Origin of the sequence: Anaerosacchariphilus polymeriproducens (assembly GCF_003363435.1) — a bacterium.
Classification (GTDB): Bacteria; Bacillota; Clostridia; order Lachnospirales; family Lachnospiraceae; genus Anaerosacchariphilus; species Anaerosacchariphilus polymeriproducens.
Genome location: NZ_QRCT01000002.1, coordinates 1 through 57,671, shown reverse-complemented (window position 1 = coordinate 57,671; position 57,671 = coordinate 1). Strand labels below are relative to the sequence as shown.

Genomic DNA, 57,671 nt, shown 5'->3' with positions numbered 1-57,671 from the left:
GTGATAATATCAAAGAATATTTATACAAAACTGTTTCAGAAGGAACAGGAAAAACAGCAAAAGTGAATGGATATTCGATGGGAGGAAAAACAGGTACAGCAGAAAAATACCCACGTGGAAAGGGTAATTATCTTGTTTCTTTTATTGGTTGTGTTCCGGCCTTAAATCCAGAACTAGTAATCTATGCAATTATTGATGAACCGAATGTAGAAGTGCAGTCACAAAGTACTTATGCACAACAGTTAGTCAAAGATATTCTTACCGAAGTCCTTCCTTATATGAATATATATCCGGATGAAGAATTGGAAGAATCGCAGGAAACGGTTAAAGAAGATATACCACAAGAATCTTTTGAATCACCGGAGAGTACTCCTTTAGAGGATCCTCAAGCAGAAGAGTTGGCAACACAAGAGGCAAATGCCGGTGAAAATGTACCTCGTTAAATAATACATAACCTTATAGAAGTTATAATAAACTATAGTAATTGCTTTTATGAGGTTTTGCTGCATGGAAAAGAATAAAACATTTAATAGAAAAAAAATACTGATCTTTTTTACTTGTATGGCCGTATTTATGATGGTGTTGACTGGAAGACTAGTTTATCTAATGATTTTCTGTTCTGAATACTATGGACAAAAGGCAGAAGATCTTCATGAAAGGGAGCGCAGTATAAAGGCAGAGCGTGGGAAAATCATTGATGCAGCCGGAAAAATTCTAGCGGATAATCGAGCTGTTTGTACGATTTCAGTGATTCATAGTCAGATTAAAGAACCTGAAAAAATAATAAAAGTACTATCAAAAGAGTTAGGTCTGACAGAAAACGAAGTTAGAAAACGAGTAGAAAAGGTGAGCTCTATTGAAAAGGTAAAGTCTAATGTAGATAAAGAAATTGGAGATACCATTCGTAATTATGGTTTGGCTGGAGTTAAAATTGATGAAGATTACAAACGATACTATCCATTTGATTCATTAGCTTCCAAGGTATTAGGTTTTACCGGAGGAGATAACCAAGGAATTATTGGTCTGGAGGTTATCTATGAAAAATATTTAAAAGGAATTGATGGAAAAATTTTGACTCTGACAGATGCAAGAGGGGTAGAGATTGAAGATGCAGGTGAGAGGAGACAAGAACCGATTACAGGGAATGATCTTCATGTCAGTTTAGATAGTAATATTCAAGAGTATGTACAACAGGCAGCATTGAGAGCATTGCAGACAAAAAGTGCAAATAGTGTAAGTATTATTGTTATGAACCCTCAAAATGGTGAAATATACAGTATGGTAAATGTACCGGAGTTTAATCTTAATGATCCATTTACATTAAATATAGAAGTTCCGGATAATTTAACACAAAAACAATTGCAGGATCTAAGAAATCAAATGTGGAGAAATCAATGTATTAATGATACTTATGAACCGGGTTCTACATTTAAAATCATAACATCAGCAGCAGGTCTGGAAGAAAAGGTCGTAAAATTAGATGATACTTTTAATTGCCCGGGATATAAAATTGTGGAAGACAGGAAAATCCGCTGTCATAAAGTCACAGGTCATGGTCCGGAAACATTTGTAGAAGGAATTATGAATTCCTGTAATCCTGTTTTTATTGAAGTAGGATTAAGATTAGGAGTCGATAATTTTTATAAGTATTTTAAGCAGTTTGGACTATTAGGAAAAACAAATATTGACTTGCCTGGAGAAGCGAATACCATTATGCATAATAAGAAAAATGTCGGTATAGTAGAATTAGCAACGATATCCTTTGGACAGTCATTTCAAATCACACCGATTCAGTTAGCAACTACTGCAAGCTCATTAATAAATGGTGGCAATAGGATAACCCCTCATTTTGGAGTGAATGTTACAGGAAAAAATAAAGAACTAGTTAAGAAATTTTCATATGATGTTACTGAAAATATTGTTTCCGATGAAACATCAGAAACCCTTCGTTTTTTATTAGAAAAAGTAGTTTCAAAAGGAACCGGTAAAAATGCGTTTATTGAAGGATATGAAATTGGTGGAAAGACTGCAACTTCACAAACACTTCCGAGGAGTGCCAAAAAATATATTTCATCTTTTATAGGATTTGCGCCTGCGGATCATCCCCAAGTATTAGCATTAGTAATCATTAATAATCCACAGGGCATTTATTATGGTGGAACTATAGCAGCTCCAGTAGCGAAAGAGATATTTGAAAATATCCTTCCTTATTTAGGGGTTGATAAAAAGTAAAAAAAGAATTATACTAGCTTGATTATGATATTGAATTATCTTTGTAATAACAAAAGAATGAGGTGTAAATATGAATTTTAGAATAGTAATTCCGGTAATTATAGCATTTGTAATAAGTGCTTCATTAGGACCTATTATGATACCGGTATTAAGAAGATTAAAAGTTGGTCAAACGGAAAGAGAAGAATTGAAATCCCATTTAAAAAAAGCGGGCACGCCGACAATGGGCGGAATTATGATTTTAACAAGTATTGTAATTACATCCTTGTTTTATATTAAAGATTATCCAAAGATTATTCCAATTTTGTTTGTTACGATAGGATTTGGAATTATAGGATTTTTAGATGACTATTTGAAAGTTGTATTGAAACGTTCAGATGGACTTTTACCCAGACAGAAAATGGCGTTGCAGATAATAGTGACAGGAATATTTGCTTTTTACCTTATTAACTTTACAGATGTTTCTTTAAAAACATTAGTTCCGTTTACAGGAGGTTTTGATAAGGGTATTTTCTTAGATTGGGGTATTTTTACGATTCCGTTAATGTTCGTTGCGGTAATTGGTACGGTCAATGGTGTTAATTTTACAGATGGACTAGATGGTTTAGCATCTAGTGTTACTGTGTTAGTAGCGACTTTCTTTTCTGTTGTTGCAGTAGGAACGCATAGTGGGATTGAACCGATTACCTGTGCAGTTGTCGGTGGTCTATTAGGTTTTTTACTTTTTAATGTTTATCCTGCTAGTGTATTTATGGGAGATACAGGGTCTCTTGCTTTGGGGGGATTTGTCGTATCTACCGCGTATATGCTGCAAATGCCGTTGTTCATTTTGATTGTAGGCCTTCTATATTTAGTAGAAGTAATATCTGTTATGATTCAAGTCACCTATTTCAAAAAAACAGGCGGTAAAAGATTTTTTAAAATGGCACCGATTCATCATCATTTTGAATTATGCGGCTGGTCTGAAACCAAAGTTGTAGCTGTATTTTCGATTATTACAGCAATGTTATGTTTAGTTGCATTATTAGCAGTATAGGAGGCACAAAATGGATTTATTACAAAAGTGCGTTCTCGTAGTGGGTACGGGAATTAGTGGTATTGGAGCTGTGGAATTATTAGAGACAAAAAATATCAAAACACTTCTTTATGATGGAAATAAAGAAGTAAAAGAAGAATATATAAGAAATAAGTTGCCAAAAGACAGCAAAACTCAAATAATAATTGGAGATATTGAAGAGGAATTGCTAGATCAAATAGATATAGCTGTATTAAGCCCGGGAGTTCCGACAGATTTACCATTTGTAGAAAAAATGAGAAAGAGAAATATTGTTATCTGGGGCGAAATAGAATTGGCATTCTACTTTGAAAAAGGAAGTGTTCTGGCAATTACAGGAACGAATGGAAAAACAACAACAACAGCACTTTTAGGTGAAATTATGAGAAATTATCATAAAAATACTTTTGTAGTTGGTAATATAGGAACACCATATACAAGTACTGTGCTGAATACTAACCAAAATTCTGTTACAGTAGCTGAAGTCAGCAGTTTTCAATTAGAAACGATTGAAAATTTTCATCCGGTAGCTGCGGCAATATTAAATATTACACCAGACCATTTGAACCGGCATCATACGATGGAAAATTATCAGAAAGCCAAAGAAGCTATCGTGAGAAACCAAACGTTTGCAGATACTTGTGTTTTGAACTATGATGATCATTTCACAAGAGAATTTGGAAAAACAATTCAAAGCAAAGTTGTATATTTTAGTCGTTTGGAGAAGCTTCAAGAAGGGATTTATATTGATTCCGGAACAATTGTATTTGCGAATGAGAAAGATTTGACACCAATATGTCGTTTGGATGAATTGCAATTATTAGGTGGACATAATCATGAAAATGTAATGGCAGTCATTGCAATGTCTATTAGCTATGGAGTACCGATACATATTATTCAAGAAACTGTGAAAAGATTTCAGGGTGTAGAACATAGAATTGAGTTTGTAACAGAAAGGAATGGAGTTGCTTATTATAACGATTCCAAAGGAACGAATCCTGATGCTGCGATCAAGGGAATTCAGGCAATGAACAGGCCTACATTTCTTATCGGAGGAGGATATGACAAAGATTCTCAATACGATGAGTGGATTCAGGCTTTTGAAGGGAAAGTAAAATGGCTTGTGCTTTTAGGAGCGACCAGGGAAAAAATCGCAGAAGCGGCCAAAAGACAAGGTTTTACGAACATTATTTTTGCAGAGTGTTTAAAAGAAGCTGTTGAAATATGTGCAAAAAAAGCAGAAAAGGGCGATGCAGTACTATTGTCACCTGCCTGTGCAAGCTGGGGGATGTTTAAAAATTATGAAGAACGGGGAAGAAAGTTTAAAGAGTATGTAAATGAACTTAAGGAGTGAGAGAATGAATCTAAGACCAAGCGGATCTAGTGAAGCGAAACAAAAAAAGTTTTTTGATTATAGTCTTATGTTTATCGTGATTTTTTTAGTGTGCTTTGGTCTGGTTATGTTATATAGTACCAGTTCTTATAGCGGGCAGGTGAAACATGGAGATCCCGCTCATTATTTAAAAAAACAGTTGGCGGCAACAGGTCTTGGAATTGTAGCAATGATAGCAATTTCAAAAATCAATTATCATTTCTGGAAACATTTTGCATTACTGGGTTATATTAGTTCTATTGTTCTATCTACTTTAGTTTTTTTTATTGGAAGAGAAGTCAATGGATCAAAGAGATGGATCTATCTGGGACCAATTTCATTTCAACCATCAGAATTTGCCAAACTAGCAGTTATATTGTTTTTGGCTTATGTGATTAGTAAATCGGCCAAAAGTATGACTAGTATTTCAGGGATGATCAAGGTAATTCTTCTGGCATTGCCGATTGTTGGTCTGGTTGGGAAAAATAACTTAAGTTCTGCTATTATTATTTTGGGAATAGCAGTTGTTTTAATTTTTGTTGCAAGCCCCAAATATAAGCAATTTATAATGATAGCTGGAGTAGGAATTATATTTATAACAATATTTTTAAGTATTGAGAGCTACCGGTTGGAACGACTGAAGGTATGGAGAAATCCTGAAAATTATGAAAAAGGATATCAAACACTTCAAGGTTTATATGCAATTGGCTCAGGAGGGTTGTTTGGAAAAGGCCTGGGTGAGAGTATGCAGAAACTTGGTTTTATTCCGGAAGCACAGAATGATATGATTTTTTCTATAATTTGTGAAGAACTAGGGCTTTTTGGAGCAGTTTGTGTTATAATGCTTTTTTTATTATTAGTATGGAGGTTTATGGTAATCGCAAATAATGCGAAAGACCTTTTTGGAGCTTTATTAGTAGTAGGGGTTATGGCTCATATATCAATTCAGGTAATACTGAATATTTCCGTTGTTACAAATACAATACCTAATACAGGAATAATATTACCATTCATTAGTTATGGAGGTACATCCGTTAGTTTCTTATTAGCAGAGATGGGATTAGCGCTAAGTGTATCCAATGGAATAAGATTCGAATGATAATCAAGCACTCAAAACAGAGTAACTCATATAATAAAATATAAGTGTAATTCCTTGGAGGTCTGTTTTGAATAAAATTGAAATTCTAGGTGGAAAACCTTTACAAGGTGTTGTTACAATTCAGGGATCGAAAAATGCAGTTTTGCCTATTTTGGCGGCATCAGTTTTAAATAAGGGTATTACAGTGTTGCATGGTTGTCCAAAAATATTAGATGTTATTTATATGATTGAAATTTTAAAAGAAATTGGATGTTACATAAAGTGGAACGAAGAATCACTGATGATAGATGCATCAACGATAGTATCAGGGGCGATATCGAAAGAATATGCTCAGAAAATGCGTTCTTCCGTAATTTTGTTTGGAAGCCTTCTGGCTAGAAAAGGAGAAGCGTCTATAGTATATCCCGGAGGTTGTATCATTGGCGGCCGGCCTATAGATCTGCACATAATGGCCTTAAAGAAATTAAATGCAACAATAGAAGAAAAGAATGAAAGAATAATGGGATATACCAAAGAATTAAGAGGAAGTGAAATTTATTTTCCGTTTTCAAGTGTTGGTGCTACGGAAAATGTTTTGTTAGCAGCGGTATTGGCAAATGGTACGACTTATATTCATGCTGCCGCGAAAGAACCGGAAATTCAAATACTCTGTAGTTTTTTAAGAGAGATGGGAGCTGATATATCAGGAGATGGAACAGACTGCATTACTGTCAATGGAGTCAAAGAATTGAAAGATATAGAATATAGGATTCCAAGTGACAGAATAGTTGCCGGTACTTATCTTTTAGCAGCTGTTGCAACAAGAGGAAAAATTTTATTGAAGAAAGCACCAACGGAACATATTAATGAATTTTTAAAAGTAGTAGAGCAGCTTGGGGCAAGAATTTTTTTGTTAGGAGAAGGAGTATGGATAAATGCACAAGAAGCTACTCATTCAATTGAGTATTTAGAAACAAATCCTTATCCGGGATTTCCAACAGATCTGCAGTCACAGATGATGGCAGTTCTGTCAATAGCAGATGGGGAAAGCAGGCTAAAAGAAAATATTTTTGATGGTAGATTTCGATTAGCAGATGAACTAAATAAGATGGGAGCAGATATACGTATTCAAGGTAATGAAGCCGTTATTCATGGGGTTGAAAAACTGAAAGGAGGAAATGTCTGGGCACAAGATCTTCGAGGTGGTGCAGCACTTGCAATAGCAGGGCTTGCAGCAGAGAATAGGACAATAGTCCATGATATTGGACATATTCAGAGAGGATATCTGGATATTTGTAAAGATTTGACGGAATTAGGTGCAGACATTCGATATAGTTAAGGTGATGATATGGCTAAATTAAAAAAGAAAAGAAGAAAACGCAAATTGCTTCGCCATTTCCTAATTATAATAGGAGTAGTGGCAGTCAGTATGCTGATTTTGGTATTTGGATTTCAAGTGAAATCAGTAAAGGTTACTGGGAATGAACAGTATTCAGATCAAGAAATTAGAAATATAGTAATGGCAGATGAAAAGATTGATAATTCTATTTATTTTTACTTGAAAAATAAGTTTGGAAAACAAAAGACGATACCATTTGTTGATACATTAAATGTAACGTTACTGTCCCCTTCGACCATTCAGATCGAGGTATATGAAAAGGGAATCGTTGGTTATTTTAAACACTTAGAAAATTATATGTATTTTGATAAAGATGGAATTGTAGTAGAAAGTTCGAATCAATTAATTGATGGAGTTCCACAAATTAAAGGTCTAAGCTTTAAAGAAGTTGTATTATATGAAAAATTACCGGTTAAGAATGAAGAGATTTTTACTACAATTTTAAATTTAGCACAAGCGATTAATAAATATAATGTACATCCTGATGTAATTAAATTTAATAAAGAACAAGAGGTTATATTACAATTAGGAAAGATAAAAGTTCTACTGGGAAAAGATCAGTTAATGAGGGAAAAAATTCAAAAAATGAGCTCATTAATTCCCAATTTGGAAGGTATGACTGGAACTTTACATTTAGAAAATGTAGCTGAGAATACGAAAGACATTATTTTTGAAAAGAAATAACAGAAAAATCGAAATAAATTTTATTTTTATGTTGATTAATTTTTCAAAAAATTATATTATATAGTATATGATATTTTATTCAAAATTGGAATAATGCGAAAAGAAGGAGGAAGTACCTTGCTTGAAATAAGAACAAATGAAGTTGAATCTAGCGCAAGAATTATTGTAATTGGCGTAGGTGGTGCTGGAAACAACGCTGTAAATAGAATGATAGATGAAAATATTGGTGGAGTAGAGTTCATAGGTATCAATACGGACAAGCAGGCATTAACGTTATGTAAAGCGCCTACTCCCATACAGATAGGAGAAAAATTGACAAAAGGGTTAGGTGCTGGCGCAAAACCTGAAATCGGACAACAAGCCGCAGAAGAAAGTGCTGAGGAATTAGCAGCTGCAGTTCGTGGTGCAGACATGGTTTTTGTTACATGTGGAATGGGCGGTGGAACAGGTACTGGTGCAGCTCCTGTAGTAGCTAAGATTGCGAAAGAGATGGGGATTCTTACCGTTGGTGTTGTGACGAAGCCATTTAAATTTGAGGCTAAGACACGTATGACGAATGCGTTATCCGGAATTGAAAAATTGAAGGAAAATGTAGATACTTTGATTGTTATTCCTAATGATAAACTACTAGAAATTGTAGATCGCAGAACTACAATGCCGGATGCATTAAAGAAAGCAGATGAAGTTTTACAGCAGGCAGTTCAGGGTATTACTGATCTGATTAATTTACCTGCTTTGATTAATTTAGACTTTGCAGATGTACAGACAGTTATGACGAATAAGGGTATTGCTCATATCGGAATTGGACAGGCTAAGGGTGATGACAAAGCGATTGAAGCCGTTAAATTAGCAGTAGCCAGTCCATTATTAGAGACAACCATTAGTGGAGCGTCTCATGTAATTATTAATATTTCGGGTGATATTACACTTATGGATGCGAATGATGCTGCAAGTTATGTTCAGGATCTAGCAGGTAATGATGCGAATATTATTTTTGGTGCTATGTATGATGAGACCAAAACAGATGAGGCAAGTATTACTGTAATTGCGACAGGATTAGAAAATTCCGGTTTAGGACTCCCTACGAGTAAAATCATGCCCAACTATACATATCCAACGAATGTTGCGGCATCAAGTACGAATAGACCCAAAACAGAATATCAATCTCCGATATCTAAACCTCAGTCAACAATTCAACCGACAGTGAATCCATTTAGTGGAATTCAAAAACCAAAAAATCTGGAAAGCAAGGTACCTGAAAAGGATATAAAAATACCAGATTTTTTACAAAGAACACGGAAATAGATTTAAGAAATAATTATGTAACCATTCTGTCACTATGGCAGAGTGGTTTTTTTATTTTATAAAAATAGTGGAAATTCCTGAAATCTTTGTTTTTTTTTAATATTTAGTGAAGAAGGTTGTTGAATAAAGAAGATGAAAATCATGCGTTTACTACATTGATTTGACAAAATAAATAGGAAGAGGCATATATAATTGACCTATGTTCAAGGGAAGACAGGAGGTGGAACGTGTATTATGAGGTATACATAGATGTTATATTTTTCCTTAACTTATTAATGGATTTTATATTATTAATTAGTGTGAAGTTTGCTTTTAATAAAAATACTTCACATCTTAGAATTTTTCTAGGGAGCTTTCTAGGGGCGTTCCTTTACTGTCTACTTATGGTAATACCAATACCATTAGGTTGGATAAAACAAATCATTATGCTGGTTGGAATAAATATAATCATGCTTTTAGTTACCTTTCGAATAAAAAGTTTTAGATTCTTAGCGGAAGCATTTTGCTTAATAGCAATTATAACATTTATGCTTGGTGGAATATTACAATGGGTGTATATGAATATATTGAGAAAAAAATATTTTATAACTGCTGTAGTTTTAAGTTTGATTATTATGGCATTAGAAAAGTTCTTATATACCTATTATAAAAGAAAATGGGAAAAAATATGCCAAGTTACATTATATTTGGGGGAAGAAGAGTGCAAGATTGAAGCACTTATTGATACAGGAAATGGGTTGTATGATCCTTACACAAAACAACCGGTCAGTATTATTGAGTATCAATTCATGCAATCATATATAGAGAAAAATAAAAAGAAAATCCGGTATATACCATTTCACTCTGTAGGAAAAAACAATGGCTTACTGCCAGCAGTTACAGTTACTGGAATTGCAATTAGTCAGAAAAACCATGAGAAACAGGTTGAAAATATAGTAGTGGCTATGGTGAAGGGGTCTCTTGCAGCTCAGAAGAATTATCATATGATATTACATCCGGATTTACTAGAATAAAAGGGAGGTCATTTATGTTTATAAAAATTTCGTTACCAAACCATTTTCAATTTCGTTCCCTGCCATCTTGGCAAAAAATGATTTTTGCAAGGCAAGGAGATATACACTATATTGGAGGAGCGGAAGTATTGCCGCCACCACTGGAAAGTGAAGAAGAAGCTCGTTTGATTCAAGGATTGGATGGGGATCAAAATAATGATTCAAGAGCAATCTTAATAGAGCATAATCTTAGGCTGGTAGTGTATATTGCTAAAAAATTTGATAATACTGGTATTGGAGTAGAAGATCTGATATCAATTGGTACGATCGGTTTAATAAAAGCTATCAATACATTTAACCCTACTAAAAATATTAAATTAGCAACATATGCTTCAAGATGTATTGAGAATGAAATCTTAATGTATTTAAGAAGAAATAGTAAAACTCGTATGGAAGTTTCGATTGATGAACCTCTTAATGTAGATTGGGATGGTAATGAATTATTACTTTCCGATATTCTTGGAACAGAAGAAGATATTATTTATAGGGACATAGAAACAGAGGTAGAAAAAAATTTGTTAAATAAGGCAATTGAAAAATTAACAGAAAGAGAAAAAACAATTGTTCAATTAAGATTTGGTTTAAACACTCCTTATGGAGATGAGATGACACAGAAGGAAGTAGCAGATTTCTTAGGTATCTCTCAATCATACATATCCAGATTAGAGAAAAAGATTATGAAACGATTAAAAAAAGAAATTGTACGATTTCAATAAAAATGGTAAAATCTATATATAACTAGTGCTGTTATGTAATTATCATATAAAATATTTAGGAGGCCTATGAAATGTCTTATTATGAATGGGGGACAGATTACATAGTAGCAAATAAAGCTTTCAAAATGCAAATTGATGAAGAACTGAAGCAACCATCAAAAGTATTTGGAGCAACTTATCAAGATTTAAATAATCCATATTTTATAGAACTAAATCAAGGGATTAAAGATTCATTAGCGAGCAAAGGAGATCAACTTATTGTTCTTGATGGGAGATTGGATATTAAAGAGCAGATAAAAATGATAGAAAGATTAATTGATCATAAAGTAGATGCAATTTTTTTGGCGCCGGTAGATTGGATTGGAATTGAACCGGCATTGGAAAGTGCAAATGCTGCAGGAGTTCCGATATTTAATGTTTCTACCCCTGTTTATAATCAGGATATGGTGGTAAATGTGATCGAATTTGATAATTATGACGCAGGTGTACAGAATGCAACTTATATGATGGAACTATTGGATTCAGCTAAAATTGCAATTATTGAACGTACCGGTGTGAAAGCTTCAGATGATAGAGTTAAGGGTTTTCTTGATACGATTGCAGGAGAAGATGCGATTCCTGTCATGGAAAAAATACTTAAAGAACATCCGGAAATTAATGTAGTTTATGCAGTAGATGACCCAACTGCGATAGGTGCAATCGATGCACTAGAATCAGCTGGAAAAATAGATGAGGTGTCAGTATTTAGTATTGATGGTTCTCCTACGGCAAAGCGATTAGTGAAACAGGGTAAAATGGCTGCGACAGCAGGAGCAGCACCATATACGTTAGGTCAAGTAGCTGTACAGGAAGCTTATAAATATTTTGATGGAAGACCTATAGAAAAAATTATTTTATTACCTGTGAAACTGATTACAAAAGAGAATGTTGATGATTATGGAATAACAGATTGGCAAGTTTTTGATTTATAGTTAGTATACAAAATAACGAATAGAAAGCGGGGATGAAATGCAACTAACATTTCTAGGAGCAGCTCATGAAGTAACTGGGAGTTGTCATTATCTTACTGTTAACGGAAAACATATACTGATTGATTGTGGATTGGAACAAGGACCAGATCTTTATGAAAATCAAGAGGTTCCCGTAAATGCAGCTCAGATTGATTACGTATTGTTAACACATGCTCATATCGATCATACCGGACTTATTCCATTGTTGTATAGAAACGGTTTTAGAGGTAGTGTATATGCAACCGAAGCAACAGCGGATTTATGTAATATTATGTTACGTGATAGTGCCCATATTCAAATGTTCGAGGCAGAATGGCGTAATCGTAAGGCGAAACGCTCGGGCGGTCAGGAAGTGGTACCTCTTTATGATATGGATGATGCCATAGGTGTAATTGAACTAATAGTCCCCTGTTCTTATGATAAAAAGATTGAATTATGTCAAGGCGTTGATATAAGATTTACCGATGTGGGACATTTGCTTGGATCATCCAGCATAGAAATATGGATGAATGAAGAAGATATAGAAAAGAAAATTGTATTTTCTGGAGATATTGGGAATAAAAATCAACCTTTAATTCGAGATCCCCAATATATTGCATCAGCGGATTATGTAGTAATGGAATCGACATATGGAGACCGTTATCATGAAGAAATGCCGGATTTTGTCGGAAAATTAAGTAAAATCATTCAACAGACGTTTGATAATGGTGGAAATCTGGTTATACCATCTTTTGCTGTTGGAAGAACCCAGGAATTGTTATATTTTATTAGAAAAATAAAAGAAGACAACCTAATTCCATCTTATCCTAATTTTGATGTGTATGTAGATAGTCCGTTGGCAATTGAGGCAACAAATGTTTTTATAGAAAATGAGGATTGTTGTTTTGATGAGGAAGCAATGAGTTTGGTGAAGAAAGGGATTAATCCTATTGGTTTTCCAGGATTAAAAACATCTGTTACAAGCCAGGAATCGAAGGCTATAAATTCTGACAAAAATCCAAAAATAATAATTGCAGCATCAGGGATGTGCGAAGCAGGACGTATTCGACATCATTTAAAGCATAATTTGTGGCGTCCTGAAAGTACTATTTTGTTTGTTGGATATCAAGCAATTGGTACGTTAGGTCGTAGTATTTTAGAAGGGACCAAAACAGTCAAGCTGTTTGGTGAAATAATTGATGTTAAAGCCAGAATAGAAAAATTAGAAGGTATCAGTGGTCATGCAGATAAAAAAGGCTTGTTACAATGGCTGCAAGCAATTGAAAATAAACCCAAAAGAGTATTTGTTGTACATGGTGAAGAGACAGTATGTGAACAATTTACTGAAACTTTGAACAAAGAGCTTCAGTATACGGCAGTTGCCCCTTATACCGGAGAAGTTTATGATTTAAAAACAAATACGTGTATTGTAGAAGGAAATAAGGAACGGAAACAGATTAAAAAAGCAAATGTAAGAAGGGCTTCTGAAGTATTTGCAAGATTAGTAGCGGCAGGACAAAGGCTAACAACAGTAATTCAGCATAACGAAGGAGGTGCAAATAAAGATTTAGCCAAATTTGCAGATCAAATTCATTCCTTATGTGATAAATGGGATAGATAAAAAAAATGAATAAAATCCATGCTTTTCGAGCATTATTATTAGGGAAGAGATAACCAAAATAGTGATGACGCGGAGGCATGGATTATGGCATTGTATAAGGTTGAAATATGCGGAGTCAATACTTCAAAATTACCCGTTTTGAAGGAGGCTCAAAAACAAGAATTATTTCAAAGAATTTCTGCTGGAGATGAAAGTGCTAGAGAAGAGTATATCAAGGGTAATTTGCGTTTAGTTTTAAGTGTAATCAAGCGATTCTCAAATAGCAATGAAAATGTAGATGATTTATTTCAAATTGGTTGTATAGGACTGATTAAAGCGATTGATAATTTTGATTCAAGTCTGCAAGTGAAATTTTCTACTTATGCAGTACCAATGATTGTTGGTGAAATACGCAGATATCTCAGAGATAATGGGAATGGAATTCGCGTAAGCCGCTCTCTTAGAGATATAGCTTATAAAGCCATTTATGCAAAAGAAAACTTAACGAAAAAAAATTCAAAAGAACCAACCATGAGTGAGATTGCCAGTGAAGTTGGAATCAGTAAAGAGGAGATTGCTTTTGCCCTTGATGCCATTCAAAGTCCGGTCAGCCTTCATGAACCTGTTTACTCAGAAGGCGGCGATACACTTTATGTTATGGATCAAATCAGTGATAAAAAAAATAAAGAAGAAAATTGGGTAGAGGAAATCTCATTAAGTGAAGCAATGAGGAAATTAAGCGAACGAGAAAATTATATTATTAAACTTCGATTTTTTGAAGGGAAAACACAGATGGAAGTGGCAGAAGAAATTGGCATTTCACAGGCACAAGTCAGTCGTTTAGAAAAAAATGCCCTAAATAGTATGAAGAAGGCATTAACAATTTAACACCTGGTAAGATAAAGGGACTGTTTAGCAGTTCCTTTTATTTAGATGTTCTTAAATTCATTTTTTATTCTATAATAATAATAGATTATTATTCTTAAGGAGTTCTTATGAACAGCATAGTTATAGGGATATCTGGATTTATGACAGCTTTTACCGGGTGTTTTGTTGGTATGATTTTTTCGATTTTAATGAAAGATAGGGGAAGAAGATTTAAAGGAAGTTTTCTAGGATTACTTGGTGGCTTTACACTGGGGATTGTTTGTTTTGATTTGCTTCCGGAAGCATTTGAAGCTTCAAGTTTATTCATAGCGGTTGTGGGTTTGGGGATTGGACTTATCTTAGCAGTCATCCTAGACGGGAGATTAGAGTATGAAGATAAATTGGGTACCACTGCGTTCTTTAAAGCAGCAATTTTTATGGCAATAGGAATTGGAATACATAATTTTCCAAGTGGAGTGGCTTTAGGTTCTTTGTTTACTATTTCAATTATGAAAGGATTTCGGCTGGTAATTGCTTTAATCTTACATGGGATTCCGGAAGGACTTACATTAGGTATTTTTTTTAGAGAATGTAAGGCAAGTAAATATAAATTATTATTCATAGCATTTATTACTTCATTACCAATGGGTGTGGGAGCTTTTCTTGGAGGTTTCTTAAAGTCACCATGGGCGACAAGCTTCAGTCTTGCTTTTGCAGGCGCATTAATTCTCTATATAACATTACGAGAAACCCTTCCGGCTGCCAGTGATACTTGGAAGGGCAGGACAACTACAATAGGTAATGTTTTAGGACTTATAGCTGGAATGCTGATGGTTTCTTTTTTTCATTGAATTATAAAAAATAGAGAAGTCTAATGTTCAAGACTTCTCTAAAAAGTATGCAGTCGACGGGACTTGAACCCGAACCCACAAATGTGGACATGAACCTGAATCATGCGCGTATGCCAATTCCGCCACGACTGCTTATTTACTCAACAAATTCTAACATAGTACAGAATTCATGTCAAGAAGCAGGTTGATAATATATATAAATTAAAACAGCAGGGCGCTAAAAATAAATTAGATTGAAAAATGATTAAAAAAGAAATATAATAAATTTAAATCAGTAAATATATTAAAAGAATTTATTAATAAAGAAAAGGAATTAATGATGGCAAAAAAAGGAATTAATCAGGATATTATTCAAAAGACAAATCGTTCTTTACTTCTTAAATATTTAAGAAGAGAAGGTACCTGTTCCAGGGTGCATTTGGCTAATCTTACGGAGTTGAAGCAGGCAACGGTAACAAATATAATGAAGGATTTTATTGATTGGGAAATTGTAAAAGAAGTTGGTTTTTTAAATGGTAATAAAGGGAGACGATCCATTGGCATAGCGGTTAATAAAGATATGTTTCGCGTAATTGGGGTCAGAATCGCAAGAAAATATTTCAAAGTGGCATTATATGATTTGACTGGAGAGCTTATAACAGAAAAACGAATAGAACTGGAAAACGAAACGAATAGAAATGCAAGTGATATAATTGAAATGGTGGCTGACTCTATAAAAACAATTATTATAGATAATAATAATGAGAAAATTTTAGCTATTGGAGTTGCGCTTCCGGGACCATTTATAGCAAAAAAGAATAGGATAGGTTTGATTACTGGAACAGAAGGTTGGAATAATGTAGATGTAAGGCAATTATTACTTGAGCGTTGTGGCATACCGGTATTTTTGGAGCATGATGCGAATGCTGGAGCTTATGCTCATATGTGGGGGCTGAAGGATGCTTATAAAGATGAAGTTCTAATATATGTGGCTGCAGGACAAGGAATAGGAGCAGGAATAATTATAGAGGGTGAAATTTTTCGAGGTGCACTGGGAACGTCAGGAGAAATTGGTCATATGTCAATTGACAGATTTGGCGAAAAATGTGCCTGCGGAAATCAAGGCTGTTTAGAAAAGTATGCATCTTCTACGGAATTGGTTAAAAAAGTGAATGAAGAATTAAATTTAGAAGTTGCGGTGAATTTTAAGCAAGTGAAAGAATGGATTGAAAATGGAGATGAATTATGTGTAAATTTATATAAAGAATCCTGTAGAAATCTGGGAAGAGGGATTATCAATCTTATTAACATTTTAAATCCGGATATCATAATTATAGGGGACGAAATGACAAGACCTAATCCTAAAATTATGCAGGAGGAAGTGAGTGAAACCGTCAGCAAGGGAATATTAAAAGAATTATGGAAGGAAATAGATTTAAAGGTAAGCCAATATAATGGAGATTCTATTTTAGATGGAGCAGCTATTATGGCTATTAATGAAGTATTTAATAATCCGAGTATTTTTTTAGAAAAAATATAAATATTTATTAAAAGAGTTTGTTCAGAATTTTCGGTATACAAATCTGAATAAACTTTTTTTTATTCAAAAACTGTTTTTATTTAAGGTGATGTACATAATTAACAAAAAGCGAATAGCAAAATCATAAATAATAAACAAATTGCTGGATATATGTGTAATAAGGATTGACATCCTGTTAAAAGAGTATATAATTAAGACTAATTAATTGATTAATTCGATTAATTAATAAAAGGAAAATGGAGGAGAAGAAATGAAGAAGAAACTATTTAGCATTATGTTGGTAATTACTTTAATTGGAACTATGTTAATGGGGTGTGGCTCCAATAAAAATCAGAGTAAGGATCAAACAGTTGATTCAACGGCAAAAAAATCATTAAAAATTGGCTTTGCTCAAAAAACACTGGAAAATGAGTTTCAAAAAGCGTTAGCAGAAGGTCTGAAAAGTGCAGCAACAAAAGAAGGATTTGAGGTTACAGTATTGGATGCAAAAAATGATATCGCAAACGAGCAAACCAATATGGAAACATTTATTTCACAGAAATATGATTTGATTTTTATTAATGTTGTAGATACTGAAGCTGCTACAGCAAGTATTGAAGCAGCAGTTGATGCTGGAATTCCGGTTATTGGTATCGATAGTCATGTATCAGATGATGCTCCGGTTGTCACTAATATTTCAGCACCCGATAGAGAAAATGGAAGAGTTGTAGGTTTATACGCAGTAACTCAATATGCAAAAGATCAATTAATATCAGCGGCTATTCTAAGTGGTAATAAAGGAAACCCAGGAGGACAAGATAGAAGAGTTGGAGAATTCTGTGGAATTTTAGAAGGACGTCTTGGTTGTACAGAAGAAGAGGCTTGGAAATTAGCAGAAAAATTTGAACAAGAACTTACTGACAATGGAAAAGCAAAAAATGAGAAAGCAAATTTTGAAGTAGTTGCACAGGGCTGGGGAAATTGGACAACGGATGAAGGATTGCCGGCAATGGAAGATATTTTGGTTGCAAATCCTAATATTAATTGCTTATTAGGAGAAAATGACAGTATGTTGATTGGAGGACAAAAGGCAATTGAAGATGTAGGAAAATCAGACCAGATTCAGATATTTGCAGCAGCAGATGCTATGAAAGAAGCATTAGAATTAATTAAAAAAGGTACCAATTATAAAGCTTCAGGTTTGAATAATCCTAAGTTAGTAGCAGAAAAAGGAATTGAAGTTGCAAAGGAAATATTAAAAGATGGAAAAGCTACAGATTCTTTTGGAAAAAAAGTAACAACGGATCCGATTTGTGTTGAAAAAGGTAATATAGATAAATATTATGATCCAAATTCACTTTTTTAGTAACAGCTAAATAAAAAATGATTTTCCTGTTTCTATTTGGAAACAGGAAAATCAAAGTATTATTTTAAGAAAGTAGGAATAGAAAATGGGCAAAGAGTGTTTGGTTGAAATGAAGAAAATTTCAAAAAGTTTTGGTGGTGTACATGCCTTAACTAACATGGATTTCGAAATAAATAAAGGAGTTATTCATGCATTAATTGGAGAAAATGGAGCAGGAAAATCGACATTGATGAAAATATTATCTGGTGCTTATGTTGAGGATTCCGGAAAAATATTATTTGAAGGGAAGGAGAAAAAAGGAACTTCCCCAAAAATAAGTATGGATGCAGGAATATCTGTTATTTATCAAGAATTTATGCTGGCTCCACATCTTACTGTAGCAGAAAATATTTTTATAGATAGATTGTCTGAAAAGTCAGGGATTATAAATTGGAAAAAAATGCGTAATGATGCTAAAAAAATACTGAAAGAGGTTGGATTTGAGGATATTGATCCAAATGCAAAAGTAGGAGAACTTTCTATTGCGTATCAGCAAATAGTAGAAATATGTAAATCGTTATCGAGAAATGCAAAAGTTTTGATTTTAGATGAACCATCAGCCGTGTTGACATTTAATGAGATTCAAAAGTTATTTACGCTCTTACGGAAATTGAAAAAAGAGGGCATGGGAATTGTCTATATTTCACATAGATTAGAAGAATTATTTGAATTGTGTGATAATATCACAGTGATGAAGGACGGCTATTATGTAGGAAGTTATTCGATAGATGAAATTAATAAATCTGAATTGATTGAAAAGATGGTAGGAAGAGAACTAAAATCCCTATATCCAAAGCGTAATGCTAAAATAGGTGAAGTGATTTTAGAAGTAGAGAATTTAAATGCAGGAAAAATGGTTCGAGATGTATCTTTTGTTGTAAAAAAAGGAGAGGTTCTTGGATTTGGAGGTCTGGTTGGTGCTGGTAGGACAGAAACGCTCAGGGCGGTTTTTGGAGTAGATAAAAAAGATGGCGGAAAAATTATATTGAAGGGAAAAGAAGTAGACTTAAAAACTCCTCACGAAGCAGTAAAAAATAAAATAGGATTACTTGCAGAAGACAGGAAGCAACAAGGTGTACTTTTGGAAATGCCGATAAGATATAATGTAACACTATCTATCATTAATAAAGTCTCAAAATATGGGATAATAAATCATAAAAAAGATAAATCTTTTGCAGAAAATATTTTAAAGAAAGTTACGGCAAAATACGGAAAAATTGATGATCATGTTGATAGTTTAAGTGGTGGAAATCAACAAAAAGTAGCTCTTGCAAAATGGTTAGCAGCTGATTGTGAATTAATTATTCTTGATGAACCGACACGTGGTGTGGATGTAGGAGCCAAAGCAGAAATTTATAAAAATATCAATGATTTAGCAGAAGCCGGTGCGGCAATTGTCATGATATCTTCAGAAATGGATGAGCTATTAAATATGAGTGATCGAATTATTGTTATGAGACAGGGAAGAGTAACCGGTGAGTTAGAAAATAATCATTTAAAAGATGTAGATATCATGAAATTATGTGTGGAGGAATAGAAAAATGAAGAAAGATTCAATATTAAATATGATTAAAAAGTACAATACATACATAATTTTAATAATTTGTATATTGGCTTGTATTGTAGTTTCACCAGATTTTTTGACACTTACAAACATTATTAATATTGTAAAACAATATGCAGGATTAACAGTTATTGCATTGGGAATGTTGTTTGTCATCATGACAGGCGGTATAGATTTGTCAGTTGGTTCTTATGTGGCATTAGGAAGTGTAACAGTAGCAATTTTTTTGACAAAAGGTATGAGTGTTCCTATTGCTGTATTGTTAACTTTGTGCATAGGTGTTCTGGGAGGAACATTTACAGGAATATTGGTAGCAAAAATAAAAATGCCGCCGTTTATAGTTACAATGGCAATGATGACAGTTATAAAAGGAATTGCCTTTATGCTATCGAATGGTTCGCCTATAAAAACTCCTTTAAATACAATTGGGATTTTGGGAAAAGGAAAAATAGGGGTTATCCCATATCTTGTAATTCTTGCAGTTATTGTTGTGTTAATTAGTGCGTTTATAATAAGAAATACATCTTTCGGTAGAATTATTATGGCAATTGGTAGTAATGAAAAATGCGTGTTGTTATCAGGGATACAGGTTCCTTATTATAAAATTGCTGCTTATATAATTTCTGCAGTATGTGCTGTTTTAGGAGGAATTATGGCAGCATCCCGTACAGCAGTAGGAACGCCGTTATATGGTACTGGATTGGAATTAGATGCAATTGCTGCTTGTGTAATAGGTGGGGCAAGTTTAAATGGGGGAGAGGGCTCTGCTATAAAAACTGTAGTTGGTGTTTTAATATTAGCTTTGATAGGTAATATTATGAATTTACTATCCGTTCCATCTTATCCACAAGATGTTATTAAAGGGGCGATTATAATAATTTCTATCTTGATACAGATATTTACTTCTGAAAGGAAAAAGACCGTATAATTTTTTGATGGAGGATAAAAATGGAATCAATATTAGGAATAGACATAGGGACTTCTAGTTTAAAAGTTATGTTACTTGATAGTGAACTTGGAGTCATAGGGGTAGAAGCTAAGAAATATGATGTTTCTATTCCACAGACCGGATACGCAGAACAGAGTCCGGAATTATGGTGGGAGGCATTACTTTACTGCCTAAAAGAGCTTCAAAAGAAATATTTGGAGGAATATAAGAGAATTACTGCAATCGGATTCTCTGGACAGATGCATGGACTTGTCATGGTCGACGAACTAGGAATACCGGTGAGGCCGGCAATTTTGTGGATGGATCAGAGGTCGGAGAATGAATGTATGGAAATACAGCAGTTACTTTCATTAAAAGTTGATATGGAAGAAACTCTACATAATCGAATTTTCACAGGGTTTGCATTTCCCTCATTAATGTGGATTAAAAAGTATGAGGTAGAAAACTATAATAAAATATATAAAATAATGCAACCAAAAGATTATATACGTTACAAATTAACAGGAATGATTGGTACAGAAGTAACAGATGCTTCGGCGACACTAATGTTTGATGTTGGTAAAAGAGAATGGGCCTTTAGGGTGATAGATAAAATTGGATTACCGCGCAATATTTTTCCAGACTGTTATGAATCTATGGATATTCAAGGAAAGGTGACAAAAGAAGCTTCAATTATAACAGGCTTAAATGAAAATATAAATATTGTTTATGGTATGGGCGACCAGCAAGCTCAAAGTATTGGAAACGGTGCAATTGAAGAGGGTTTAATAATATGTAACATAGGAACTGGAGGACAAATATCTACGTATTCTGAGACGGATCGGTATGATAAAAATTTAAGGACACATACATTTTGTCATGGCATTAAAAAGGCATATACTATTTTTGGAGCTATCCTTAATGGAGGGATGTCTTTGAATTGGTTAAAAAATAATATATTAGAAGAAAGTAATTTTGAAAACCTTAGTAAAATGGCAGAAGAAATAGAAGCTGGAAGTGAAGGACTTATTTATCTGCCATATTTAACAGGTGAAAGAACACCTTATATGAATCCAAAAGCTAAAGGAATGTTTTTTGGATTTCGATTATCTCATGATAAAAGACATATGACAAGAGCTGTAATGGAAGGCGTTACTTTTGCGCTAAAAAATTCTTTAAAACTTTTAGAAGGAATGAATATACAAAGCAGGAAAGTAATTGCTTCCGGGGGAGGAGCATCCAGTCCTGTATGGCTTCAAATGCAAGCAGATATATTTAATAAAGAAGTTCAAGTATGTCAGGTTATTGAACAGGCTTGTCTTGGAGCGTGCATTATTGCAGGAGTAGGGACTGGTATCTTTAAGGATGTAAAAACAGCTTGTGATAAATTTGTTTCGTATGAGAATCAAATTTATAAACCAAATCTAGAAGCAGTAGAAGTTTATGAAAAATTATTTTATATATTTAAACGTTTATATAGAAGCACAGAAGATTTATTATAGAGGAGGAAACTTATGGAAGGTAAAATGAAAGTTGCGGTTATGCAGGATATTAGAAAGTTGGAATTTGTAGAGAGAGAGATTCCAAAGATTAAAAAAAATGAAGTATTAGTAAAATTAGAATATGTAGGTGTATGTGGATCGGATCTTCATTTTTATGAACAAGGATGTATAGGCAATATTAAAGTAAATCCACCTTTTGTTCTAGGACATGAGCCGGGAGGCGTTGTAGTAGAAGTTGGTGAAGATGTACAAGATCTTTCAGTGGGTGATAGAGTTGCGTTAGAGCCAGGAAAAACCTGTGGACATTGCGAGTTTTGTAAAACAGGCAGATATAATTTGTGTCCCAATGTCGAGTTTTTTGCAACACCACCTTATGATGGTGTGTTTCAAGAATATGTTGCACATGATGCTTCTTTGTGTTTTAAATTACCAGATAATGTGAGCACTATGGAAGGTGCGTTGATAGAACCGCTTGCAGTAGGTTTTCATGCAGCTTTTCAGGGAGAGGCTCATGCTGGGCAGACGGTTGTGGTTATGGGAGCAGGATGTATTGGCTTGGTGACATTAATGGCGTTAAAAGCAGTTGGAGTTTCAAAAGTTTATGTTGTTGATGTTATGGATAAACGATTAGAAAAAGCGAAAGAGTTAGGTGCAGCAGAGATTATTAATGGAAAAAATAAGGATGCAGTTGAGGAAGTGTTGAAGTTGACAGAAGGAAAAGGCTGTGATTTGGTTATTGAAACGGCAGGTACAGAAATTACAACACATCAAGCAATTCGTATGACAAAAAGAGGTTCTAATATTGTATTGGTTGGATATAGTAAAACCGGTGAAATGACGTTACCAATGAGTTTAGTGTTAGACAAAGAATTAACATTTAAAACTGTATTTCGATATCGTCATAGGTATCCATTGGCAATTGAAGCAGTTTCAGAAGGCAAAGTAAATTTAAAAGGAATTGTTACAAATGAGTATAATTTGGAAGATATTCAGGAAGCTATGGATAATTGTGTCGATCATAAGGAAGATATTGTAAAAGCAGTAATCAAAATTTCATAACTTATAGGTAAAATATCCATCTACGAATGTTTTACATTAGATTATAAATTAGTTTTAGTGTTTGAAAGGTGGTAACTTATGGAGCTATTAGAGCTTAAAATGATTGCGAATGAAATCCGAAAGGGAATTATTACAGCAGTTTATCATGCAAAATCAGGTCATCCAGGCGGTGCACTTTCAGCGACAGAAATTCTTACATATTTGTATTTTGAGGAATTAAATATTGATCCCAAAGATCCGAAAAAGCCAGATAGAGATCGCTTTGTCCTTTCGAAGGGTCATAGTGCTCCAGGGTTATATTCTACACTTGCATATCGAGGTTATTTTAAAGTAGAAGAATTAAAATTGTTACGTCATGTAGGCGCTTTATTACAAGGACATCCGGATATGAAAAGTATTCCGGGAGTTGATATGTCAAGTGGATCATTAGGTCAAGGGATTTCTGCAGCAGTAGGAATGGCTTTATCAGCAAAAATGAACAAGGAATGTTATCGGGTCTATACATTATTGGGTGATGGTGAAATTCAGGAAGGACAGGTATGGGAAGCTGCTATGTTTGCGGGATACCGTCAATTAGATAATCTAACAGTAATTATAGATAATAATAATTTACAAATAGATGGTGCGGTAAATGAAGTGTGTTCACCTTATCCGATTGATGAAAAATTTAAGGCTTTTAATTTTCATGTAATAAACGTTAATGCGCATGATTTTGATGAATTAGCTGCTGCGTTTAAAGAAGCCAGAGAAACAAAAGGAAAGCCTACTGCTATTATAGCAAAAAGCATAAAAGGAAAAAACATATCCTTTATGGAAAATCAGGTTGGATGGCATGGAAATGCTCCTAATGAGGAACAGTATGCCATTGCTATGTCAGAGCTAGAGAAAGCAGGTGAAACTTTATGTCGGATTTAAAGAAAATAGCTACAAGAGATAGTTATGGTAATGCTTTGGTTGAGATTGGTGCACAATATGATGATTTAGTGGTCTTAGATGCAGATTTAGCTGCAGCAACAAAAACAGGTAAGTTTAAAAAAGTTTATCCGGACAGGCATATTGACTGTGGGATTGCGGAGTGTAATATGATGGGAATTGCGGCAGGACTTGCAACAACAGGCAAAATTCCATTTGCAAGTACGTTTGCTATGTTTGCAGCAGGGCGCGCGTTTGAGCAGGTTCGCAATTCTATTGGTTATCCACATTTAAATGTAAAAATTGGTGCTACACATGCAGGCATTTCAGTTGGAGAAGATGGAGCTACACATCAATGTAATGAAGATATTGCTTTAATGAGAACAATTCCGGGCATGGTTGTAATTAATCCTGCTGATGATGTGGAAGCAAGGGCAGCAGTAAAAGCTGCGGTAGAATATTATGGACCGGTATACTTACGTTTTGGCAGGTTAGCTACTATGGTATTTAATGATGAATCTACTTATAAATTTGAGATTGGTAAAGGTATCGTACTTCGAGAGGGGAAAGATTTGACTATTATTGCCACAGGATTATGTGTTACTGAGTCTATGCTGGCGGCAGAGAAATTAGAGAAAGATGGTATTCAGGCAAAAGTAATCAATATTCATACAATTAAGCCGTTGGATGATGAGCTAATTATTTTTGCAGCAAAAGAGACAGGAAAAGTTGTGACAGTGGAAGAACACTCAGTGATTGGAGGCATTGGAAGTGCGGTAAGTGATATATTATCAGAAAGTGTTCCAACACAAGTGTTAAGAATCGGTATTAATGATAGTTTTGGTGAGTCTGGACCTGCAAGTGAATTAATTAAAAAATATGGGTTAGATTCTGAAGGCATATATACAAAAATAAAGGATAAGTTGTATAGCTAAGTGTTGGATAATGAATAAAAAAAGGACACATGATAGTTCTTGCTTGTTTCATGTAATCGTCACAAAAACATTTACAAGAAGAACTAACATGTGTCAATTAATATACCATAATAAGGAAGATATAAAAGCGGAGTGTATCCTCAAGGTGAGAAAAAATGATTGACTTTTCTTTTATAAAATGCTATTATTATATTCGCTTGTTAGTTTAGAAATATAATAGTTAGCAGTCGTGGCGGAATTGGCATACGCGCTAGACTAAGGATCTAGTCCGGGTTAACTGGGTACGGGTTCAAGTCCCGTCGACTGCACTTGCTATAGTTAATGATGGGAAAGTTTTGAGTTCAAGGCTTTCCCGTTTTTAATGCCTTAAATTTAAATAAATTACTAGATTACATTTTTGCGGTAGTTCTGTTAAGTATGTCTTACTAATTTGGTTAATTTATCATGAGGAGCTTTACGTCATGTGTTTACTCTTTCATTAATATGATGCAATTAAAACTTGTAATCTCTTTTAAATTATTGACATAATAAACCAGTCTATGTAAAAATAGTAAGGTCAATAAGAAACGAGAAAATAATATAATAGAAGCTATATTGAGTAAGAGGGAGTTATGCAGAGAGACTTAAAATTATATTTTGAAAAAACTGAGAAAATCGCAAATGATCTCAATGCTTATTTAAGAGCAGTTACCACAATGGAAACTGTATTAAAAAGTGTGTGTAAGAAGTTATCACATTGCGAAGGGAAATCAATTGATGCGATAGTGGAAACGAAAGAGGATTTAGAGAAAGATATAAAGAAATGTAAAAATGAGTTAAAAGATCTATATCATTTATTCCAAGGTTACAACACCGATATGCAGAACATCATGGAACCGAAGGATAAAAGCAGTATGATGCGTGTAGACCGTAATGACATTGCTTGGAATAAGTTTCAAATTAGCCAACAAGTTGAAATTGTACATAATTTGAAAGTCTTAGTCCAAGTAAATTCACAAGGTTATGCCTATGGTGTGAATGAACTGACAGGGAATGAAGATGATGAGGAAATCAAAAAGCAGCAAAGAAACGGAGCTAAAATAGACGAGATTTTCAATACTATAGTACCGAATAGTTATACTATATTAAAACAGAACATGGACGATATAGACAATTTCCATGAAACCAAAGTTATTCCTTTTGAAAATATGGATGATACTTATGCATCAAAAGCTGGAAAACTGTTTAAGACATATGAAGGGAACGTTGAATGGTTTAAAAGAATTGTTGGAACAGGAAAGAAGTATATTAATAAGATTGTAAGAGGTTTTGGAAAAGGTCTATGGGATATGGTAGAAGGACTGGGAAAAATGGCAGTCGGTTTGACCACATTTGCCGGGTCAGCTGTAGTTGTAGGAGCTTGTAAGCCTCTAGATATTTCACCGCCAAAATGGGCTTCCAATACCTTTCATGAAGGTGTGGAAACAACCAAAGTGTTCTTCAGTTTCCAATGGATTCCGGCGTTAGGTCAGCAGGCTATGGACTCGATAGAGGAAGAAGGTATCTTATTTGCTGTAAGTTATGTGATTGGTTCTTTAACAGGAGCTAAAGGATTAGACAAGCTTGGGAAAGCTGCTAAAGTCGCTGCGCAAGGAACCAAAACAGCGTCTATTCTAAAGACTGCCACCTGCGCAGATGACTTTCTGAATGCAGGACTAAATACAATAGATGATTTATTAAATGCCGGAGTCAGATCTGTGGATGACTTGATAAATGCCGGAGTCAAATCACTTGATGATTTTGTGAAAATCGGAATCAAATCTATCGATGATTTAGTGAAGCTAGGTGTGAAATCAGCAGATGATCTGGTGAAGATGGGTATTACATCCGTAGAACAATTGAAGAAGATAGGTATTAATTCTATGGATGATTTAGCGAAGCTTGGAATTACATCAAAAAAAGAATTGGCAAAGGTTGGTGTTAAGTCGACGGATGATTTTGTTGAGTCAGCTATAGATTTAGATGCAATTAGACATTCATCAGTAGGAGATTTTACATATAATCCTAAAACAGGTAAAGTTTCAAGAATGAAAGGTGGAGGTCATGGTCAGTCTAATATTGATTTTCTTAAAGAAAATGGAATTGAATATAATATAGTAAAAGAATACAAAAATGGTGTAAGAGTGGGCAATGTTCCTGGGCATAAAGTTAAAGTAAAAAGAATAGGGACGAATCAGTCTTGGTTTCCCAAAAGTTGGAGTGAAGCCAATATTGAAAAAGCAGGAGAATATGTAGGTAATTTACCTCAAAATAAAAGTGTTGCAGATGGAGTTGCAGTATACGGAGAATATAACGGTGTAAGAGTAGGAGTTATTCGAACAAATGGTAAAATTAGTACTGTATTTCCAGATGCAAATTTACAACCATAAGGAAGGGGTTAATATGAATAAAGAATTAATGGATATAATTATTGAAAAAAGAAAATTAAAACATAATGAAGATGACTTTGGAATACAAGAATGCTGGGACGAAATAGTAGTAAATTTGTCAGAGAGTTGTGAAGAGACTATAAAATATCTAGAAGAATGTTCAGAAGAGTATATATATTATATAAGTGAAGTTTTTGAAGATATATCGGAACAATTGCAAAGACAAGAATTTATTGAGTGTTTAAGAAAGTTAGAAAAAAAATTTCCTAATTTAAATTTAAAAAAAGATATTGATATAGCAGAGGAATATATATAAAAAGATGTGTCACATGGAAATCAAAAATGAACAGGACATTATGGAACTAATGCAAGAATTTAATTGGTTTCATGATAGTTGTATAAAAGAATTAAAATATCTTAGTGGTGGGTATGTGAATGAAGATGGATCTATGTATGCGTCTAATTCGATAAGAAGTTTGTCAATTATTTTTCAAAGTCAAAATGCACGGGCTAGAGTGATTGAATTAAAATTTGATTTAATTAATAAACTCAATTTAGTACCTAGTAATGATAAATATGATTGTGTCATATATGATGCATCTTTAGTTAAGATTGATAATATTTTTTATTGGAGCGACTGGGAAGATTTCAAAATAGAAGATATTAATACAGAGGATGGAACCTGGATTTCGGGTCAGAAAGTTAGTTGGCGAATATTGAAGGACTGTTTTGGCGAACTAGAAATTTATCAGACAACACAAAAATAAGTTCAGTAGTTTAAAAAATTGATTAGATTTAAATTCAGAAAATATATAACTTGCATGATAAAAAATTTAAGAGTTAATACATGTAATAAACCTATCAGAGTAAAATATCTGGTAGGTTTTGTATTGTAAAGACGCTTAATTTTTAGTATAGTTTAGATGTATTAAGGAAGGATGATATTTGTTATGAAGGAAATAGAAAATCAATTAGAATTAAGTCAAAAAAATTTTGAAACTATTTTACAAAAAAATCATCTTGAAAAAGAAGATTATATGGAAGAGTTAGCCGATATTTATTCTGAAATGAAAAAAAGGTTAGAATTAGAGATTTCTTGTGAGCGCGTAGATCTTACAGGATATACTGTTTTGACATTGGGGGCAGAAATAGATAATCTTCAACAAGAATATATGCAAAAAGATGAATTAATGAAGGCGTATCTATTAGATGCATTAGCGCAGGAATTGATAGAAGAAGCTTATGAAAAGGTAAAAGATTATTTTTTAAAAGAGAAACAATTTTATTTAAAACAATTTCTTTTTCCCGGTGCCCAGATACCTATGGAAGAGATAAAGAATATATTTCAGATTTGCAAACCTAAAAAAATTTCGTATAATGATGTATATATGTTGAAACCGCTCAAAAGTGTTGCTTTTTTGATTGAACTGGTGATGGAACAACCAAGTTGTGAATATAACATGTGCAATCAGTGTTCCAATAAAGCTTGTGCTTTTGCGGAGAACAAAGATTGTATCAAGGAATAGAAAGAGTGAATTTATGGATATCAGAGAATATTTAAAGAAAAACAGACTTATTACGGATGGAAGTATGGGGACATACTATGAAAGTTTAGCAGGGGAAGAGGATTCCATTGTTGAGAGAGCGAATGCTAATAATCCCGTTCAGATTAAGAAGATACATCTGGAATACATCAAAAGTGGTGCCCGCTTAATTCGAACAAACACGTTTGCGACCAATTCTATGTTTTTTCAGACAGAACAAGAGATTGTTTCCAATATTAAAGCTGGTTATTCCATTGCGAAAGAAGCAGTAAAAGAATCAGGAGAGAATGTATTTATTGGAGCTGATATAGGCCCCATATCGGAAGAGCAATCAAGAGAATATGAAGAGACAGTGAACGAATACAAATTAATAATTGATTCATTTTTAGAGGAAGGAGCAAGTATATTTGTTTTTGAAACTTTTTCTGAACTGAATGCGATTCAAGATGTTACGGAATATATCAAAGAAAAAAATCCAGAGGCCTTTATCCTTGTACAATGTGCTTTTGACCGATCCGGTTATACAAAACTAGGATTAAGTTTAAAGCGAATGGTCAAGATATTGGGAAATATGGATTCCGTGGATGCTTATGGACTTAATTGTGGTGTGGCACCGACTCACATGTTCGAATTCTTCCAAAGAGTTGAATTTCCTAATGATAAATTTATTACAGCATTACCAAATGCCAGTTATCCGGTCGCTTTACGTGGAAAAACAGTTTATTCGGATAATGTTTCCTATTATGTTGAGATGCTTCAAAGAATTGACACGTTAGGAATTGACATTATTGGCGGCTGTTGTGGGACAACTCCAAAACATATACAATTATTAGTGCAGAAATTAAAAGATAAACAACGTTCCAAAAAGAAAATAAATAAAGACTTGGCAGCAGGTGTAGAGGTTAATAATAAAACTACAATTAAAAATGAGGAAGAAAATCATTTTATAAAAAAAATCCGTTCAGGAGAAAAGGTTTTTGTAGTTGAGTTAGATCCGCCATTCGATCAAGATGATAGGAAGGTGGTAGATGGAGCACGGATTTTAAAGGAAGCCAGAGTTGATGCAATTACATTATCAGATTCGCCGTTAGCAAGGGCCAGAGCAGATGCTACGCATTTGGCTGTGAAACTTCAAAATGAGATGGGCATTCCTGTCATTGCCCATATGACCTGCCGTGATAAAAATGTAATTGGTCTCCGGTCAATATTATTAGGTTCTTATATAAATAATCTCAGAAATTTCTTATTTGTCACTGGAGATCCAATACCAAGAGGGGAACGTGACAAGATTAAATCGGTATACGAATTTAATTCCATAAAGCTAATGGAATATGTGAAAAGTATGAATGAAGACCTTTTTTTAAATCAAGAAATCTCTTATGGAGGAGCCTTAAATTATCACGGAGTCAATCTTGACAATATTGCAGAGCGCATGAAAAAAAAGATGGAAGCCGGTGCGGAATATTTTTTAACTCAACCAATTTATACGAAAGATGACATGGAAAGAATCCAAGAATTAAAGGTGAAGACAAATGGTAAAATAATTTGTGGGATTATGCCTTTGGTCAGTTATCGTAACGCATCTTTTATTAAAAATGAAATGCCGGGAATTAATGTCTCTGACGAAATTATGGAGCAGTATAAGCCGGAAATGTCTAAAGAAGAAAGCGAAGAAACGGCTATTCGTATTTCGGTTGGGATAGCAAAACAGCTATATGAGTCTGCAGATGGATTTTATTTTATGACACCATTTAATAGAGTTTATTTAATACGGACGATATTAGAAGAAATACGAAAATTTAATGTGTAATTGCGTTGGGATTAAGCTGCAAAGCGTTGTTTTAAGGCAAAGGAGAAAAAGATGACAAAACAAGAATTTAGAGAATTTATTTCAAGAGGAATCGTTTATTTAGATGGAGCTACAGGAACCAGATTAGAAAAGAAGGGTATGCCGGTAGGTGTTTGTCCTGAAAAATGGGTTTTAGATAATCCTGAAGTTTTGTTGGAACTTCAGAATGAATATATAGAAGCAGGAAGTCAAATCGTGTATGCCCCAACGTTTACAGCAAATGGTATTAAGTTAAATGAATATGGTCTGGGTGATAAAATAAAAGAGATAAATCAGGGGCTTGTAAAACTTTCCAAACAGGCTGTTCAAGGAAAAGCGTATGTGGCTGGGAATATGACAATGACAGGTGCGCAGTTATATCCAATGGGAAATATGGAAGTTGAAACATTAATTCAGGTATATAAGGAACAGGCAGGATATCTTGCACAAGCCGGTGCAGATTTAATTGCAATTGAGACAATGATGAGTCTGGCAGAAACTAGGGCTGCGGTTCTTGCAGTCAAAGAAGTCTGTGATTTACCTATAATGGCCAGTATGAGTTATAACGAAGACGGAAGAACACTTTATGGGACAGATCCTATAACAGCTACTGTAGTTCTTCAAAGCCTGGGAATTGATGTAATAGGGATTAACTGTTCTACAGGTCCCGATAAAATGATTCCGTTGATCAAACAAATGAAAGAATATGCGAATGTTCCTATTTTAGCCAAGCCTAACGCAGGTATACCGGTTTTGGTAGATGGTAAAACTAAGTTCATGATGGAATCTGAGGAATTTGGAAATTATGGAAAACAGCTTGTCGAGGCAGGGGCATCTATTTTAGGAGGTTGTTGTGGAACAGAACCAGGGCATATAGAAGCCTTAAAGAAAGCAACGGAAAATATGGAAGTCCTTCCGCCTTTAAAAAAGAAAAAAAGAGCATTAGCTTCAGAACGCAAGACAGTAACGATTGAAGAAAATGGTCCTTTTATGATTGTTGGAGAAAGAATTAATCCTACCGGTAAAAAGAAATTGCAAGAAGAATTAAAGAATGGAAGACTAGATTTGGTTCTTACTATGGCAGAAGAGCAGGAAAATAATGGTGCTCATATTTTAGATATCAATATGGGAATGAATGGAATAGATGAAAAAGAAATGATGCTTAAAGTTGTGCGTGAGGTTTCGAATAATGTACAACTGCCTCTTTGTATAGATTCCAGTCACGTTAATATAATAGAAGCGGCTCTTCGGATTTATCCTGGACGAGCATTAATTAATTCTATTTCTTTAGAAAAAGAAAAATTTGAAAAGCTGATTCCCATAGCGAAAAAATACGGAGCAATGTTTATTTTATTACCATTATCTGATGATGGATTACCAGAAAATGTCGAAGAGAAAAAAATGATTATCCATAAAATTTTAGATAGGGCAATAGAGATAGGAATAGAGAAAGAAGATATTATCGTAGATGGACTCGTAGCAACTGTAGGAGCTAATTCAAGAGCAGCTATTGAGTGTTTTGAAACGATAGAATATTGCAAAAATACATTAGGACTTGCAACGATCTGTGGGTTATCCAATATTTCATTTGGTCTTCCGGAACGCTCTTATGTGAATTCAGCATTTTTATCAGTTGCAATTTCCAAAGGATTAACGATGGCAATTGCAAATCCTTCTCAAGATTTATTAATGAATATAGGACTCGCAACTGATTTGCTGCTGAATAAAGAAGAAGCAGATATCCGTTATATTAATGGCGTAAGAGCCGTTGATACAACGGTAAAAACTACCACACATGATAAACATAATAAAGATTCGGATAAGCAGGTTGGAAATATACCAGGAGATAAGAATCCTGTTTACGAAGCAGTCGTTAAGGGAAATAGAAAAGGTATTTTAGAGTTAGTAAAATCAGCTCTTACGGAAGGGGTGACGCCGGATTATATTATAAGTGAGTATCTGATTCCGGGAATCAATCAGGTCGGTGATTTGTTTGATAAACAGATTTATTTCCTGCCTCAGCTGATTTCTAGTGCTGAGACCATGAAGAAGGCCATAGAATATTTAGAACCTATGTTAAAGAATAAAGATAATCAAGATAAGCTTCCTACTATTGTAATTGCTACAGTAGAAGGAGATATTCATGATATAGGGAAAAATTTGGTTGCCCTTATGTTAAAGAATTATGGTTATCAAGTGATTGATTTGGGAAAAGATGTTGCGAAGGAAATAATTGTTGAAGCAGCCATAAAAGAACGTGCAGCCATTATTGGATTATCAGCTTTAATGACTACCACAATGGTTCGTATGAAGGATGTTGTTGAGCTTGTAAAAGAAAAATATCCGGAATGTAAAGTGATTATTGGCGGGGCAGTGATCACACAAAGTTATGCAGATGAAATAGGAGCTGCAGGTTATTCAAAAGATGCACAGGATGCAGTTAAGTTAGTTAAAAAGCTGCTGAGTAATTAAAAGCAATTAAAGTAGATATTTTCTGAAAATATAATGAGGTCAAGGAGGATAAATATATGAAGCGAGTATTTTTAATAGTATTAGATAGTGTTGGTATCGGTGAAATGCCGGATGCTGCAGAATATAAGGATGAAGGCAGCAATACACTGAAAGCGGCATCGGAAAGTCCATATTTTTCAATGCCGAACTTAGAAGATTTAGGTTTTTTTCAGATAGAGGGAATGGATTGGTATCCTAAGAAAACGTTGAATAAAAATCCTAAAGCAGTAGTTGCCAGAATGACAGAAGCATCAAAAGGAAAAGATACGACGATCGGGCATTGGGAAATTGCCGGGATTCAATCTCAAAAACCATTGCCTACTTATCCGAATGGATTTCCCAAAGAAATTTTAGATGAATTTTCTAGAAAGACTGGGCGAGGAGTTCTTTGTAATAAGCCTTATTCGGGAACTGATGTTATTAGGGATTATGGAGAAGAACATCTGAAGACAGGAGATTTAATTGTTTATACTTCTGCGGATTCTGTTTTTCAAATTGCAGCACATGAAGAATTGGTTCCGATCGAAGAACTTTATCGTTATTGTCAGATTGCAAGAGATATGCTGTCAGGGGAACATGGTGTCGGACGTGTCATAGCGCGGCCATTTGTTGGTGAGGCACCGGCATTTAAGCGTACAGCTAACCGACATGATTATTCCATTAATCCACCCAAGGTCACTATGTTGGATCAGTTATCAAGTCAGGGATTTGATGTGATTGGAGTAGGAAAAATCAATGATATTTTTGCAGGAAAAGGAATTACAGAATATGTGAGAACTGCAAGTAATGAGGAAGGCATAGAACGGACAATTGAATATATGCAAAAAGAATTTGAAGGTCTTTGTTTTATTAATCTGGTCGATTATGATATGCTTTATGGGCATCGAAATGATGTAGACGGTTATGCAAAAGCGTTGACATATTTTGATCAACGTTTTCCAGAGTTACGAAAGAATCTTAAAGAAGACGATTTGTTAATGATTACAGCTGATCATGGCTGTGATCCCAGCACAGAGTCTACAGATCATTCCAGAGAATATACTCCTTTCTTAATGACAGGAATTCCAATCCCGGAAGGGAAAAATTTAGGTACAAGAGATACCTTTGCGGATATAGGAGCTACTGTGTTGGATTATTTTAAAATTCCGGCAGAGTTTTTAGGAAAGTCCATGTTGTAGATTGATACTCCTTGACAACGGAGAGAGAACTGTTATAAAATACCTAAAGATAATAGATAAATAAAGAGAGTATCCTATTATGGGATGCTCTACTTTTATGTTTAAAAGATAAATCGTGTCCACTTGTAAATATAGGAGGAGTGATCGTGGCTGATATGAAACAACAAATACAAAAGCGTAGGACCTTTGCAATAATTTCTCATCCAGATGCAGGGAAAACTACCTTAACGGAAAAGTTTTTATTATATGGAGGAGCCATTAATCTGGCAGGTTCTGTAAAAGGGAAGGCTACTGCCCGTCATGCAGTATCGGACTGGATGGAAATTGAAAAGGAAAGAGGAATTTCTGTTACATCCTCTGTGTTACAATTCAATTATGATAATTATTGTATCAACATTTTGGATACACCAGGTCATCAGGATTTCTCAGAGGATACTTATCGTACCCTGATGGCAGCAGATTCAGCTGTAATGGTAATTGATGGGTCTAAAGGTGTAGAAGCACAGACGAGGAAGCTCTTTAAGGTATGTGTGATGCGTCATATTCCGATTTTTACTTTTATCAATAAAATGGATAGGGATGCAAATGATACGTTTGCTCTATTAGACGAAATAGAAAAAGAACTTGGTATCGCTACGTGTCCCATCAATTGGCCGATTGGTTCTGGTAAAGAGTTCAAAGGAGTTTACGATAGAAACACCAGGAAAATAACTACTTTTTCTGATACAGCAAGAGGAACAAAAGAAGGAGCTTCCAAAGAAATTTCGATTGATGATTCTTCACTTTCAGATGAGATTGGAGAGGCGTTCCGTGAACAACTAATTGAAGAAATTGAGTTATTGGACGGAGCAAGTGCAGAATTTGATATGGAGCTGGTTAGTAAAGGCAAGTTATCTCCGGTGTTTTTTGGTTCTGCGCTTACTAATTTTGGTGTAGAGACATTTTTAAAACATTTCCTGCAGATGACCAGTTCACCTTTGCCAAGAGTTTCCGATTGTGGAATAGTAGATCCTTTCAATAAAAACTTTAGTGCATTTGTATTTAAAATACAGGCGAATATGAATAAAGCACATCGAGATAGAATTGCATTTATGAGAATTTGTTCAGGAAAATTTGAAGCAGGTATGGAAGTGATGCACGTACAGGGAAATAAGAAACTACGACTTTCGCAGCCTCAGCAATTAATGGCCCAAGAGAGGAAAATTGTAGAAGAAGCCTATGCCGGAGACATCATAGGCGTGTTTGATCCGGGATTATTTTCTATAGGTGATACTTTTTGTACAGGTGCCGAAAAGTTCGCTTATGAGGGGATTCCTACCTTCGCGCCAGAACATTTTGCAAGAGTGCGCCAGGTAGATACGATGAAAAGAAAGCAATTTGTAAAGGGAATCTCTCAGATTGCACAAGAAGGCGCAATTCAAGTATTTCAAGAATATCAGACCGGTATGGAAGAAATCATTGTCGGAGTAGTCGGAGTATTACAGTTCGATGTATTAAGATATCGGTTGGAGAATGAGTATAACGTAGATATCCGCATGGAAAACCTTCCATACGAACATATACGCTGGATAGAAAATGAAAATATAGATTTGGATAAGATTACAGGAACTTCTGATATGAAGAAAATACAAGATTTAAAAGGACAGCCCTTATTACTTTTCGTGAACAGCTGGAGTATAGGAATGACTCTGGAAAGAAATGAAGGTTTAGAGTTATCAGAATTTGGCCGTTAATGAAATAAGCGGTTAACAATGGGAAATTTTGTGAATATCTTGTTTAGAAGTATTATTTTCATTTTGTAAATTTTTTTACTTTGTGATATAGTTACAGAAAATACAAAGCTTTTGTTATATGATAAGGACATAGTTGAAACAGTATCAGAAAAGTAAAGAAAGGTGGATATTATGGGAATTATAAAAGTGTCAAGTACTAATTATATGGAACAAGTAGAAAAAAATAGTAAGTTAGTTCTGTTAGATTTTTATGCTGACTGGTGCGGACCGTGTCAGATGGTAGCTCCTGTTCTTGAGGAAGTAGCGAGAGAGAAGGCAGAAAAAGTTCAAATTGGAAAAGTGGATATTGATGTAGACAGGCAATTAGCATCCAAATTTAAAGTAATGAGTATACCAACTCTTGTATTGTTAAAAAATGGAGAGGTTGTACAGACATTGATTGGTGCTCAATCTAAACAAACGATATTGGAAATGATTGATAATCAATAATTGTACCTTACATGAACTGTTAGAAATGCTCTCTTCTAGGTAGATAAGTGAAATAAAAAAACTTGTCTGCTCGGAAGAGAGCATTTTTTATTAATATTTTCCTATGTAAGACAGAATGAAAGGTGATATAATGTTTATGATAAAATAAAATTAACTTTTAGTAAATAAATTTCTATTGACATTAGAAAAAAAATGTAATACTATATGTTTAAGGAAGCGAACATAAGTTCGTATAATAAAGGAGAAAAATATGGCAAAGGATGATAAATTAAAAGCGCTTGATGCAGCGATTTCACAAATAGAGAAACAATATGGTAAAGGTTCAGTTATGAAGCTTGGTGATTCCGGGAAGAACATGAATATTGAAACGATACCAACAGGTTCTTTAAGTCTGGATATTGCACTTGGTCTGGGAGGTATTCCAAAAGGAAGAATTGTTGAAGTATATGGGCCTGAATCCAGTGGTAAGACCACAGTAGCATTACATATGGTAGCTGAAGTTCAAAAAAGAGGAGGAATTGCAGGATTTATTGATGCAGAACATGCATTAGATCCAGCTTATGCCAAGAATATTGGAGTAGATATTGATAACTTATATATTTCACAACCGGATAATGGAGAGCAGGCACTTGAGATTACAGAGACTATGGTACGTTCTGGTGCGGTAGATATTGTTATTGTGGACTCGGTAGCGGCTTTAGTTCCTAAAGCTGAGATTGATGGAGAGATGGGAGACAGCCATGTTGGTTTACAGGCTCGATTGATGTCTCAGGCTCTTCGTAAACTTACCGCAGTAATTAATAAATCTAATTGTATTGTAATTTTTATTAATCAATTAAGAGAAAAGGTCGGAATTATGTTTGGAAGTCCTGAAACGACGACTGGAGGAAGAGCACTGAAATTTTATTCTTCTATCCGTTTAGATGTTCGTAGAATTGAAACATTAAAACAGGGAGGAGAAATGGTTGGAAACAGAACCCGTATTAAAATAGTGAAAAATAAGATAGCACCACCTTTTAAAGAAGCAGAATTTGATATTATGTTTGGGCAGGGGATTTCTAGCGAAGGTGATATTTTGGATCTTGCATCAAATGTAGGAATTGTTAATAAGAGTGGTGCATGGTATGCATATAATGATTCAAAAATCGGACAGGGTAGAGAGAATGCAAAAAATTATTTAAAAGAAAATCCTGAGATTTTAAGAGAGATTGAACTTAAAGTACGTCAAGAATTTGGCTTGTTAGAAGAAAAAGATGTTAAGTCTGATAAAGAAATATTAGAGGAAAAATAAATGCTTGTAACAAGAATTGAAGAACACTCAAAAAATAAAAAACGAATTTATATAGATGATCAATTTGCCTTTATTTTGTATTCTGGTGAAGTCTATAAGTATGGAATGAAATCAGGTCATTCGATTACTGAAACTGATTATTATGAGATTATAAATGATATAGTTTTGAAAAGGGCCAAGAAACGGGCCCTTTATCTTTTAACTTCAATGGATAGAACAGAAAATCAGCTTAGAAATAAATTAAAGCAAAATGAATATACAGAAGATATTATTGAGCTAGTTTTAGATTATGTGAAAAAATATTCATATATTGATGATGAACGATATGTAAAAAATTATATAGAGAGTAATGCAGAAAGAAAAAGTAGACAGAAAATTATAAGTGATTTATTTCAAAAAGGAATTGATAAGGAAATAATAAACCAAATAGTTGGCCAATATTATCAATCAGACGAAAAAAAAATCATAAATCAATTGTTAGAAAAGAAAAAATTTAACAGGAAAGAAGCAACACCAAAAGAAATTCAGAAGATGTTTAATTATTTGTACAGAAGAGGTTTTCAGTTAGAAGATATAAAAAAAGTGTTGCATATATAGTAAATATCACAAATAATACAAAATATTACAACAATATGCATAAAAAGATGTTCCAACTACTTGACATAATTATGAAAACAGTATAAAATTTAAGTGTTGTTGCTATGTTTATAAAGAAAATATATCATAGAATGTACAATGAAAATTAAATAAGGAGGTGCTCCTGTAATGGCAAGTGTAATTATCGCAGTTGTAGTCACGTTGATTTTTGCAATTCCTACTTCTTGTTTCTTTGCAATTTCTTATAGAAAAAAAGTTGTTGAAAGCAAAATTGGAAGTGCAGAAGAAAAAGCAAGAGAGATAATAGATGAAGCATTAAAAGTTGCTGAAACAAAGAAACGTGAAGCTATGCTTGAAGCAAAAGAAGAGTCTCTTCGTACCAAAAATGAATTAGAGAAAGAGACAAAAGAACGTAGAGCAGAGCTACAAAAACTTGAAAGAAGAGTATTCCAGAAGGAAGAAAATCTAGATAAGAAATTAGAGTCAATAGAGAAACGTGAATCAGGGTTTGCAGCAAAAGAAGAGGAGCTTAACAAGCAAAAAGTAGAAATTGCCGAACTACACGAAAAACGAGTACAGGAACTAGAAAGAATCTCTGGTCTTACCTCCGAGCAAGCAAAAGAATATTTGTTAAAAACTGTTGAAGACGAAGTGAAACATGATACTGCAAAATTAGTAAAAAGACTTGAAACCAAAGCCAAAGAGGAAGCAGGAAAGAAAGCGAAAGAATATGTTGTGACAGCGATACAAAAATGTGCCGCTGATCATGTTGCAGAAACTACGATTTCTGTTGTACAGCTTCCAAATGACGAAATGAAAGGTAGAATTATTGGTAGAGAAGGAAGAAATATTCGGACTCTTGAAACAATGACGGGTGTAGATCTGATTATTGATGACACACCGGAAGCAGTAATTTTATCAGGTTTTGATCCTATCAGAAGAGAGGTTGCAAGAATCGCTCTTGAAAAATTGATTGTGGATGGAAGAATTCATCCGGCAAGAATTGAAGAAATGGTTGAAAAGGCTCAAAAAGAAGTCGAAGTGATGATTCGTGAAGAAGGTGAAGCAGCAACTTTAGAAGTTGGAGTTCATGGAGTACATCCTGAGCTTATTCGTCTTTTAGGAAAGATGAAATTCAGAACCAGTTATGGTCAAAATGCTTTAAAACATTCAATAGAAGTAGCACAATTATCAGGTTTATTAGCTGCTGAAGTGGGTGTAGACACTAGAATGGCAAAAAGAGCAGGTTTGTTACATGACATCGGGAAATCTGTTGACCACGAAATCGAAGGATCACATATTCAAATTGGTGTAGACTTGTGTAGAAAATACAAAGAAGTGCCAATTGTTATTAATGCAGTAGAATCACATCATGGCGACGTAGAACCAGAAAGTTTAGTAGCTTGTATTGTTCAAGCTGCAGATACTATTTCAGCCGCAAGGCCTGGTGCAAGACGTGAAACATTAGAAACATATACAAACAGATTGAAACAACTTGAAGACATCACAAATACATTTAAAGGTGTTGATAAATCTTTTGCTATTCAAGCGGGTAGAGAGATTCGTATTATGGTAGTTCCAGAACAAGTAAGTGATGAAGATATGGTATTGTTGGCACGTGATATTTCAAAACAGATTGAATCTGAGTTAGAATATCCAGGCCAGATAAAAGTTAGTGTTATTCGGGAATCGAGAGTTATTGATTATGCGAAATAATTTCAAAAGTTAAAATATAAGATAGCTGAAAGTAGCTGTAACCTAGTTTTTACAGTACTTCGGCTATTTTTTGTATTTACTGTAGCATGGTTGTATGTTATCATATTGAGAGTGGGAACGGTTGCCCCTTGAGAAAGGGGGTAGATGCCTATGCAGTATGTTACATATGATAACTTAATCCAATTTGGATTGTTCATTATAGCACTGATAGGTCTTGTACACAAGATAAGTCATAAAGACAAAAAATAACCGCCCCTGTCTGGAAAACTAGGCGGTTATTTTAATCTCTGAAATTCCAAGGGGTACAACTTAGTACCACTCTTTATAATGATATTGTAGCATAGGTGTTAACAAATTTCAATATATGCGATAATACTTTTTAAATAGCTTAAAACGCAGTAAAAATAGGTGTTAAGTAAAAACTGAAATAATTTGGAGTTGAAATATAAGATAGCTAAATCTAAGGTAAATCAAGTATTTACAGCGATTTAGCTATTTTTTTGTTTAACACCTGCTTATTATATTTTAACATGATTTTATTTAAGTTATTGGTTAATTTTAGATCTTTTAAATATATGAATTATAAAAATACCAATCAAAATACCAATACTGTCAATACCGACGTCTTTTATACTTGGTCCGCGACCGGAAATAAACGATTGATGAAATTCATCACTGCATGCAAAGGCAAAGCAGAAAATACTGGCAAAAAGTATGAGGCGGATTCCTCTTATTCCGTAAAGATAAAGAGGGAAAGAAACTGCCATAGTTAAAAGGAAATATTCTGTCATATGAGCGACTTTTCTTACAGGCGTATGTATTTTTTCGGCATAGTCATTAATCTGCTCCGAGTCCAGATGTGTATTTAAAATTTTATCTCCGATTGTTATTATTTTATGGCTTATTTTAAAGCTTAAACCACCAGAGATGTCACCTGTCTGACCGGAAAAAGAAAAAATAAAATACATAATAATGAGTGCCGGGATAAATGAAAATGGTTTTAAAATTTGTTTTAACATAAAAAGCTCCTTTTGTAAGATAAATAAAAGAATAACACTTATGTTTTATTTTTTCAATATTATGCTATAATTAAAAAGTTATAATTAGGTAATTTTATAAACATAAGAGTAGGAGGAAAGGAAAATGGCGACTATTGGATTTATAGGAATGGGAAATATGGGCTATGCAATGCTAAAAGGAATTTTAAACGTATTTCCCAAAGAAGAAATTATATTTTCAAATATGGGTGATAAAAGGAATAAAGAAGTTGAAGAAGAGACAGAAGTAAAAGTTCAATTGAATAATAAAGAATGTGCCAGTAAAGCTAAATATATCATTTTAGCTATAAAACCGCAGCAGTATCAAGAGGTTTTAGAAGAAATTGAAGATGAATTAAATAAAAATCACGTTATTTTGTCTATTGCTCCCGGGATTACGATAAAAGAGATAAAGGGAACATTAGGAAAAGAAAAACGTATTGTCAGAGCTATGCCTAATACGCCGGCATTACTTGGGGAAGGTATGACAGGCATCAGTTATGATGAAACAGAATTTAGTATTGATGAATCAGAGATAATTGGTAAGATTTTTTCATCTTTTGGTAGATTTATAAAAGTAGAAGAAAAACTTATGAGTGCTGTAGTATGTGCCAGTGGAAGTTCTCCGGCATATGTCTATATGTTTATTGAGGCTTTGGCAGATAGTGTTGTAAAATACGGGTTACCGCGAGATAAAGCATATGAATTTGTAGCACAAACGGTGAAAGGATCTGCACAGATGGTGTTAGAAACAGGAAAACATCCAGGTGAATTAAAAGATCAAGTATGCTCTCCAGGGGGGACTACAATTGCCGGAGTTGCAGCATTAGAAGAATTTGGACTTAGAAACGCTTTGTTTAAGGCAAGTGACGCTTGTTTTAATAAATCAGAAAAATTAAAATAATAAGGAGGTACTTAAAATGGGAGAAGCATATAAGAGAGTAAAACGTGAATTAGTACATGAAGGTGCAATTGTAAAGTTTTATGCTGATTATGTACAGTTACCGGGAGGAAAAATTGCAAAATGGGATTTTATTGAACATAAAGGTGCAGCAGCAGTAGTACCTGTTATGGAAAATGGGAAAATATTGATGGTGCGTCAATATCGAAATGCATTAGACAGATTTACTTTAGAAATACCAGCCGGGGTATTAGATTCTAAGGATGAACCAGCTGTGAAGTGTGCAGCTAGAGAATTAGAAGAAGAAACAGGATATTGTTCTAATGACTTAGAATTTTTAATATCATTAAGGACTACAGTAGCTTTTTGTAATGAGAAAATAGATGTTTATGTAGCTCAAAATTTAATTCCTACTAAACAAAATTTGGATGAAGATGAATTTGTTGAAATACAAGAATGTGAGTTAGAATACTTATTAGAAAAGATATTTGAAGGAAGTATACAGGATTCCAAGACTGTTTCAGCAATTCTTGCTTATAATGAAAAATACATTCGTAACAAAAAGTAATACTTTTTCTAGACAAGTGCTCATATAATTAGTATCAGATGAAGCTGAAAGGAGTGAGCCTTTGTTAAGATTAAAAGGAAAAATTGAGATTCCTCACAAAAATTTGCTTCTTTGCATTTTTAGTGGGGGATTTTTATTAGGTATTATAATAACTAACATATTTGGGAAAAACTATGTAGAGGAAATGGGAATTTTAAGTGATTATTTTATTCAAAGATATAAATATGCTTCAATATCGAGTGATGAATTGTTTTTCTATGTTTTGAAAAGGCGGGCTATTGTTATTGCTGGAATATGGGCAATGGGTTTTTCAGCATTAGGGGTATTTTCTGTATGGTTATTTATTGGATGGTTCGGATTTTCAATCGGTACCTTATTAACTGCTTCTATTATTCGATTTGGCGTAGGAGGAATACTATTTAGTTTAGGTGCAATTATACCTCATTATTTAATTTATGTACCTGTATTAAGCGTGTTAATTGGAAAGGTTTATTGTACTTGTCTTAAAATTTATTATCCAACTAAGGTTATGGAGTATCAAAATAAGAAAAAAATATATTTGGAATATTTTGCGACTTTTTTATTAATTTCAGTTGTGTGCATTATTGGTGTTTTACTTGAAAGTTATGTCAATCCTATGATATTTAAAAAGGTTTTACGTATAATTTAAAAAAAATTAAGAAAATAATTCAATATATAGTGTCTAAAGTAATAATAAAAACAATATATGGTATCCTAATTAAAAAGTTCTTAAAAATTTAAGATTTGAAGAAAAAAATTGTTTGATTTTCTGAGCAATTGTTATTATAATGTTAACTAACAGATAATATTTTATGAAAATTATGAATTTTACAAGGGGCAAAGACCATGGAAAAGGTAGTTCAATTATTTATTTCTTTTTTACATAACGTAAAGCAGACATCTGAAAATACACAGATGTCTTATCAGCGAGACTTGAAAAAGATGGTGGCTTATTTGGAGACACAAAATGTCAAAGAGGTAAGTCAGATTACAGTTACGCATTTGAATGCTTATATTTTATACTTAGAAAGAGAAGGATTCGCATCTTCTACTGTATCAAGGAATATTGCATCTATTAAAGCTTTTTTTCAATATCTTGTAAATCAGGGATATGTATCAGAAGATATTTCTCAAGTTTTGAAAGCGCCGAAAATTGAAAAGAAAATACCGGAAGTACTATCACAAGAAGATGTAGTGTTACTTTTAGAACAACCAAATGGAAAGTCACCTAAAGCGTTAAGAGATAAAGCAATGTTAGAATTGCTTTATGCGACCGGAATTCGAGTAACAGAACTTATTACTCTTACATTAGATGATGTAAATATGAAGTTGGGCTATATTAATTGTAAAGATAAACATAAGGAAAGGATTATACCATTTGGGAATGAGGCGAAAGGTGCTCTTACTAATTACCTGGAGAAAGCCAGAAATCAATTAGTAGGAGAAAATAAAGAGAGTAATCTTTTATTTACCAATTGTTTTGGAGGGCTGATGAGCCGTCAGGGATTTTGGAAGATTATAAAAGCTTATGCCAAGAAAGCAGGTATTAATTCAGAGATAACACCTCATACTTTGAGGCATTCGTTTGCTGCCCATTTAGTAAAAAATGGAGCAGATTTACATTCTGTTCAAGAAATGTTAGGACATTCTGATATTTCAACAACTCAGGTCTATGCTCAGTTAAATAGTAATCGATTACGTGAGGTATACAAAAAAGCCCATCCGAGAGGATAGGCTTTTATTACTTTGTTTTAATTTAACTCTGCAATTTCATAGATTAGTTTTTCAGAATTTTCCCAATCGAGACATGGATCGGTAATAGATTTTCCATATATTCGTTCATTTATTTTTTGGTTGCCGCCTTCAATGTAACTTTCGATCATAACACCTTTAACTAGTTTACGAATATCAGAAGATACGCGCCGACTATGCATGACTTCTTTTACGATACGTATTTGTTCCATATATTTTTTATCAGAATTAGCATGGTTAGCATCAATGATAGCAGCCGGATTTTTTAAATCCCTATCATTATACATATCTAATAATCGTTGTAAGTCTTCGTAATGGTAATTTGGTATAGAATTACCATATTGGTCTACAGCTCCTCTGAGAATAACATGAGCTAAATCATTACCGTCAGTTCGTACTTCCCAACTGCGGTAAATGAAATGGTGAGGCCCTTGAGCCGCAACTACAGAGTTTAGCATAACAGAAAAATCTCCACTGGTTGGGTTCTTCATACCTGCCGGTACATCAAAACCACTAACAGTCAGACGATGCTGTTGATCTTCAACTGAACGTGCACCAATTGCAACATAGGATAGTAAATCTTCTAAATAAGCCCAATTTTCAGGATAAAGCATTTCATCAGCAGCTGTAAGTCCAGTTTCTTTCAAAGCACGAATATGTAGATTTCGTACCGCCCTAATACCGGCTAAGAGATCAGGTTTTTTCTCAGGATCAGGCTGATGAACAATACCTTTGTAGCCTTCACCGGTAGTCCGTGGCTTGTTCGTATAAATTCTAGGTATTATAATGACCCGGTCAGCTACTTTTTCTTGAACCTTTGCGAGACGATTGACATAATCACATACGGAATCTTCGTTATCTGCAGAACAAGGACCGATAATTGCTAAGAATTTATCTGATTCTCCAGTAAATACATCTTTTATTTCTTTATCTCTCTGTTTTTTGATTTCTGCAAGTGTATCAGATAATGGGATTTCTTTACATACATTTGCAGGACTGGGTATTTCTTTTTTGTACTCAAAACTCATTTTTTTCATCTCCTAAAATATTTTTCTTTTATTAGTGAAATAGGCATTTTTTGTCCGGTCCACAATTCAAAAGATGCAGCTCCCTGATAAAGAAGCATATAAAGACCATTACAAGTAAAACAACCATTTCTTTTTGCGATTTTTAATAACTTTGTTTCTTTTGGATGATAAATAATATCTGAAACTATTAATTCTGGATAGAAAAGTGTCTCATCTGTAATAGGACAATTTTCTATATTTGGTTCCATACCAATTGAAGTAGCATTTGTTAAAATAGAACTTTCTTTTAAACTTTTGCGCAAGTTTGTAGTATCTGAAAAGTCATACAAAGAAACGTTACAATTTGTATGTTTATTTATCTTATCAACTAGTAATTGTGTCTGGTTCCAAGTAGCGTTTTTTCTTTTGTAAATATCAATTTCAGCCACTCCATCTAGTGCTGCTTGTGCACAAATCGAAGCAGCAGAGCCGCCTGCGCCTAAAAGTGTCATCTTTTTACCGATAATATGATATCCTGCATCTTCCACTGCCTTTAAGTAGCCTGTACCATCTGTTGTATGACCAGTTAAATGACCATTATCATTTATTACTGTGTTTACGGCACCAATCATCTCAGAAATAGGAGTCAATTTGTCCATGTAATTACAAATTTCATTTTTATGCGGCATGGTTACATTAAAACCTCTGATATTGATCGCTCTTAAACCATCTACCGCTTTTTTAAGATTATCAGAACTAACATCAAAAGCTAAATAAACAAAATCAAGATTTAATTGATGAAATGCTTCATTATGCATCATAGGTGAAATGCTATGGGCTACCGGACTTCCCAAAAGTCCTGTTAATCGAGTCTGACCAGTAATCATTTCATTCATAATGTTTCCCTTTCTAGAATTATTATAATTATCTATATATAACGACTCTATATTAAATGAAATATGCGAATATGTCAACGATTTTTTGCTTTAAAGTGATATATTCTTTAAAGCGATAAAGTACTTGAACAAATGAACAGCATAAGATATACTAAAGAAATAAAAATATGTGAGGTGGCGCAGTAATGAGACAAGCTGTTAAAATAAAAAATATAGATATTGGTGTTGGGATGCCAAAGATTTGTGTTCCCATTGTAGGAAGGACCAAAGAAGAAATTTTGTCGCAGGCTTTAGTGCTGAAAAAAGAAAATCCTGATATAGTTGAATTTAGAGTAGATTGGTTCGAAGATACGAGTGATTTTGAAGCTGTTATAAGTGTATTGAAAGAATTGAGTGAAGTGCTTGTTGAATTTCCAATTCTTTTTACTTATCGGACAAAAAAAGAAGGGGGAGAAAAAGAAATTAAGTATGAAGATTACTATAAGCTTAATTTGATGGCTGCCCAAAGTGGTTATATTGATTTAATTGATGTAGAACTATTTGCGAACGGAATAGAGCAGTTATTGAAAGAACTCAAGAAGGAAAAAGTTTGCATTGTTGTTTCGAATCATGATTTTACAAAAACGCCCAAGAAAGAAGAAATGTTAGATCGTTTGCAAAAGATGGATAGATTGGGAGCAGATATACTAAAAATTGCAGTTATGCCTCAGAATAAAAAGGATGTACTGACTTTACTTGAAGTGACATACGAAATGAAGGAATTGTATACGAAAAAACCAATTATCACCATGTCTATGGAAAAAAACGGGGTCATAAGTAGAATTACCGGCGAAATTTTTGGTTCAGATATAACATTTGGATCTGTTTTAAAAGCATCTGCGCCAGGACAAATTCATATCGGCCAGTTAAAAGAAATATTAAATCATATACATCAAGTTAATAAGTAGAAGGAGACTGAAGATGAAAAATATTATATTAATAGGGTTCATGGGTACTGGAAAAACTACTGTTTCTAATACCCTTTCGAAATTGCTTGATTTGAATCAAATCGATACAGATAATTTGATTAAAGTAAAAGAAAAGTTAAATATTACACAAATCTTTCAGAAAAAGGGGGAGCAATATTTCCGTGACTGTGAGACAAAAATATTAAAAGAATTAGATAAAAGTAAAAATTTTATATTATCATGCGGAGGCGGAATGGCTTTGAAAGAGGAGAACAGAAGACTTATGAAAGAACTAGGAGTAGTTGTTTGGCTTTCAGCTGCTCCACAGACAATTTTGTCTCGTGTTGAAACTAATATGGAAAGACCTATATTAAATGGAAATATGAATTTATCTTACATTGAAAATCTTATTAAAAAAAGAGAAAAGTATTATGAGAATGCCGCAGATATTATGATAACTACAGATGGAAAAACAGTTGATCAAATTTGTGATGAAATTATTATAAAACTTCAAAATAGTAAAATCTAATAAATTCTTAAGTTTAATTTTATGAGGTTGAATTTTGTTTATTTGTATGCTATTATTACTCAAGTAATGTATATATTTGGAATCCGTTTTAGGGTTCCAAATGACATTTTCTTTTATTCAAGCACATTCGTGCGATTTTTCCCAATTTATTTAAAATGAAATTTGTTAGTTATAAGGGGGGATGCCTTTGAGAGTCTTTATGTAATTTAATATTTATATATTTGAGTAAGTAATAATTACTATTAGAAAAGGAGATGTACATGGAGTATAAAGAATTTATACAAAATTTAATAGAAGATTTAAAAGAAAAACTAGGGGAAGACGTTAGTATCAATTTACATTCAGTAATAAAGAATAATTCTGTTGAATTGGATGGTCTTTCTATTGTAGAAAAAAATATGAATATATCACCGACTATTTATATTAATGATTATTTTGAAGAATTAAAAAAAGGAAGAAAATTGGAATCAATTGAGAGTGAAATAATTAAAATATATGAGGAGAATAAAATAGAAAATCCGATTGATATTAATTTCTTTACGGAATTTGATTTAATAAAAGAAAGAATTGTTTTTAAATTAATAAATTACAAAATGAACTATAAATTATTGCAAGAAATACCTCATATTCAATATTTAGATTTGGCGATTGTATTTTATTGTTTGGTCTCTTGTAATGATACAGGTAATGCAACAATATTAATTCATAATAAGCATATGAATATGTGGAATACTGATTTAAATGAATTATATTTGATATCCAAACAGAATACACCACGTATTTTAGGATACCAATTACGTGATATGGATGAAATAATGAAAGAGATTCTTTTTGAAAATTTATCTAGAGAAAATGACAAAGAAGATTTACAGTCTTTATTTAATGCTGTGATGGATACAGCCATGAATGAAGGATGTAAAAATACGATTCCAATGTATGTATTATCAAATAAAGCTAAAATAAATGGTGCATCTTGCCTTCTATATAAAAAAGTATTAGAAGAATTTTCAAATAAGATTCAGAAGGATTTTTATATATTGCCAAGCAGTGTACATGAAGTGATATTCGTACCGTATAATAATGATTATACAAAGAGTGAGCTGATAGAGATGGTACAAGAAGTAAATCAGACACAAGTGCAAAAAGAAGAAATTCTTTCAAATACTGTATATTTTTATTCTAAAAAAGAAAAAAAGATAATGATGTAAAAAGTAAGTTTAAATTATGTAAAAAAATATTAAGAAAATGTTAATGAAATTTGTACCAATTACCCATATACGAAATGCAATTTTTTTGATATATTCATTTAGGAAGTAAAAATTTCAATATACTCGTAATTTAAATGCGGGAGAAAAGGTAAGTGAGAGAAGTGAAGGATAAATTTAAAAAAATAATAAAAAGGGTTTTTACTAATTCTTTTGCAAAGTGCGGTATGGTTGCACTTGTATTGGATTATATCATTGAAATTTTAAGCAGGCATTCAATATTAAATGCAACAAAATTTGTTATTGGGCAGCCATTTACATTTATATGTAATGTATTAATCATTATGCTGACTTTGTTAGTAGCATTACTATTTCAAAAAAGAATATTTGTGATGGCTTTTATTTCTTGTATATGGCTGGCATTTGGAATCACGAACTGTGTGCTTTTGACGTACAGAATTACTCCGTTTTCAGTTGTAGATTTCCGCTTGTTTGATGATGCTTTGAGCGTTATTGATAAATATTGTGATAGTTGGTCAGTTGTTCTGATCGCAATAGGAGGAATTTTGTTTTTAGCGGGAATCATTTTATTGTGGATAAGAACTCCAAAGGTGAAAGAAAGAATCCAATACATAAAGGTAGCTTTATATATTGTTGCGTGGGGAGGGCTTACTTTTCTTGTAACGGATATCGGAGTACAGGCACAGGCGATTTCCTCTAATAATGAAAATATAGCTGACTTTTACGAAACAAATGGCTTTGTATATTGTTTTTCCTCTACGTTAATTGATAATGGAATTGCAAAACCAGGAATTTATTCCGAAGACAAAGTAGATGAACTTCTTGAAAGTTCAAATAAGAAGAAATCAGATTTTAGTAAAAAACCCAACATAATAATGGTACAGTTAGAATCATTTTTTGATGTTAATTATTTAAGTGAAGTAAAATGTTCCAAAAATCCGGTCTCAATATTTGAAAATTTGAAAAAAAATTATACAAGTGGGTTCTTGACCGTGCCGGTTGTTGGAGCCGGTACAGCTAATACTGAATTTGAAGTTTTAACAGGTATGAATTTAGACTATTTTGGTACAGGAGAATATCCGTATAAAACGGTATTAAGACAAAAAACTTGTGAATCATTAAGTTACAATTTAAAAAATATAGGATATGGTACACATGCAATTCATAATAATGATGCAAATTTTTATGGAAGAAATACAGTATTCTCCAATCTTGGATTTGATTCATTTACATCAGTAGAATATATGCAGAATGTTGAAAAGAACCCTATAGGGTGGGCTAAAGATAAGGTATTAAAAAATCAAATCTTAGATGCATTAAAATCAACAAAAGGTCAAGACTTTGTTTATACGATAGCGGTACAATCACATGGACAATACCCTTCAGAAAAAATTGATGAAAAACAGAAAATATCAATTGAAGGTCTAGAAGGAGATAAGAAGAATCAATATGAGTATTACATCAATCAAGTATACGAAGTAGATCAGTTTGTTGGAAAGTTAATTAAAGCGTTAGAGAAAGTCGATGAAGATACAGTTTTGGTTCTATATGGTGATCATTTACCTAACATAGGTATGAAACAAGAAGATATTAAACAAGGCAATCTATTCCAAACAGAATATGTGATATGGGATAATTTTTCATTAGGAAAAAAAGACCGTGATCTAGAAGCATATCAGTTAAGTGCCTATGTTCAAGATTTAATTGGATATCATGAAGGTACTCTAACGAAATATCATCAACGTTGTGCTCAAAATGCAGATTATCAGGAAGGCTTAGAAGTTCTTGAATACGATATACTTTATGGGGATAAATTTGCATATGGAGGAGAATCTCCATTTGATAAAACGGATTTGAAAATGGGTGTTAAAGATATAAAAATTGACGATGTGCAAGTAAAACAAGATAAGTTATATGTAAAAGGAAAGAATTTCACAGAATCCAGTGTTGTATATATTAACGATAAAAAACAAGATACAGAGTTTGTTGATAATAATACTTTAGCTGTTGAAGGTACAGATTGGGAATTAGAAGATAGTACTATTGCTGTAAGTCAAGTTAATGACGACAAAGTATTTAGTACAGTTGAATTTAATAAACCCAGCCCATAATCTTGAAGGTTTGTAAAAATTTTCTAATTAGTGAAAATTATAATGTTCTATAGAAAAAGAGAAACATGGCAATAGGAGATAGTCTAATGTTATGTTTCTCTTTTTATTATTCCTGTACAAATAAATACATAAGAGAAAATTAAAGGAGGAATACGAGATGAGGATATTTGAATTATTATTGATTTTGTCAGAACTGTTTTTAATGTATCTTTTATTTAAGAAGAAAGAATGCCACAAAATATTATTTGTTAGTGGGGTAAGTACAGTAATATTGATTATTCATTTTATAGTGGAAGGTTACAGATGGCAGATGTTGTTCCCCTATCTTGTCACTGTAATATTTTTGATAGTTTCTTCTTATCGATATTTAAAAAAATCTGATAGCATAAAAATACCTAAGAAGTTAACTTACGTCATAAATATTTTTCTAGTATTGTTGATTCTTATCTCAGCAGGTTTATCTATTATCCTGCCTGTTTTTAAAATGCCTGAACCTACAGGAACATATCAAACTGGCACAAAAATATACCATTATATTAATGAGAATAGTGATAAGAATTTTATTGAAGATGAAAATAACGAGAGGGAAATAATGATTCAGGTTTGGTATCCTGCTCAAAACATCAAAGATAAAAAGCGGTCAAACATAATACCAAACAGTAAAATATTTCTTAAGGAGATTGCAAAAGAATACAACATTCCTGAATTCTTGCTTGATTATTTAAAATACACTAAAAGTAATTCCTTTGATGACGCTGAAATATCTAATTCTTGTAATTCTTACCCTCTGATTATTCTTAACCATGGTTTGGGGACAAGTAGGTTGCTACATATAACTCAAGCAGAAAACCTTGCAAGTCATGGATATATCGTTGTATCTATTGATCATACCTATAGTTCAATAAAAACGTTATTTCCTAATGGAAAATCAACTAACTTTATGATTTCAGAGGATAAGCTGAATACTTCTTTAGAATACCGTATTGGTGTTGAAAAGATGTGGGTAAAAGACATAAAATTTATAGTAGATCGGTTTATTAAGGCAAATTCGGATACGGAAAGTTTTTTTAATGGAAAAGTTGATATCAATAATATAGGAATATTTGGACACTCCTTTGGAGGTGCCGCAGCATTCGATTTATGTTACAACGACAGCAGATTTAAAGCGGGAATAGATTTAGATGGTTCACTTTATAGCTGTACACAATATAAGCCAGATAATAAATCTATGAATAAGCCATTTATGTTTGTTTTTTCAGATGAGCATTTTCAATTTTGCAAAACAGTTTTAGAACGTTCCTATACTACTGAAGATTTGAAAAAAATGGGTTTTACAAGAGAACAATATGAGAAAGCTAAAGATGAAATGTTACTACCGTATAAAGCAACTGCTAAAAATGGTGGGAATGTTTTATACATAAAGAATACAAAGCATTATAATTTTACCGATCTACAGTTGGTTTCCCCTCTTATAAGATTTACGGGGATGACTGGTAATATTGATGGGGAGAGAGCATCGTATATTGTTAATCAATATGTTCTGGATTTTTTTAATAAACATTTGAAGAATATTGATGGAAAACTGCTTGAGGGACCGAATCAGAAATTTCCGGAAGTGATATTTGGGAATAAAAGTATTCTGAAAGAAAATTAAGAATGCTAAGGATTCTGCAAATAGATAGAGGTTGCTTTGAGGATTGCGAGAGAAAAAACAAAAGGGGCGTTGAACATATTCCCATAAAATGTTTTGTTTCAACGGTTATGCCGGACATTACAATGAGCCTTAAGCAAAACGAATATCAGGAAAGCCTTCTATTCGTTTAAGTCTCATTTCCATGGCATAAGAGTTTGCACAAATCATTTCATGGGAATATTGACGGAAGGTTACGGCTTCAGTTTTAAACGAATGTTGTTTAATTAATTAAATAAGAATAAAAATATTAATGATGTTTTTGTATGCAGAATTTTCTAATATTCCAAAAATTGCGTAAATTCAAAAAGAAATCGCTAGTTTACTAGAAAATTTAAATGTTTACATGGAATATTTTGACTTGGAAGTGTCTAACAAGTTTGTTATAATATAGACGAGGGAATGAGGGACAAGGGGAGAGTCAGATTAAATGAAACTTCCGAGTAATTTAATGCTTAAATAAATGATGATGAAAACCTTGCATAACTGTTCCTAACAGGGATGCATTTTTTATGAGAAAATTTCAGTTTGTAAATTAATTTTTTGAAAGAAGTGGTTTAAAGGAGAGGATCAATAGGAATGCAGAAAGAAAGTGTAATTATGGAAAGAAAAAGACAAGTGAAATACATACGAAATTTACTGATGTTGGCAGTTGCGATTTTGATGCTGCTTGGAATGAAAAAGACAGTCTTTGCAGAGGCAGCTACTTTGTCTATTGATGGAGGTAGTGTAAATCCGTACGTTTCTTCCAATGGGAAAGGAAGTTCCGGTGGAACTTGGAGTTTTGCTCCGGCAAATGGGATAAAGAATGCAACGTTGACGTTAAATAATTATAAGGGGAAGGAGATTGCTTATAAATATGCACCTGGTAATTTTGATATTGAACTAGTTGGTAATAACGTGGTAACGAACAATACCAATACAACAGGTTATGGCATTCGTTATAAATCAGCTGGTATTTATACATTATCAGTAAAAGGCGCTGGTAAGTTAACGGTAAACTCTTTGTGTGATGGGATTGTGTTTGAAAGTAATTATAATACAAATGATAAAGGCGCTAAATTTGTATTTAATGCAAATGTTACCATAAATTGTGGAGGAGGAGGTCTTTGGTCAAATGGAAAGGCCTATATAAATAGTGGAACACTAAATATAGTGGCAAATAATTTTAATGCTGTCATTGTAAATCAGTTTATTCAAAATGGCGGAAACGTGACTATAACAGGAAAAGGACCATTTAGTGCTGGTGTTTACTTGGGGGGGGAGAATTCCCGATTTGAAGCTAATGGTGGAACATTAACAGTAAATGCTTTTATGCGAGCCATTGAGGCTTATAAGGGTGATCTTTATTTTAACGAGGGAAGTCATGTGACAGCGATAAGTACAGATAAGAGCAAGGATAGTCTTTATTCTTTTTATGGGCAGATTCATTTTAATGGGGGAGAGGTAAAAGCCTATGCAAACGCATCTAATGCCTTTAGTTCAAGAAAGAATGCTCAAAATCAGTTTGTATACTTTGGAGATCTTAATCCGGGTCGGCAGATGGCCTACTTTGAAGGACAGGATTTAAATAGTTTAACTCGAGTGAACAGCTTATCCATAGTAGGAAATGAATCTATATCTGGATATAGTAAAGCGGATGCCATTTACATTTTACCCAAATGGAAAGCATTGGTAAGTACCAGTCAAAAGAAGGCAGCGATCAAGCTGACGAATCTGACACCGAAGTATGGAAGTGGTCCAGCCAATTCCGTTACAGGAATTAAAGGAGAAACAGTCAAGGTAAGTGTTCGTTGTGCCAAAGGGAAAAAGCTGTCAGCGCTTTATTATTATAAAGCGAAGGCTCCAAGTAAGAAGATTTCGATTGATTTAAATAAAAAAGCGTTTCCCATGCCAGACTATGACGTTGTTGTGGCGGCCAAAGTAAGGGATACGGTCAAGGTATTCAAAATCAAACTGAATAAAACAAAAGCCACGATTGGAAAAGGAAAGAATATCAGGTTACGGACTTCCATCCGACCAAGTAATGCGGATAATAAAGGAGTGACTTATAAAAGTTCCAATCAAAGAGTGGCAACGGTCAGTCAAAGTGGTGTGATTACAGGGAAACGATATGGGACGACTACGATAACCGTTATGTCCAAAGATGGAAGCAGGAAGAGAGCGACTTGTAGGATAACAGTAGGTTATAAGATTGATTACAAATTAAATGGAGGAAGGAATCGGAAATCAAATCCATCTACTTATTATAAGAAAAAGATTACGTTAAAGGATCCAATTCGTAGAGGTTACCTGTTCAAAGGATGGTATACGAATAGACGGATGACCAAGAAGATAACTGCTATTTCTAAAAGAAGTAAAAAGAATTATACGTTATATGCGAAGTGGAGGAAGGTCAAGAAGCCGGCTGCTTCGAAGGTGACAAAAGTTGTAAAAGTCACAGGAGACAAAATTGAAGTGACTTTAAAGAAACAAAAGAACACTGATGGATTTCAGATTTCATATGCGACCAATGCGACATTTACCGAACAGGTTAAGAATGTTTCCACTAGAAAGTTCACGAAAACCTTAAAGGGATGTGAAAAGGGAAGTACCTATTATATCCGTGTAAGAGCGTATCAGAAAGATTCTGCAGGTAAAAAAGTCTATGGTGCTTATAGCAGGGTGAAGCAGGTGAAATAGTTGTAAGCGTTGGGATATTCCCATAGAATGGTTTGTTCCAACGGTTATGCCGGATCTTCCAATGCACCTTAAGTAAAACGAATCGCAGGAGAGCCTTCTATTCGTTTTAAGTCTCCTATCCATGGCATAAGAGTTTACACAAATCATTTCATGGGAATAGTTACGGAAGGGTTTGCACAATATTTAGTTTCAAATGCACTATTTAAAGAACAATATCTACTAAGGAGAGAGGAGTCATTATGGGAAAGTTATATAAAAGGCTGCTATCAATGGCAGTTGCGATACTGGTGCTGTTTCAAAGTGTCCCCATGTATTCGCTTGAAGTTTATGCGGATCAGACAGAGGATGAGGACAAAGGTGAGATTCGGATTGAGGAGTTAACGAAAACTCCGGATACCGTGTGGAGCAATCAGGATGTTACCATTACAGGAAAGATAAAAGGCGGGAAGTCTTCACAAGATACGCCTTATCGGTATAAGTACACGAATAATAAAGACATGTATCGCTTTTTTTATGAACATGATACCTATGAAGAAAGTGGTCATGTTATTGCTGAAAATGCTGAAGATCAAACGATTCACATTCCGATCTACAGTAGTACCGTAGCTACCTATTATATCTGGGCGTATGATGGAAAAAAGAATAAATCTGATTTAAAGGTCATTGATGTGAAAGTCGATAAAGAGGCTCCTACGGTAGAGTCGATACATAGTGATGCGGATGCAGACCCTACGGGGAAAGATGTGACCATTAGTGGAAAGGCATCGGATCATTTTGGGTCTGGATTGAAGGAAATACGGTATGGGGTTCGTTCAATAACATATGAACAAGATACTTTTGAGACAAAAGCCGATAAAGTTTATACTGCCTCTGTAGAAGAGGATGGAAGTTATTCTTTTGTCTTGGATGAGACTGTAAATGGTGACTTATATGTCTGGGCTTATGACCAGGCAGGGAATAAGACGGTCACACCTCAGATGATACAGGTAAACGTGGATAAAACTCCTCCTATTATCAACAAGATCACAGACACAGCCGGAGGCAGCTGGACAAATGGAGGAAGTGAACAGACCATAAGCTGGGGTAAGGATAAGGTAACGGTTACTATCGATGCGAACTTAGAGCCTAAAATTGATTCTAATGGAAATCATTCCGTAAATAAAATATATTATGGAAAGAAAGATCAGATAGATTCAGCACAAATATTGGAAGAATCTATTAGTGGTAAGTTCACATTTCAGGTACCAGTAAGTAATGATGGAGTAGATGAGACCTATTATATTTGGGCTCAGAATAAAATAGGCTGTATCACAAAGTCTCCAATCCCTTACAAGATCCAAATCGACAATCACACCCCGGAAGTCTTATCGTATGAGTTCTCCCCCATCCACGACAATCTTGCGTCCAAGTTCATCCGCTGGCTGACCGGCGGTATCTTCTGCAAGGAAGGGGTTAAGGTGACGGTGACAGCAACAGATGAAGACCAGGATGATGATGACGTGGTAAGCTCCGGGATGGAGTCCATCACCCTTTATGGAGATGACAAAGGACAAAGCGGCGTGTCTGTAATCGGCGAAGCTACCGGAGACAGTCTCGTGAAACAAAAGAACGGAACCGTAAAGGCATCGTTTGACATTGCGGGAAAAGAAGGCGAGGTCTATCGGAAAGTCCTATCTGCAAAAGTAAAGGACGTCGCAGGGAATGAATCATCTGTGACAAAGCCAAGTGACATCGATAAAGAAAAGGGCGATGAGATCGTGGTGGAGAAGACCAGCCCGACGATCCAGATCGAAAAGAAAAAAACAGGTGCTTACAAAGAAGTAGGGACCGGAGATATTTATTATCATGGAGAAGCGAGCTTCAACCTTTCCATTTCCGATGTGGATTCCGGCCTGCAGTCCGTTGAGGTGATGGTCAATGGAAAGAACATCAAAAAGGACAGCAACCAGCAGACCATTCTGACGGAGAAGGAGAGCAAGGACAACAAGACGGTGCTCGACCATGTGG

At 33.9% G+C, this 57,671-nt stretch carries 49 protein-coding genes and 2 tRNA genes (1 of these 51 running past the window's edge); 47 read left to right on the top strand and 4 right to left on the bottom strand.

Annotated elements, in window-relative coordinates; genetic code table 11:
- From DWV06_RS00255 to DWV06_RS00190, 14 genes are all read left to right on the top strand, one after another.
- Window positions 1–443: the 3' end of a peptidoglycan D,D-transpeptidase FtsI family protein gene (locus tag DWV06_RS00255; protein ID WP_235828863.1), read on the top strand. Its footprint begins 1,531 nt before the window's first position; 443 of the gene's 1,974 nt are visible here — the last part of the coding sequence; the start codon falls outside the window, past its left edge; it ends in the stop codon at window positions 441–443.
- Window positions 444–507: 64 nt separating this feature from the next.
- Window positions 508–2,232, top strand: coding sequence for a peptidoglycan D,D-transpeptidase FtsI family protein (locus DWV06_RS00250; RefSeq protein ID WP_115480175.1), 1,725 nt, complete (start codon window positions 508–510; stop codon window positions 2,230–2,232).
- 70 nt (window positions 2,233–2,302) lie between these two features.
- On the top strand, window positions 2,303–3,268 hold the full coding sequence (gene mraY, locus DWV06_RS00245) for a phospho-N-acetylmuramoyl-pentapeptide-transferase (protein WP_115480174.1): 966 nt from the start codon (window positions 2,303–2,305) through the stop codon (window positions 3,266–3,268).
- A 10-nt stretch (window positions 3,269–3,278) separates the two neighbouring features.
- Window positions 3,279–4,640 (top strand): UDP-N-acetylmuramoyl-L-alanine--D-glutamate ligase, encoded by a 1,362-nt coding sequence (gene murD / locus DWV06_RS00240; RefSeq protein WP_115480173.1) that lies wholly within the window; start codon window positions 3,279–3,281, stop codon window positions 4,638–4,640.
- Between the two features lie 4 nt (window positions 4,641–4,644).
- Window positions 4,645–5,757, top strand: coding sequence for a putative lipid II flippase FtsW (gene ftsW, locus DWV06_RS00235; RefSeq protein WP_115480172.1), 1,113 nt, complete (start codon window positions 4,645–4,647; stop codon window positions 5,755–5,757).
- Window positions 5,758–5,824: 67 nt separating this feature from the next.
- On the top strand, window positions 5,825–7,075 hold the full coding sequence (gene murA, locus DWV06_RS00230) for a UDP-N-acetylglucosamine 1-carboxyvinyltransferase (protein WP_115480171.1): 1,251 nt from the start codon (window positions 5,825–5,827) through the stop codon (window positions 7,073–7,075).
- A gap of 9 nt (window positions 7,076–7,084) precedes the next feature.
- On the top strand, window positions 7,085–7,819 hold the full coding sequence (locus DWV06_RS00225; protein WP_115480170.1) for a cell division protein FtsQ/DivIB: 735 nt from the start codon (window positions 7,085–7,087) through the stop codon (window positions 7,817–7,819).
- 117 nt (window positions 7,820–7,936) lie between these two features.
- On the top strand, window positions 7,937–9,124 hold the full coding sequence (gene ftsZ, locus DWV06_RS00220) for a cell division protein FtsZ (protein WP_115480169.1): 1,188 nt from the start codon (window positions 7,937–7,939) through the stop codon (window positions 9,122–9,124).
- 227 nt (window positions 9,125–9,351) lie between these two features.
- Window positions 9,352–10,137 (top strand): sigma-E processing peptidase SpoIIGA, encoded by a 786-nt coding sequence (locus tag DWV06_RS00215; protein ID WP_115480168.1) that lies wholly within the window; start codon window positions 9,352–9,354, stop codon window positions 10,135–10,137.
- A 14-nt stretch (window positions 10,138–10,151) separates the two neighbouring features.
- Window positions 10,152–10,892: an RNA polymerase sporulation sigma factor SigE gene (gene sigE, locus DWV06_RS00210; protein ID WP_115480167.1), complete on the top strand. Its 741-nt coding sequence runs from the start codon at window positions 10,152–10,154 to the stop codon at window positions 10,890–10,892.
- 71 nt (window positions 10,893–10,963) lie between these two features.
- The gene (locus DWV06_RS00205) at window positions 10,964–11,863 is read left to right on the top strand and encodes a substrate-binding domain-containing protein (RefSeq protein ID WP_115480166.1); all 900 of its coding nucleotides are present in this window, start codon (window positions 10,964–10,966) and stop codon (window positions 11,861–11,863) included.
- 37 nt (window positions 11,864–11,900) lie between these two features.
- Window positions 11,901–13,502, top strand: coding sequence for an MBL fold metallo-hydrolase RNA specificity domain-containing protein (locus DWV06_RS00200; RefSeq protein WP_115480165.1), 1,602 nt, complete (start codon window positions 11,901–11,903; stop codon window positions 13,500–13,502).
- A gap of 84 nt (window positions 13,503–13,586) precedes the next feature.
- Window positions 13,587–14,369 (top strand): RNA polymerase sporulation sigma factor SigG, encoded by a 783-nt coding sequence (gene sigG / locus DWV06_RS00195; protein ID WP_115480164.1) that lies wholly within the window; start codon window positions 13,587–13,589, stop codon window positions 14,367–14,369.
- Between the two features lie 107 nt (window positions 14,370–14,476).
- Complete coding sequence (locus DWV06_RS00190; RefSeq protein ID WP_115480163.1) at window positions 14,477–15,199, top strand: ZIP family metal transporter; 723 nt, start codon at window positions 14,477–14,479, stop codon at window positions 15,197–15,199.
- 48 nt (window positions 15,200–15,247) lie between these two features.
- Here the strand turns inward: DWV06_RS00190 and DWV06_RS00185 are convergent.
- Window positions 15,248–15,331 (bottom strand) — tRNA-Leu (locus DWV06_RS00185).
- A gap of 184 nt (window positions 15,332–15,515) precedes the next feature.
- On the opposite strand from DWV06_RS00185, the gene DWV06_RS00180 reads away from it, so the two are divergent.
- The 22 genes from DWV06_RS00180 to DWV06_RS18995 all read left to right on the top strand — a co-directional run bounded on the left by DWV06_RS00180 (window position 15,516) and on the right by DWV06_RS18995 (window position 40,546).
- Entirely contained in the window at window positions 15,516–16,718 is a 1,203-nt protein-coding gene (locus tag DWV06_RS00180) for an ROK family protein (protein WP_115480162.1), read from the top strand.
- 250 nt (window positions 16,719–16,968) lie between these two features.
- Window positions 16,969–18,063, top strand: coding sequence for a substrate-binding domain-containing protein (locus DWV06_RS00175; protein WP_115480161.1), 1,095 nt, complete (start codon window positions 16,969–16,971; stop codon window positions 18,061–18,063).
- An 85-nt stretch (window positions 18,064–18,148) separates the two neighbouring features.
- The gene (locus tag DWV06_RS00170; RefSeq protein ID WP_115480160.1) at window positions 18,149–19,639 is read left to right on the top strand and encodes a sugar ABC transporter ATP-binding protein; all 1,491 of its coding nucleotides are present in this window, start codon (window positions 18,149–18,151) and stop codon (window positions 19,637–19,639) included.
- Between the two features lie 4 nt (window positions 19,640–19,643).
- A complete protein-coding gene (locus DWV06_RS00165; RefSeq protein WP_115480159.1) occupies window positions 19,644–20,594 on the top strand; it encodes an ABC transporter permease in 951 nt (316 codons plus the stop codon).
- A 20-nt stretch (window positions 20,595–20,614) separates the two neighbouring features.
- Window positions 20,615–22,096, top strand: a complete 1,482-nt coding sequence (xylB, locus tag DWV06_RS00160; RefSeq protein ID WP_115480158.1) for a xylulokinase — start codon at window positions 20,615–20,617, stop codon at window positions 22,094–22,096.
- A gap of 12 nt (window positions 22,097–22,108) precedes the next feature.
- Window positions 22,109–23,155: an NAD(P)-dependent alcohol dehydrogenase gene (locus tag DWV06_RS00155; protein ID WP_115480157.1), complete on the top strand. Its 1,047-nt coding sequence runs from the start codon at window positions 22,109–22,111 to the stop codon at window positions 23,153–23,155.
- A 78-nt stretch (window positions 23,156–23,233) separates the two neighbouring features.
- Window positions 23,234–24,070, top strand: coding sequence for a transketolase (locus DWV06_RS00150; protein WP_115480156.1), 837 nt, complete (start codon window positions 23,234–23,236; stop codon window positions 24,068–24,070).
- Window positions 24,058–25,002, top strand: coding sequence for a transketolase family protein (locus tag DWV06_RS00145; RefSeq protein ID WP_115480155.1), 945 nt, complete (start codon window positions 24,058–24,060; stop codon window positions 25,000–25,002). The genes DWV06_RS00150 and DWV06_RS00145 overlap by 13 nt, the downstream gene beginning before the upstream one ends.
- 223 nt (window positions 25,003–25,225) lie before the next feature.
- Window positions 25,226–25,310 (top strand) — tRNA-Leu (locus tag DWV06_RS00140).
- 303 nt (window positions 25,311–25,613) lie between these two features.
- Window positions 25,614–27,410, top strand: coding sequence for an EndoU domain-containing protein (locus DWV06_RS18735; RefSeq protein ID WP_235828862.1), 1,797 nt, complete (start codon window positions 25,614–25,616; stop codon window positions 27,408–27,410).
- Between the two features lie 13 nt (window positions 27,411–27,423).
- Window positions 27,424–27,726 carry a hypothetical protein gene (locus DWV06_RS00130; RefSeq protein ID WP_115480184.1) on the top strand — a complete coding sequence of 101 codons (303 nt, stop codon included), beginning with the start codon at window positions 27,424–27,426 and terminating at the stop codon, window positions 27,724–27,726.
- Window positions 27,727–27,739: 13 nt separating this feature from the next.
- The gene (locus DWV06_RS00125) at window positions 27,740–28,177 is read left to right on the top strand and encodes a hypothetical protein (RefSeq protein ID WP_115480154.1); all 438 of its coding nucleotides are present in this window, start codon (window positions 27,740–27,742) and stop codon (window positions 28,175–28,177) included.
- Between the two features lie 183 nt (window positions 28,178–28,360).
- Entirely contained in the window at window positions 28,361–28,936 is a 576-nt protein-coding gene (locus tag DWV06_RS00120; RefSeq protein WP_115480153.1) for a hypothetical protein, read from the top strand.
- A 13-nt stretch (window positions 28,937–28,949) separates the two neighbouring features.
- Window positions 28,950–30,764 carry a bifunctional homocysteine S-methyltransferase/methylenetetrahydrofolate reductase gene (locus DWV06_RS00115; RefSeq protein WP_115480152.1) on the top strand — a complete coding sequence of 605 codons (1,815 nt, stop codon included), beginning with the start codon at window positions 28,950–28,952 and terminating at the stop codon, window positions 30,762–30,764.
- Between the two features lie 51 nt (window positions 30,765–30,815).
- Window positions 30,816–33,254: a homocysteine S-methyltransferase family protein gene (locus tag DWV06_RS00110; protein ID WP_115480151.1), complete on the top strand. Its 2,439-nt coding sequence runs from the start codon at window positions 30,816–30,818 to the stop codon at window positions 33,252–33,254.
- A gap of 56 nt (window positions 33,255–33,310) precedes the next feature.
- Window positions 33,311–34,471 carry a phosphopentomutase gene (locus DWV06_RS00105; RefSeq protein ID WP_115480150.1) on the top strand — a complete coding sequence of 387 codons (1,161 nt, stop codon included), beginning with the start codon at window positions 33,311–33,313 and terminating at the stop codon, window positions 34,469–34,471.
- A gap of 155 nt (window positions 34,472–34,626) precedes the next feature.
- Window positions 34,627–36,204, top strand: coding sequence for a peptide chain release factor 3 (locus DWV06_RS00100; protein ID WP_331463270.1), 1,578 nt, complete (start codon window positions 34,627–34,629; stop codon window positions 36,202–36,204).
- 171 nt (window positions 36,205–36,375) lie between these two features.
- On the top strand, window positions 36,376–36,693 hold the full coding sequence (gene trxA / locus DWV06_RS00095) for a thioredoxin (protein ID WP_115480148.1): 318 nt from the start codon (window positions 36,376–36,378) through the stop codon (window positions 36,691–36,693).
- A 250-nt stretch (window positions 36,694–36,943) separates the two neighbouring features.
- A complete protein-coding gene (recA, locus tag DWV06_RS00090) occupies window positions 36,944–37,984 on the top strand; it encodes a recombinase RecA (protein WP_115480147.1) in 1,041 nt (346 codons plus the stop codon).
- Window positions 37,985–38,581 carry a regulatory protein RecX gene (locus tag DWV06_RS00085; RefSeq protein ID WP_115480146.1) on the top strand — a complete coding sequence of 199 codons (597 nt, stop codon included), beginning with the start codon at window positions 37,985–37,987 and terminating at the stop codon, window positions 38,579–38,581.
- A gap of 168 nt (window positions 38,582–38,749) precedes the next feature.
- Window positions 38,750–40,297 (top strand): ribonuclease Y, encoded by a 1,548-nt coding sequence (rny, locus tag DWV06_RS00080; protein ID WP_115480145.1) that lies wholly within the window; start codon window positions 38,750–38,752, stop codon window positions 40,295–40,297.
- Between the two features lie 144 nt (window positions 40,298–40,441).
- Window positions 40,442–40,546 carry a putative holin-like toxin gene (locus DWV06_RS18995; RefSeq protein WP_328587635.1) on the top strand — a complete coding sequence of 35 codons (105 nt, stop codon included), beginning with the start codon at window positions 40,442–40,444 and terminating at the stop codon, window positions 40,544–40,546.
- A gap of 296 nt (window positions 40,547–40,842) precedes the next feature.
- Here the strand turns inward: DWV06_RS18995 and DWV06_RS00075 are convergent, their stop codons facing one another.
- On the bottom strand, window positions 40,843–41,316 hold the full coding sequence (locus DWV06_RS00075) for a VanZ family protein (protein ID WP_115480144.1): 474 nt from the start codon (window positions 41,314–41,316) through the stop codon (window positions 40,843–40,845).
- A gap of 124 nt (window positions 41,317–41,440) precedes the next feature.
- Here DWV06_RS00075 and proC point away from each other — a divergent pair, with 124 nt between their 5' ends.
- From proC to xerD, 4 genes are all read left to right on the top strand, one after another.
- Window positions 41,441–42,238, top strand: a complete 798-nt coding sequence (proC, locus tag DWV06_RS00070; RefSeq protein WP_115480143.1) for a pyrroline-5-carboxylate reductase — start codon at window positions 41,441–41,443, stop codon at window positions 42,236–42,238.
- Between the two features lie 16 nt (window positions 42,239–42,254).
- On the top strand, window positions 42,255–42,803 hold the full coding sequence (locus tag DWV06_RS00065) for an NUDIX hydrolase (RefSeq protein WP_115480142.1): 549 nt from the start codon (window positions 42,255–42,257) through the stop codon (window positions 42,801–42,803).
- Between the two features lie 61 nt (window positions 42,804–42,864).
- Window positions 42,865–43,473: a stage II sporulation protein M gene (locus DWV06_RS00060; protein WP_115480141.1), complete on the top strand. Its 609-nt coding sequence runs from the start codon at window positions 42,865–42,867 to the stop codon at window positions 43,471–43,473.
- Between the two features lie 197 nt (window positions 43,474–43,670).
- Window positions 43,671–44,558 carry a site-specific tyrosine recombinase XerD gene (gene xerD / locus DWV06_RS00055; protein WP_115480140.1) on the top strand — a complete coding sequence of 296 codons (888 nt, stop codon included), beginning with the start codon at window positions 43,671–43,673 and terminating at the stop codon, window positions 44,556–44,558.
- Between the two features lie 17 nt (window positions 44,559–44,575).
- Here xerD and DWV06_RS00050 read toward each other — a convergent pair whose 3' ends face one another.
- Window positions 44,576–45,604, bottom strand: coding sequence for a 3-deoxy-7-phosphoheptulonate synthase (locus DWV06_RS00050; protein WP_115480139.1), 1,029 nt, complete (start codon window positions 45,602–45,604; stop codon window positions 44,576–44,578).
- A gap of 5 nt (window positions 45,605–45,609) precedes the next feature.
- Window positions 45,610–46,479 carry a shikimate dehydrogenase gene (locus DWV06_RS00045; protein ID WP_115480138.1) on the bottom strand — a complete coding sequence of 290 codons (870 nt, stop codon included), beginning with the start codon at window positions 46,477–46,479 and terminating at the stop codon, window positions 45,610–45,612.
- 185 nt (window positions 46,480–46,664) lie between these two features.
- Here DWV06_RS00045 and aroD point away from each other — a divergent pair, with 185 nt between their 5' ends.
- From aroD to DWV06_RS00010, 7 genes are all read left to right on the top strand, one after another.
- Window positions 46,665–47,426, top strand: a complete 762-nt coding sequence (gene aroD, locus DWV06_RS00040; protein ID WP_115480137.1) for a type I 3-dehydroquinate dehydratase — start codon at window positions 46,665–46,667, stop codon at window positions 47,424–47,426.
- A 13-nt stretch (window positions 47,427–47,439) separates the two neighbouring features.
- On the top strand, window positions 47,440–47,955 hold the full coding sequence (locus tag DWV06_RS00035; RefSeq protein ID WP_115480136.1) for a shikimate kinase: 516 nt from the start codon (window positions 47,440–47,442) through the stop codon (window positions 47,953–47,955).
- A 260-nt stretch (window positions 47,956–48,215) separates the two neighbouring features.
- Window positions 48,216–49,163 carry a DUF5688 family protein gene (locus tag DWV06_RS00030; RefSeq protein ID WP_115480135.1) on the top strand — a complete coding sequence of 316 codons (948 nt, stop codon included), beginning with the start codon at window positions 48,216–48,218 and terminating at the stop codon, window positions 49,161–49,163.
- A 152-nt stretch (window positions 49,164–49,315) separates the two neighbouring features.
- On the top strand, window positions 49,316–51,292 hold the full coding sequence (locus DWV06_RS00025; RefSeq protein ID WP_115480134.1) for an LTA synthase family protein: 1,977 nt from the start codon (window positions 49,316–49,318) through the stop codon (window positions 51,290–51,292).
- Between the two features lie 157 nt (window positions 51,293–51,449).
- Entirely contained in the window at window positions 51,450–52,946 is a 1,497-nt protein-coding gene (locus DWV06_RS00020; RefSeq protein ID WP_115480133.1) for an alpha/beta hydrolase family protein, read from the top strand.
- Between the two features lie 615 nt (window positions 52,947–53,561).
- A complete protein-coding gene (locus DWV06_RS00015; protein ID WP_115480132.1) occupies window positions 53,562–55,664 on the top strand; it encodes an Ig-like domain-containing protein in 2,103 nt (700 codons plus the stop codon).
- Between the two features lie 308 nt (window positions 55,665–55,972).
- Window positions 55,973–57,671, top strand: a 1,699-nt coding sequence (locus tag DWV06_RS00010) for a hypothetical protein (protein ID WP_162300529.1), incomplete at its 3' end; no start/stop codon positions are given.

What these genes read in the sequence shown, in the direction of transcription:
- DWV06_RS00250 (WP_115480175.1), top strand. Translation starts at nt 508, where the DNA reads ATGGAAAAGAATAAAACATTTAATAGAAAAAAAATACTGATCTTTTTT.
- mraY (WP_115480174.1), top strand. Translation starts at nt 2,303, where the DNA reads ATGAATTTTAGAATAGTAATTCCGGTAATTATAGCATTTGTAATAAGT.
- murD (WP_115480173.1), top strand. Translation starts at nt 3,279, where the DNA reads ATGGATTTATTACAAAAGTGCGTTCTCGTAGTGGGTACGGGAATTAGT.
- ftsW (WP_115480172.1), top strand. Translation starts at nt 4,645, where the DNA reads ATGAATCTAAGACCAAGCGGATCTAGTGAAGCGAAACAAAAAAAGTTT.
- DWV06_RS00225 (WP_115480170.1), top strand. Translation starts at nt 7,085, where the DNA reads ATGGCTAAATTAAAAAAGAAAAGAAGAAAACGCAAATTGCTTCGCCAT.
- sigE (WP_115480167.1), top strand. Translation starts at nt 10,152, where the DNA reads ATGTTTATAAAAATTTCGTTACCAAACCATTTTCAATTTCGTTCCCTG.
- DWV06_RS00205 (WP_115480166.1), top strand. Translation starts at nt 10,964, where the DNA reads ATGTCTTATTATGAATGGGGGACAGATTACATAGTAGCAAATAAAGCT.
- DWV06_RS00200 (WP_115480165.1), top strand. Translation starts at nt 11,901, where the DNA reads ATGCAACTAACATTTCTAGGAGCAGCTCATGAAGTAACTGGGAGTTGT.
- sigG (WP_115480164.1), top strand. Translation starts at nt 13,587, where the DNA reads ATGGCATTGTATAAGGTTGAAATATGCGGAGTCAATACTTCAAAATTA.
- DWV06_RS00190 (WP_115480163.1), top strand. Translation starts at nt 14,477, where the DNA reads ATGAACAGCATAGTTATAGGGATATCTGGATTTATGACAGCTTTTACC.
- DWV06_RS00180 (WP_115480162.1), top strand. Translation starts at nt 15,516, where the DNA reads ATGATGGCAAAAAAAGGAATTAATCAGGATATTATTCAAAAGACAAAT.
- DWV06_RS00175 (WP_115480161.1), top strand. Translation starts at nt 16,969, where the DNA reads ATGAAGAAGAAACTATTTAGCATTATGTTGGTAATTACTTTAATTGGA.
- DWV06_RS00170 (WP_115480160.1), top strand. Translation starts at nt 18,149, where the DNA reads ATGGGCAAAGAGTGTTTGGTTGAAATGAAGAAAATTTCAAAAAGTTTT.
- DWV06_RS00165 (WP_115480159.1), top strand. Translation starts at nt 19,644, where the DNA reads ATGAAGAAAGATTCAATATTAAATATGATTAAAAAGTACAATACATAC.
- xylB (WP_115480158.1), top strand. Translation starts at nt 20,615, where the DNA reads ATGGAATCAATATTAGGAATAGACATAGGGACTTCTAGTTTAAAAGTT.
- DWV06_RS00155 (WP_115480157.1), top strand. Translation starts at nt 22,109, where the DNA reads ATGGAAGGTAAAATGAAAGTTGCGGTTATGCAGGATATTAGAAAGTTG.
- DWV06_RS00150 (WP_115480156.1), top strand. Translation starts at nt 23,234, where the DNA reads ATGGAGCTATTAGAGCTTAAAATGATTGCGAATGAAATCCGAAAGGGA.
- DWV06_RS00145 (WP_115480155.1), top strand. Translation starts at nt 24,058, where the DNA reads ATGTCGGATTTAAAGAAAATAGCTACAAGAGATAGTTATGGTAATGCT.
- DWV06_RS18735 (WP_235828862.1), top strand. Translation starts at nt 25,614, where the DNA reads ATGCAGAGAGACTTAAAATTATATTTTGAAAAAACTGAGAAAATCGCA.
- DWV06_RS00130 (WP_115480184.1), top strand. Translation starts at nt 27,424, where the DNA reads ATGAATAAAGAATTAATGGATATAATTATTGAAAAAAGAAAATTAAAA.
- DWV06_RS00125 (WP_115480154.1), top strand. Translation starts at nt 27,740, where the DNA reads ATGGAAATCAAAAATGAACAGGACATTATGGAACTAATGCAAGAATTT.
- DWV06_RS00120 (WP_115480153.1), top strand. Translation starts at nt 28,361, where the DNA reads ATGAAGGAAATAGAAAATCAATTAGAATTAAGTCAAAAAAATTTTGAA.
- DWV06_RS00115 (WP_115480152.1), top strand. Translation starts at nt 28,950, where the DNA reads ATGGATATCAGAGAATATTTAAAGAAAAACAGACTTATTACGGATGGA.
- DWV06_RS00110 (WP_115480151.1), top strand. Translation starts at nt 30,816, where the DNA reads ATGACAAAACAAGAATTTAGAGAATTTATTTCAAGAGGAATCGTTTAT.
- DWV06_RS00105 (WP_115480150.1), top strand. Translation starts at nt 33,311, where the DNA reads ATGAAGCGAGTATTTTTAATAGTATTAGATAGTGTTGGTATCGGTGAA.
- DWV06_RS00100 (WP_331463270.1), top strand. Translation starts at nt 34,627, where the DNA reads ATGAAACAACAAATACAAAAGCGTAGGACCTTTGCAATAATTTCTCAT.
- trxA (WP_115480148.1), top strand. Translation starts at nt 36,376, where the DNA reads ATGGGAATTATAAAAGTGTCAAGTACTAATTATATGGAACAAGTAGAA.
- recA (WP_115480147.1), top strand. Translation starts at nt 36,944, where the DNA reads ATGGCAAAGGATGATAAATTAAAAGCGCTTGATGCAGCGATTTCACAA.
- DWV06_RS00085 (WP_115480146.1), top strand. Translation starts at nt 37,985, where the DNA reads ATGCTTGTAACAAGAATTGAAGAACACTCAAAAAATAAAAAACGAATT.
- rny (WP_115480145.1), top strand. Translation starts at nt 38,750, where the DNA reads ATGGCAAGTGTAATTATCGCAGTTGTAGTCACGTTGATTTTTGCAATT.
- DWV06_RS18995 (WP_328587635.1), top strand. Translation starts at nt 40,442, where the DNA reads ATGCCTATGCAGTATGTTACATATGATAACTTAATCCAATTTGGATTG.
- DWV06_RS00075 (WP_115480144.1), bottom strand. Translation starts at nt 41,316, where the DNA reads ATGTTAAAACAAATTTTAAAACCATTTTCATTTATCCCGGCACTCATT.
- proC (WP_115480143.1), top strand. Translation starts at nt 41,441, where the DNA reads ATGGCGACTATTGGATTTATAGGAATGGGAAATATGGGCTATGCAATG.
- DWV06_RS00065 (WP_115480142.1), top strand. Translation starts at nt 42,255, where the DNA reads ATGGGAGAAGCATATAAGAGAGTAAAACGTGAATTAGTACATGAAGGT.
- xerD (WP_115480140.1), top strand. Translation starts at nt 43,671, where the DNA reads ATGGAAAAGGTAGTTCAATTATTTATTTCTTTTTTACATAACGTAAAG.
- DWV06_RS00050 (WP_115480139.1), bottom strand. Translation starts at nt 45,604, where the DNA reads ATGAGTTTTGAGTACAAAAAAGAAATACCCAGTCCTGCAAATGTATGT.
- DWV06_RS00045 (WP_115480138.1), bottom strand. Translation starts at nt 46,479, where the DNA reads ATGAATGAAATGATTACTGGTCAGACTCGATTAACAGGACTTTTGGGA.
- aroD (WP_115480137.1), top strand. Translation starts at nt 46,665, where the DNA reads ATGAGACAAGCTGTTAAAATAAAAAATATAGATATTGGTGTTGGGATG.
- DWV06_RS00035 (WP_115480136.1), top strand. Translation starts at nt 47,440, where the DNA reads ATGAAAAATATTATATTAATAGGGTTCATGGGTACTGGAAAAACTACT.
- DWV06_RS00030 (WP_115480135.1), top strand. Translation starts at nt 48,216, where the DNA reads ATGGAGTATAAAGAATTTATACAAAATTTAATAGAAGATTTAAAAGAA.
- DWV06_RS00020 (WP_115480133.1), top strand. Translation starts at nt 51,450, where the DNA reads ATGAGGATATTTGAATTATTATTGATTTTGTCAGAACTGTTTTTAATG.
- DWV06_RS00015 (WP_115480132.1), top strand. Translation starts at nt 53,562, where the DNA reads ATGCAGAAAGAAAGTGTAATTATGGAAAGAAAAAGACAAGTGAAATAC.